Origin of the sequence: Lentzea rhizosphaerae (assembly GCF_042649515.1) — a bacterium.
GTDB lineage: Bacteria > Actinomycetota > Actinomycetes > Mycobacteriales > Pseudonocardiaceae > Lentzea > Lentzea aerocolonigenes.
Genome location: NZ_JBHRZI010000017.1, coordinates 227,545 through 282,395, shown reverse-complemented (window position 1 = coordinate 282,395; position 54,851 = coordinate 227,545). Strand labels below are relative to the sequence as shown.

General features: G+C 69.0%; 61 protein-coding genes (2 of these 61 only partly in view). 29 read left to right on the top strand and 32 right to left on the bottom strand.

Annotation, left to right across the window (positions count from 1 at the left end; all coding sequences use genetic code 11):
• The 4 genes from ACFOWZ_RS22920 to wrbA form a co-directional block, all read right to left on the bottom strand.
• A protein-coding gene (locus ACFOWZ_RS22920) for a winged helix DNA-binding domain-containing protein (RefSeq protein ID WP_382375639.1) crosses the window boundary here: on the bottom strand, positions 1–233 show its start. It extends 862 nt beyond the left edge of the window; 233 of the gene's 1,095 nt are visible here — the first part of the coding sequence; its start codon is at positions 231–233; its stop codon lies off the left edge, out of view.
• Positions 234–295: 62 nt separating this feature from the next.
• Positions 296–1,114: an SDR family NAD(P)-dependent oxidoreductase gene (locus tag ACFOWZ_RS22915; protein ID WP_382375637.1), complete on the bottom strand. Its 819-nt coding sequence runs from the start codon at positions 1,112–1,114 to the stop codon at positions 296–298.
• A gap of 79 nt (positions 1,115–1,193) precedes the next feature.
• The gene (locus tag ACFOWZ_RS22910) at positions 1,194–2,216 is read right to left on the bottom strand and encodes a ketoacyl-ACP synthase III family protein (RefSeq protein ID WP_382375635.1); all 1,023 of its coding nucleotides are present in this window, start codon (positions 2,214–2,216) and stop codon (positions 1,194–1,196) included.
• Positions 2,217–2,804 (bottom strand): NAD(P)H:quinone oxidoreductase, encoded by a 588-nt coding sequence (wrbA, locus tag ACFOWZ_RS22905; protein ID WP_382375633.1) that lies wholly within the window; start codon positions 2,802–2,804, stop codon positions 2,217–2,219. It abuts the gene before it with no gap.
• Positions 2,805–2,915: 111 nt separating this feature from the next.
• Between wrbA and ACFOWZ_RS22900 the strand changes: the two genes are divergently transcribed.
• A complete protein-coding gene (locus tag ACFOWZ_RS22900) occupies positions 2,916–3,521 on the top strand; it encodes a response regulator transcription factor (RefSeq protein ID WP_382375631.1) in 606 nt (201 codons plus the stop codon).
• A 65-nt stretch (positions 3,522–3,586) separates the two neighbouring features.
• Here ACFOWZ_RS22900 and ACFOWZ_RS22895 read toward each other — a convergent pair whose 3' ends face one another.
• From ACFOWZ_RS22895 to ACFOWZ_RS22880, 4 genes are all read right to left on the bottom strand, one after another.
• Positions 3,587–5,812 carry a sensor histidine kinase gene (locus ACFOWZ_RS22895; RefSeq protein ID WP_382375629.1) on the bottom strand — a complete coding sequence of 742 codons (2,226 nt, stop codon included), beginning with the start codon at positions 5,810–5,812 and terminating at the stop codon, positions 3,587–3,589.
• A 129-nt stretch (positions 5,813–5,941) separates the two neighbouring features.
• A complete protein-coding gene (locus ACFOWZ_RS22890; protein WP_382375627.1) occupies positions 5,942–6,583 on the bottom strand; it encodes a hypothetical protein in 642 nt (213 codons plus the stop codon).
• A 26-nt stretch (positions 6,584–6,609) separates the two neighbouring features.
• Entirely contained in the window at positions 6,610–8,862 is a 2,253-nt protein-coding gene (locus ACFOWZ_RS22885; RefSeq protein WP_382375625.1) for a TOMM precursor leader peptide-binding protein, read from the bottom strand.
• On the bottom strand, positions 8,859–9,041 hold the full coding sequence (locus ACFOWZ_RS22880; protein ID WP_382375623.1) for a hypothetical protein: 183 nt from the start codon (positions 9,039–9,041) through the stop codon (positions 8,859–8,861). The genes ACFOWZ_RS22885 and ACFOWZ_RS22880 overlap by 4 nt, the downstream gene beginning before the upstream one ends.
• Positions 9,042–9,251: 210 nt before the next feature.
• Between ACFOWZ_RS22880 and ACFOWZ_RS22875 the strand changes: the two genes are divergently transcribed.
• The 8 genes from ACFOWZ_RS22875 to ACFOWZ_RS22840 all read left to right on the top strand — a co-directional run bounded on the left by ACFOWZ_RS22875 (position 9,252) and on the right by ACFOWZ_RS22840 (position 15,809).
• Positions 9,252–10,058 (top strand): AfsR/SARP family transcriptional regulator, encoded by an 807-nt coding sequence (locus ACFOWZ_RS22875; protein WP_382375621.1) that lies wholly within the window; start codon positions 9,252–9,254, stop codon positions 10,056–10,058.
• Positions 10,059–10,217: 159 nt separating this feature from the next.
• Positions 10,218–10,469, top strand: a complete 252-nt coding sequence (locus ACFOWZ_RS22870) for an acyl carrier protein (protein WP_030465059.1) — start codon at positions 10,218–10,220, stop codon at positions 10,467–10,469.
• Positions 10,470–10,502: 33 nt separating this feature from the next.
• Complete coding sequence (locus ACFOWZ_RS22865; protein ID WP_030465058.1) at positions 10,503–11,438, top strand: aromatase/cyclase; 936 nt, start codon at positions 10,503–10,505, stop codon at positions 11,436–11,438.
• 21 nt (positions 11,439–11,459) lie between these two features.
• Positions 11,460–11,645 (top strand): hypothetical protein, encoded by a 186-nt coding sequence (locus ACFOWZ_RS22860; protein WP_167969143.1) that lies wholly within the window; start codon positions 11,460–11,462, stop codon positions 11,643–11,645.
• Complete coding sequence (locus ACFOWZ_RS22855) at positions 11,645–12,352, top strand: hypothetical protein (protein WP_382375618.1); 708 nt, start codon at positions 11,645–11,647, stop codon at positions 12,350–12,352. The genes ACFOWZ_RS22860 and ACFOWZ_RS22855 overlap by 1 nt, the downstream gene beginning before the upstream one ends.
• Positions 12,349–13,617, top strand: coding sequence for a beta-ketoacyl-[acyl-carrier-protein] synthase family protein (locus tag ACFOWZ_RS22850; protein WP_030465055.1), 1,269 nt, complete (start codon positions 12,349–12,351; stop codon positions 13,615–13,617). The genes ACFOWZ_RS22855 and ACFOWZ_RS22850 overlap by 4 nt, the downstream gene beginning before the upstream one ends.
• Complete coding sequence (locus tag ACFOWZ_RS22845) at positions 13,614–14,828, top strand: ketosynthase chain-length factor (protein WP_030465054.1); 1,215 nt, start codon at positions 13,614–13,616, stop codon at positions 14,826–14,828. Before ACFOWZ_RS22850 ends, ACFOWZ_RS22845 begins: the two co-directional genes overlap by 4 nt.
• Positions 14,829–14,891: 63 nt before the next feature.
• Positions 14,892–15,809 (top strand): acyltransferase domain-containing protein, encoded by a 918-nt coding sequence (locus tag ACFOWZ_RS22840; RefSeq protein ID WP_382375615.1) that lies wholly within the window; start codon positions 14,892–14,894, stop codon positions 15,807–15,809.
• Positions 15,810–15,964: 155 nt separating this feature from the next.
• Here the strand turns inward: ACFOWZ_RS22840 and ACFOWZ_RS22835 are convergent, their stop codons facing one another.
• Positions 15,965–16,741: a cyclase family protein gene (locus ACFOWZ_RS22835; protein WP_382375613.1), complete on the bottom strand. Its 777-nt coding sequence runs from the start codon at positions 16,739–16,741 to the stop codon at positions 15,965–15,967.
• Positions 16,742–16,829: 88 nt separating this feature from the next.
• On the opposite strand from ACFOWZ_RS22835, the gene ACFOWZ_RS22830 reads away from it, so the two are divergent.
• From ACFOWZ_RS22830 to ACFOWZ_RS22820, 3 genes are read left to right on the top strand one after another with little or no spacing between them, the layout of a single operon-like run.
• Positions 16,830–17,120 carry an antibiotic biosynthesis monooxygenase family protein gene (locus ACFOWZ_RS22830; protein ID WP_382375611.1) on the top strand — a complete coding sequence of 97 codons (291 nt, stop codon included), beginning with the start codon at positions 16,830–16,832 and terminating at the stop codon, positions 17,118–17,120.
• Complete coding sequence (locus tag ACFOWZ_RS22825) at positions 17,117–18,103, top strand: CaiB/BaiF CoA transferase family protein (protein ID WP_382375850.1); 987 nt, start codon at positions 17,117–17,119, stop codon at positions 18,101–18,103. Before ACFOWZ_RS22830 ends, ACFOWZ_RS22825 begins: the two co-directional genes overlap by 4 nt.
• A 47-nt stretch (positions 18,104–18,150) precedes the next feature.
• Positions 18,151–19,080 (top strand): LLM class F420-dependent oxidoreductase, encoded by a 930-nt coding sequence (locus tag ACFOWZ_RS22820; protein ID WP_382375609.1) that lies wholly within the window; start codon positions 18,151–18,153, stop codon positions 19,078–19,080.
• Positions 19,081–19,188: 108 nt separating this feature from the next.
• Here ACFOWZ_RS22820 and ACFOWZ_RS22815 read toward each other — a convergent pair whose 3' ends face one another.
• From ACFOWZ_RS22815 to lpdA, 6 genes are all read right to left on the bottom strand, one after another.
• Positions 19,189–19,587: a hypothetical protein gene (locus ACFOWZ_RS22815; protein WP_382375607.1), complete on the bottom strand. Its 399-nt coding sequence runs from the start codon at positions 19,585–19,587 to the stop codon at positions 19,189–19,191.
• A 174-nt stretch (positions 19,588–19,761) separates the two neighbouring features.
• Complete coding sequence (gene lipB, locus ACFOWZ_RS22810; RefSeq protein ID WP_382375605.1) at positions 19,762–20,490, bottom strand: lipoyl(octanoyl) transferase LipB; 729 nt, start codon at positions 20,488–20,490, stop codon at positions 19,762–19,764.
• Positions 20,447–21,025 carry a phosphatase PAP2 family protein gene (locus ACFOWZ_RS22805; protein WP_382375603.1) on the bottom strand — a complete coding sequence of 193 codons (579 nt, stop codon included), beginning with the start codon at positions 21,023–21,025 and terminating at the stop codon, positions 20,447–20,449. The genes lipB and ACFOWZ_RS22805 overlap by 44 nt, the downstream gene beginning before the upstream one ends.
• Entirely contained in the window at positions 21,022–21,912 is an 891-nt protein-coding gene (locus ACFOWZ_RS22800) for a TIGR01777 family oxidoreductase (RefSeq protein ID WP_382375601.1), read from the bottom strand. Before ACFOWZ_RS22800 ends, ACFOWZ_RS22805 begins: the two co-directional genes overlap by 4 nt.
• A 119-nt stretch (positions 21,913–22,031) precedes the next feature.
• The gene (gene sucB, locus ACFOWZ_RS22795; protein WP_382375599.1) at positions 22,032–23,792 is read right to left on the bottom strand and encodes a 2-oxoglutarate dehydrogenase, E2 component, dihydrolipoamide succinyltransferase; all 1,761 of its coding nucleotides are present in this window, start codon (positions 23,790–23,792) and stop codon (positions 22,032–22,034) included.
• 50 nt (positions 23,793–23,842) lie between these two features.
• Positions 23,843–25,231, bottom strand: coding sequence for a dihydrolipoyl dehydrogenase (gene lpdA / locus ACFOWZ_RS22790; RefSeq protein ID WP_382375597.1), 1,389 nt, complete (start codon positions 25,229–25,231; stop codon positions 23,843–23,845).
• Between the two features lie 179 nt (positions 25,232–25,410).
• Between lpdA and ACFOWZ_RS22785 the strand changes: the two genes are divergently transcribed.
• Positions 25,411–25,737 carry an oxidoreductase gene (locus ACFOWZ_RS22785; RefSeq protein WP_382375595.1) on the top strand — a complete coding sequence of 109 codons (327 nt, stop codon included), beginning with the start codon at positions 25,411–25,413 and terminating at the stop codon, positions 25,735–25,737.
• Here ACFOWZ_RS22785 and ACFOWZ_RS22780 read toward each other — a convergent pair.
• Complete coding sequence (locus ACFOWZ_RS22780) at positions 25,734–26,198, bottom strand: OsmC family protein (protein WP_382375593.1); 465 nt, start codon at positions 26,196–26,198, stop codon at positions 25,734–25,736. The genes ACFOWZ_RS22785 and ACFOWZ_RS22780 overlap by 4 nt on opposite strands.
• Before the next feature lie 370 nt (positions 26,199–26,568).
• Positions 26,569–28,041, bottom strand: coding sequence for a leucyl aminopeptidase (locus tag ACFOWZ_RS22775; RefSeq protein WP_382375591.1), 1,473 nt, complete (start codon positions 28,039–28,041; stop codon positions 26,569–26,571).
• Positions 28,042–28,242: 201 nt separating this feature from the next.
• Between ACFOWZ_RS22775 and ACFOWZ_RS22770 the strand changes: the two genes are divergently transcribed.
• Positions 28,243–29,523: an APC family permease gene (locus ACFOWZ_RS22770; RefSeq protein WP_382375589.1), complete on the top strand. Its 1,281-nt coding sequence runs from the start codon at positions 28,243–28,245 to the stop codon at positions 29,521–29,523.
• Here ACFOWZ_RS22770 and ACFOWZ_RS22765 read toward each other — a convergent pair.
• The gene (locus ACFOWZ_RS22765; RefSeq protein ID WP_382375587.1) at positions 29,429–29,698 is read right to left on the bottom strand and encodes a hypothetical protein; all 270 of its coding nucleotides are present in this window, start codon (positions 29,696–29,698) and stop codon (positions 29,429–29,431) included. The two genes, ACFOWZ_RS22770 and ACFOWZ_RS22765, sit on opposite strands and share 95 nt — an antisense overlap.
• Positions 29,699–29,790: 92 nt before the next feature.
• Here ACFOWZ_RS22765 and ACFOWZ_RS22760 point away from each other — a divergent pair, with 92 nt between their 5' ends.
• Positions 29,791–30,882 (top strand): branched-chain amino acid aminotransferase, encoded by a 1,092-nt coding sequence (locus ACFOWZ_RS22760; protein WP_382375585.1) that lies wholly within the window; start codon positions 29,791–29,793, stop codon positions 30,880–30,882.
• Between the two features lie 48 nt (positions 30,883–30,930).
• Here ACFOWZ_RS22760 and ACFOWZ_RS22755 read toward each other — a convergent pair whose 3' ends face one another.
• From ACFOWZ_RS22755 to ACFOWZ_RS22745, 3 genes are read right to left on the bottom strand one after another with little or no spacing between them, the layout of a single operon-like run.
• Entirely contained in the window at positions 30,931–31,632 is a 702-nt protein-coding gene (locus ACFOWZ_RS22755; protein ID WP_382375583.1) for an adenosylcobinamide-GDP ribazoletransferase, read from the bottom strand.
• A complete protein-coding gene (cobT, locus tag ACFOWZ_RS22750; RefSeq protein WP_030465035.1) occupies positions 31,629–32,672 on the bottom strand; it encodes a nicotinate-nucleotide--dimethylbenzimidazole phosphoribosyltransferase in 1,044 nt (347 codons plus the stop codon). The genes ACFOWZ_RS22755 and cobT overlap by 4 nt, the downstream gene beginning before the upstream one ends.
• Before the next feature lie 25 nt (positions 32,673–32,697).
• Positions 32,698–33,219, bottom strand: coding sequence for a bifunctional adenosylcobinamide kinase/adenosylcobinamide-phosphate guanylyltransferase (locus ACFOWZ_RS22745; RefSeq protein ID WP_382375848.1), 522 nt, complete (start codon positions 33,217–33,219; stop codon positions 32,698–32,700).
• Positions 33,220–33,254: 35 nt separating this feature from the next.
• On the opposite strand from ACFOWZ_RS22745, the gene ACFOWZ_RS22740 reads away from it, so the two are divergent.
• A complete protein-coding gene (locus ACFOWZ_RS22740; RefSeq protein WP_382375581.1) occupies positions 33,255–33,455 on the top strand; it encodes a hypothetical protein in 201 nt (66 codons plus the stop codon).
• 14 nt (positions 33,456–33,469) lie between these two features.
• Here ACFOWZ_RS22740 and ACFOWZ_RS22735 read toward each other — a convergent pair whose 3' ends face one another.
• Genes ACFOWZ_RS22735 through ACFOWZ_RS22725 form a run of 3 tightly spaced genes read right to left on the bottom strand, consistent with a single transcriptional unit; the run spans position 33,470 to position 35,760 of the window.
• Entirely contained in the window at positions 33,470–34,456 is a 987-nt protein-coding gene (locus ACFOWZ_RS22735) for an aldo/keto reductase family protein (protein WP_382375579.1), read from the bottom strand.
• Between the two features lie 33 nt (positions 34,457–34,489).
• Positions 34,490–35,122, bottom strand: coding sequence for a class I SAM-dependent methyltransferase (locus ACFOWZ_RS22730; protein WP_382375577.1), 633 nt, complete (start codon positions 35,120–35,122; stop codon positions 34,490–34,492).
• Between the two features lie 2 nt (positions 35,123–35,124).
• Positions 35,125–35,760 (bottom strand): DUF3043 domain-containing protein, encoded by a 636-nt coding sequence (locus ACFOWZ_RS22725; protein WP_382375575.1) that lies wholly within the window; start codon positions 35,758–35,760, stop codon positions 35,125–35,127.
• A gap of 43 nt (positions 35,761–35,803) precedes the next feature.
• Here ACFOWZ_RS22725 and ACFOWZ_RS22720 point away from each other — a divergent pair, with 43 nt between their 5' ends.
• The 3 genes from ACFOWZ_RS22720 (at position 35,804) to ACFOWZ_RS22710 (ending at position 37,770) form a co-directional block, all read left to right on the top strand.
• Positions 35,804–36,850 carry a glycerate kinase family protein gene (locus ACFOWZ_RS22720; protein ID WP_382375573.1) on the top strand — a complete coding sequence of 349 codons (1,047 nt, stop codon included), beginning with the start codon at positions 35,804–35,806 and terminating at the stop codon, positions 36,848–36,850.
• 36 nt (positions 36,851–36,886) lie between these two features.
• Positions 36,887–37,240 carry a hypothetical protein gene (locus tag ACFOWZ_RS22715; protein ID WP_382375571.1) on the top strand — a complete coding sequence of 118 codons (354 nt, stop codon included), beginning with the start codon at positions 36,887–36,889 and terminating at the stop codon, positions 37,238–37,240.
• 161 nt (positions 37,241–37,401) lie between these two features.
• The gene (locus tag ACFOWZ_RS22710; RefSeq protein ID WP_030465027.1) at positions 37,402–37,770 is read left to right on the top strand and encodes a HesB/IscA family protein; all 369 of its coding nucleotides are present in this window, start codon (positions 37,402–37,404) and stop codon (positions 37,768–37,770) included.
• Positions 37,771–37,865: 95 nt separating this feature from the next.
• Here ACFOWZ_RS22710 and ACFOWZ_RS22705 read toward each other — a convergent pair whose 3' ends face one another.
• The gene (locus ACFOWZ_RS22705) at positions 37,866–38,039 is read right to left on the bottom strand and encodes a hypothetical protein (protein WP_156093539.1); all 174 of its coding nucleotides are present in this window, start codon (positions 38,037–38,039) and stop codon (positions 37,866–37,868) included.
• Between the two features lie 160 nt (positions 38,040–38,199).
• On the opposite strand from ACFOWZ_RS22705, the gene ACFOWZ_RS22700 reads away from it, so the two are divergent.
• On the top strand, positions 38,200–39,132 hold the full coding sequence (locus ACFOWZ_RS22700; protein WP_382375846.1) for a carbohydrate kinase family protein: 933 nt from the start codon (positions 38,200–38,202) through the stop codon (positions 39,130–39,132).
• 40 nt (positions 39,133–39,172) lie between these two features.
• A complete protein-coding gene (locus tag ACFOWZ_RS22695) occupies positions 39,173–39,937 on the top strand; it encodes a class I SAM-dependent methyltransferase (protein ID WP_382375569.1) in 765 nt (254 codons plus the stop codon).
• Between the two features lie 50 nt (positions 39,938–39,987).
• On the opposite strand, the gene asnB is transcribed toward ACFOWZ_RS22695, so the two are convergent.
• Positions 39,988–41,916, bottom strand: coding sequence for an asparagine synthase (glutamine-hydrolyzing) (gene asnB, locus ACFOWZ_RS22690; protein WP_382375567.1), 1,929 nt, complete (start codon positions 41,914–41,916; stop codon positions 39,988–39,990).
• A 182-nt stretch (positions 41,917–42,098) separates the two neighbouring features.
• Between asnB and ctaC the strand changes: the two genes are divergently transcribed.
• Together ctaC and ACFOWZ_RS22680 are read left to right on the top strand one after the other, a co-directional pair.
• Complete coding sequence (ctaC, locus tag ACFOWZ_RS22685; RefSeq protein WP_382375565.1) at positions 42,099–43,031, top strand: aa3-type cytochrome oxidase subunit II; 933 nt, start codon at positions 42,099–42,101, stop codon at positions 43,029–43,031.
• 14 nt (positions 43,032–43,045) lie between these two features.
• Complete coding sequence (locus tag ACFOWZ_RS22680) at positions 43,046–43,462, top strand: cytochrome c oxidase subunit 4 (RefSeq protein WP_382375563.1); 417 nt, start codon at positions 43,046–43,048, stop codon at positions 43,460–43,462.
• A gap of 190 nt (positions 43,463–43,652) precedes the next feature.
• On the opposite strand, the gene ACFOWZ_RS22675 is transcribed toward ACFOWZ_RS22680, so the two are convergent.
• Complete coding sequence (locus tag ACFOWZ_RS22675; protein WP_382375561.1) at positions 43,653–44,360, bottom strand: lysophospholipid acyltransferase family protein; 708 nt, start codon at positions 44,358–44,360, stop codon at positions 43,653–43,655.
• Positions 44,361–44,539: 179 nt separating this feature from the next.
• Here ACFOWZ_RS22675 and ACFOWZ_RS22670 point away from each other — a divergent pair, with 179 nt between their 5' ends.
• Positions 44,540–45,601 carry a pentapeptide repeat-containing protein gene (locus ACFOWZ_RS22670; protein WP_382375559.1) on the top strand — a complete coding sequence of 354 codons (1,062 nt, stop codon included), beginning with the start codon at positions 44,540–44,542 and terminating at the stop codon, positions 45,599–45,601.
• 16 nt (positions 45,602–45,617) lie between these two features.
• Here ACFOWZ_RS22670 and trpD read toward each other — a convergent pair whose 3' ends face one another.
• The 3 genes from trpD to ACFOWZ_RS22655 form a co-directional block, all read right to left on the bottom strand.
• Positions 45,618–46,661 (bottom strand): anthranilate phosphoribosyltransferase, encoded by a 1,044-nt coding sequence (trpD, locus tag ACFOWZ_RS22665; protein ID WP_382375557.1) that lies wholly within the window; start codon positions 46,659–46,661, stop codon positions 45,618–45,620.
• A 6-nt stretch (positions 46,662–46,667) separates the two neighbouring features.
• A complete protein-coding gene (locus ACFOWZ_RS22660) occupies positions 46,668–47,078 on the bottom strand; it encodes a hypothetical protein (RefSeq protein ID WP_382375555.1) in 411 nt (136 codons plus the stop codon).
• Between the two features lie 97 nt (positions 47,079–47,175).
• Complete coding sequence (locus ACFOWZ_RS22655; protein WP_382375553.1) at positions 47,176–47,589, bottom strand: hypothetical protein; 414 nt, start codon at positions 47,587–47,589, stop codon at positions 47,176–47,178.
• Between the two features lie 93 nt (positions 47,590–47,682).
• Between ACFOWZ_RS22655 and ctaE the strand changes: the two genes are divergently transcribed.
• From ctaE to qcrB, 4 genes are read left to right on the top strand one after another with little or no spacing between them, the layout of a single operon-like run.
• Positions 47,683–48,291 (top strand): aa3-type cytochrome oxidase subunit III, encoded by a 609-nt coding sequence (ctaE, locus tag ACFOWZ_RS22650; protein WP_382375551.1) that lies wholly within the window; start codon positions 47,683–47,685, stop codon positions 48,289–48,291.
• A 51-nt stretch (positions 48,292–48,342) separates the two neighbouring features.
• Positions 48,343–49,155: a cytochrome bc1 complex diheme cytochrome c subunit gene (gene qcrC, locus ACFOWZ_RS22645; protein WP_382375549.1), complete on the top strand. Its 813-nt coding sequence runs from the start codon at positions 48,343–48,345 to the stop codon at positions 49,153–49,155.
• A complete protein-coding gene (gene qcrA / locus ACFOWZ_RS22640) occupies positions 49,152–50,276 on the top strand; it encodes a cytochrome bc1 complex Rieske iron-sulfur subunit (protein ID WP_382375547.1) in 1,125 nt (374 codons plus the stop codon). The genes qcrC and qcrA overlap by 4 nt, the downstream gene beginning before the upstream one ends.
• Positions 50,273–51,937 (top strand): cytochrome bc1 complex cytochrome b subunit, encoded by a 1,665-nt coding sequence (gene qcrB / locus ACFOWZ_RS22635; protein ID WP_382375545.1) that lies wholly within the window; start codon positions 50,273–50,275, stop codon positions 51,935–51,937. Before qcrA ends, qcrB begins: the two co-directional genes overlap by 4 nt.
• A gap of 64 nt (positions 51,938–52,001) precedes the next feature.
• Here qcrB and ACFOWZ_RS22630 read toward each other — a convergent pair whose 3' ends face one another.
• Entirely contained in the window at positions 52,002–52,289 is a 288-nt protein-coding gene (locus ACFOWZ_RS22630; RefSeq protein WP_030465012.1) for an Lrp/AsnC family transcriptional regulator, read from the bottom strand.
• Positions 52,290–52,403: 114 nt separating this feature from the next.
• Between ACFOWZ_RS22630 and ACFOWZ_RS22625 the strand changes: the two genes are divergently transcribed.
• The gene (locus tag ACFOWZ_RS22625) at positions 52,404–53,060 is read left to right on the top strand and encodes a dioxygenase family protein (protein ID WP_382375543.1); all 657 of its coding nucleotides are present in this window, start codon (positions 52,404–52,406) and stop codon (positions 53,058–53,060) included.
• 276 nt (positions 53,061–53,336) lie between these two features.
• Here ACFOWZ_RS22625 and ACFOWZ_RS22620 read toward each other — a convergent pair whose 3' ends face one another.
• Positions 53,337–54,851 carry the 3' portion of a DEDD exonuclease domain-containing protein gene (locus tag ACFOWZ_RS22620; RefSeq protein WP_382375541.1) on the bottom strand. It continues 186 nt past the right edge of the window, so only the last 1,515 of its 1,701 coding nucleotides appear in the window; the start codon falls outside the window, past its right edge; it ends in the stop codon at positions 53,337–53,339.

Here is a 54,851-nt window from a genome sequence, read left to right as displayed (position 1 = left end):
GACCGCACGATCTGCCGGTCCAGGATGAGCTTCGACAGCTCGTCGCGGTCGAAGCTCTCCAACCGCGCCTGCAAGCCGATGTAGGGCGGGAACGGCAGCTGCGCCTGCAACCCGACGAGCTGCTCGGTGGCTTCGAGCACGCTCATGTCGTGGCGTCGCAGCAGGAGTTGGCGCGCGAGAGTTGCCCGGTTGATCGCGCGGCGGTCGAGCACGGTGGTGGCCTTTCGGGTCAAACGCGTGAATGCGGCCGTCACCGGAGGTTACCGGTGACGACCGCTCTGGTGAGGTGTGCGGATCAGGCCGCGTCGCCTTCGAGGCGGGAGCGGAACCACGACATGAACAGGTGGTCGGTGCCCGCGGTGAGGTCCTGGCCGCCGTCGATCGTGATGATCTGGCCGGTGACCCAGGAGCTGGCGGGGCTCGCGAGCAGCGTGATCCACGGCGTGATGTCCTCGACCGTGCCGGTGCGGCCCAGCGGCATGATGTCCGCCAGCGTCGCGAAGATCGCGTCGGTCTCCTGTTCGTTGAGGCCGTTGGCCGCATAGACCTCGGTGCGCACGCCGGCCGGGGCGACGGCGTTGACCCGGATGCCGAGCGGCGCGAGCTCACGGGCCCACGTCAGCGTGAGGCTGTGCATGCCGGCCTTGCTGGCCGCGTACAGGGCGGCACCGGGCTCGGGGTTGTGGCCCGCGACCGACGAGACGAAGACGATGTTGCCACCCGGCTTGGAAAGGTACTGGTACAGCGCGCCGGTGAGGCGGACCGGGCCGAGCAGGTTGATGTTGAGCAGCTCGTTGCTGGCCTTCTCGTCGAAGTACTCGGCGAGCGTGTTGCGGAAGATCCCGGCGTTGTGCACGAGCACGTCCAGCTTGGCGCCGTTGGTCTCCACGGCGTCGGCGACGGCCTGCGCGCCCTCGGCCGTGGTGACGTCCGCGGCGACCGGGACGATGTTCGGGTGCAGCTCGGCGACCTCGTCCAGCCGCTCCTTGCGGCGGCCGGTGATGATCACACTCGCGGCGCCCAGCTTCGCGAACTCGACGGCCGCGTGCTTGCCGATTCCGGTGCCACCACCGGTGACGACGACTCGCTGGCCTTCAAACGGCTGGTCGGACATGGTCTGAGTTCCTTTCGAAAAGCCACCGGGTGTCGCCTACATCCAGCCAAAACCCTCTGGGATCCCGCTTGAACCGCGCTCAGGCCGCCCAGGACGGCTTCGCGTCGATCTCCACGACCGCGCAGCCCCAGCTGTAACCCGCGCCGACGCCGAACAGCACAACCCGCTGCCCCGGACGGGCCTTGCCGGTGTCGACGAGGTGGCCGAGTCCGGCGAACTGGTCGCCCGCGCCGAGGTGCCCGACCGTGCGGCTCCACTCCCACGTCGTCCGTGCTGGGTCGATGTCGTAGGGCCGCAGGTAGTTCACGTCCAGACGGCGCCTGCCGAAGTGCGGCAGCACCACCCAGTCGGCGTCGCCGAGTTTCATGTCCGCGTCGGCCAGCGCTTCCTCGACCGCGGCCGCCTGACCGGCGTTGGCCCTGTTGATGCCGAAGGAGAGCCCGAACTTCTTGGCGAACGCGTGCTTCGCGGCCTCGAAGTCCACCGGCATGCGGTGCGAGAACGGCGCGAGCCCCATCGGTTCGTCACCGCGGTGCAACGGCTCCAGGTCCGAGTCCGCGTTGATGGCCAAGGAAAGTAGACGCGCGTACCCGCCACGCCGCGACAGCACGACAGCGCTCGCCCCGTCCGCGTAAGGGGTTCCGGGATCGGTGCGCCACCTGTCGATGCCGGGCAGGCAGAACCGGTCGGCTGTGGTCAGCAGTGCGTCCCTGCCAGGGCTCAGGTAGCGCACGGCGAGGTCCAGCGCGGCCATGCCACCGTTGGACATCTGCCTGATCTCCAGCGCCAGGCAGCCGTTGCGGACGGTCTCGCGCTGGATGTAGCTGCCGACCGGCCACAGGTCCTGGCCCTGGTGGTAGGTCGTGGCGTGCAGGATCAGCTCGACGTCCTCGCCGGTGCTGCCCGCCCTCGCCAGTGCCTGCTGGGCCGCGCGAACGCCCATCTCGGCGGCCGACTCGTCGGGGGAGTACGCGACGCTCGTGACGTCCGTGCGCGCCACCAGCTTCGGTTCGCACTCACCGGAGTCGATGGCGTCCTGCACGTTCAGCGTGGCGGGCAGGCGGATCCCGTTGCCCCGCACGTAGATGCCGTCGACGCGCACTCAGACCTCCTTCAGCGCACGGGCGACGCGCACGACCCGTTCGGCCTGCACACGGGCGGACTGCAACGCGACCTCGCCCACGGGCTTGTTGTCCGAGCCGAGCACGTGGGAGGTGCCGTACGGGTTCTCGTTGAGCCCCGGCGGCACGATGATCCCGCCGAAGTGGCACACCATGTTGTAGATCGAGACCAGGGTGGTCTCCATGCCGCCGTGCGTGCTGCCGCCCGACGTGAAAGCGCTGTACACCTTGTGCACCAGCCGGCCCTGGAACCAAACGGGCCCCAGCGTGTCGATGAACTGCTTGAGCTGCGCGGAGATGTTGCCGAACCGGGTGGGCGTCCCGAACAGCACGGCGTCGGCCCACAGGACGTCCTCGACCGAGGCGAGGGGAACGTCCTCGGTCGCGGCGAGGTGATCGGCCCACGCCTGCCGTGATTCCACGGCGGCACGCGGCGCGAGCTCGGCCGCCTTGACGAGCCTGACCTCGGCACCCGCCTTCTCCGCCGTCTCGGCGATCTCGGTGGCGATGCGGTGGATCGTCCCGGTGGACGAGTAGTAGACGACGGTGACGTTGACGCTGCGTTCCATGGCGGGATCCCTTTCGCAAGGCAGGTCCCCACCACCGTTGCCGGTGCACCTCGACGCGGCGTCGAGCGCGGCCTGAACGCCGGGCGATATTGTGTCGGCCGGAGGGGAGCGATGATCAGGGTTCTGCTGGCCGAGGACATGCACATGGTGCGCGGTGCCCTCATCGCGCTGCTCAACCTCGAACCGGACATCGAGGTCGTTGCCGAGGTGAGCTCGGGGGACAAGATCGTGCCCACCGCGCGGCAGCTCATGCCGGACGTCGCGGTGATCGACATCGACCTGCCGATCCTCGACGGCCTCACCGCGGCCGCGAAGATCCGGGAGACGCTGCCGTCGGTCCGCACGCTGATGCTCACGTCCCTCGGCAGGCCCGGCACGCTGCGCAAGGCGCTGGCGGCCCGCGTGGACGGCTTCCTGCTCAAGGACGCCCCACCCGGCCAGCTCGCCGACGCGATCCGTGACGTGGCCGCGGGCAAACGGGTGGTCGACGCCCAGCTCGCGCTCGCCGCGTGGGACAGGGGCGAGTGCCCGCTGACGGACCGCGAGCTGGAGGTGCTGCGGCTGGCCGCGGCCGGGTCGGACGCACCGGAGATCGCGGTCGCGCTGTCGCTGTCGACCGGGACCGTGCGCAACTACATGACGACGATCATCACCAAGCTGAACGGCCGCAACCGGGTCGACGCGATCCGCATCGCCGAGGAAGCCGGCTGGATCTAGCTGGCGCGAAAAGCACGTTCGGGCCGATAGATGGCCCGAACGTGCTTTTCGCGCCAAAGAAATTGCTAGAGCGGGATCTCCGCGTGCAGCCGGAACGTCCGCTCCGACGTCGGCCCGGCGTCGAGGCTGCCCCCGAGCGCGCACACGCGGGTGGTCAGGTTCCCGATGCCGCTGCCGCTGCGCGAGTCCCGGTCCGACGAGGGCACGCCGTCGTTGATGATGTCCATCGTCACCAGCTGCGGTGAGCTGCACAGCACGATCTCGCAGCGTTCCGCCTTGCTGTGCCGCAGCAGGTTCGTCACGCCCTCCCGCAGCACCGTGGCGAGCGTCACCCGCACGTCGGTGGGCAGCTCGGTGCACTCGTCGATCCGCATAGTCACGTCGATGTCGGCTGCGGACAGCAACGCCTGCGCGGACTGGGTCTCCTCGTTCAGCGACAGTTCGCGGTAGCTCGACGCCACCGACCGCACGTCCGCGAGCGCCTGCCGGGAGATGTCGAGGACCTCGGTGAGCTCCTGACGTGCGCGTTCGGGGTCGGTCGTGACCAGCCGGTGGGTGAGCTCGCTCTTCAGCGTGATCGCGGACAGGCTGTAGCCGAGCAGGTCGTGCAGGTCGCGCGCGAACCGCAGCCGTTCCTGCGTCACCGCCGCTGTCGCCAGCTCCTCCCGCGCCTCGTGCAGCTCGATGACCATCGACCTCAGTCGCGTCAACGCGTAGAGCACCAGGCCGTGGTTCATCGTGGCCATCACGCCGTACGCGATGTCGTTCGTGGGAAAGCCGAACGCCGCCTGGATGATGCCCTGCCCTGCGACGACGGCCACGAACCCCGCCCACCCGAACCACCGCGGCAGGATCAGCGCCGCGGAACCGGCGAGGAAGCCCGGCACGCCGCCGAGGTTGGGGTTGTGGAACACGAACTGCGGCACGTAGACGCAGACGGCCAGTCCTGCCAGTGCCGCGTAGCCGAGCGCGGGGTTCGTCCGCACCCGCGGGTGGCTCACGACACCCAGCACCAGCAGGGCGATCAGAGCGCTGCTCACGGCTGAGGAGGCGAACGCGGCTGATCCGATCGGGACGCTGTACGTGGCGAGCGCCGTCGCCATCACGCCGTACCCGATCACCACCGCGGTCAGCAGCACCTGCGCGAACCGCGTCGGGATCGACGGGCCGATCAGGCGGGGACGGCTGGCGGGCTGCTCGGGTGCCGGATCGGCCGGCACTTCGGCGCGCAGCTGGTAGGTGCCGTCCGGGGACGCCTTCGCGAGCAGCGATCCGCCGATGGCGCTGGTGCGCGTGGCGAGGTTCGTCAGGCCGCTGCCGTGGTCCGCGCTCACCTCGGCTGGGCTGCCGTCGTTGACGATGTCGATCGACACCGTCCTGCCCTTGCCGTTGACGGTGATCGAGCAGCGGGTGGCGTTGCTGTGCCGCAGCAGGTTCGTCACGCCCTCGCGCAGCACGGTCGCCAGGACGGTCCGGGAGCGCGGCGAGAGTTCGGCGTGGTCCGCCTCGATCGTCGCCTCCACGCCCGCCGCGGTGAGCACCGACCGCGCCGAGTTGATCTCGTCGGTCAGCGACAGCTCGCGATAGCTCGACGCGACCGCACGAACGTCCGTCAACGCGTCACGCGCGATGCCGAGGATCTCCGTCAGCTCGCGCACGGCGCGGTCGGTGTGGTCGCCGATCAGCTTGCGGGCGAGCTCCACCTTGAGCGTGATCGCGGACAGGCTGAACCCGAGCAGGTCGTGCACGTCGCGAGCGAACCGCAACCGCTCCTGCGACACCGCTAGGTCGGCGAGCTCCGACCGGGCGGTCTCCAGCTGGTAGACCTGCGACGGCAGCCGCGACAGGCCGTAGACGACCAGGCCCGCGACCAGAGTCGCCGCCGTGGAGTAGGCCAGCACGCCGAGCGAGATGCCGGGAGTGAACTTGGTCGCGGCGTTGGCCACCGCCACCCCGACGAACACGAACCACCGCACGCGGCCGGGCAGCACCAGCAGTGCGCTGCCCGCGAGGAAACCGGGCATGCCGCCCCACGCGTAGCCGAAGAACGGCACCGGCGCGAACACCAGCAACGCCATCGCGCCCAGCGCCAGATACGCCTTGCCGGACCTCAAGTTCGCGCTCGGCCGGGAGAACACCCGCAGCTGCAGGAACCCGATCGAGAGCAGACAGGCCAGCGCGCCCACGATCCGCGCGGGCGTCGCGCCGGCCTGCAGGACGAAGATCAAGGCGTTGCCGAGGTAGTTGGCGAACACCACGGTGATGACGATGTACGCCAAGCGACGGGACACGGATGAGCGTTCCTGTCGCAGTGTCACAGCAGCAGCTCCCACGCGAGGGTCGGGACGCGGCCATGATACGGGCGCTTCCTGGGAAGTCTCGTGTTTTGCGATCCTCGTTCGGAGCAACATGACGACGTCTCAACACCTCGCGACGACGAGCTGCGCACCGGCGAGATACGCGACGACGTCCGCGACCAGCGTGCTGCTGACCTGCAACGACTCCGCGATCTGCGCGATGGTGGCCTCGCCGTCGAGCAACATCTTGGCGATCTCCGTCGCGGGCGCGCTGTGCAGGATCGCCTGGTACTGCCGGCCAGGGCACGTCAGCGCCTGGTCGCCGTTCAACCGCTCGATCTCGGCGCCCGGCCGCATGGAGACGATCTCGTCGTCCTCGACGTGCGGCAACGTGAACACGGCGTCACCGGTCACCGCCACGACCGACAGGATCGGCCCGGCGCCGTCGTCGAGGCCGAGCGACGGCACGACGCAGCCGCCCAGCTGGTCGAGCGTGTTCTTGAGCCTGCGCCAGACGAGGCACGGCCCGCTGCCGGTCTTCCAGCGCACGAAGTTCTCGTGCAGCGCGGAGATGTTCTCGAGCGCGACCGGGCCGAGGCTCATGCGGTGCAACGCCTCCCGCACGATCGGGCTCGGGTCGGAGAGCTTGATCGCGCCCCACCTGCCGTGCACGGTCAGGTGCTCGGCGCCCTCGTCGATGAAGGCGTCCTCGAGCAACGACCACAGCGGGCGTCCCGTGGGGATGTGCGACTGGGTGGGCACCACGGCGCCTCCGCTCCGGGCAGGTGGGGTCACATGAACAACGGGATCGGGTTGAGCTCCTCGTACCGGCGGGGCCGGTCCAGGCGCCCCAGTTGTACCGGGACGTCGTAGAGGCGCCCTTGAGCGAACCTCGACCAGAAGTGCCGCAGTCCCGGCACGACCACGCGGACCACGGGAAGACCGATGTCGGGCCTGGTCTGGTCGAGCACCAGCAGCTCCAGCCCGCGGGCCTCCAGCGCGTTCTGGATCGCGCGGATGTCGTCGGAGAGGTCGCGCCGGTGCCGGTAGCCGTGGTGGAACACGTTGCGCGACGGCTCGGCGGGGTCGGGGACCAGCCACGGCTGCTCGTCGAGGCGGGTGTGCTCGAACCAGTTCCGCGTGTCGACGTCGAGAGCGTCCAACCGGACCTGCCCGCAGACCATCGGCATGCACTGGTTCAGCTCGGTGAGCGCCCTGCGTGCGGCGATCCGCGGGTCCAGGTGCGCACCGCAGCCCAGCATGATGTCGTCACGAGGTCCGTTGGTGCGACGGGAAAGGGCCACCATCACCGGCACGCCGAGGTCGGCGGTCACGTCGAGCAGCCACAGCTCGCGGCCGAGGCCCGCGTGCACCTCGCGGCACTCGTCGATCCACGCGTCGTGGAACGAGTCGAGGTCCACACCCGGCACCGGTGTGCGGTTGTACCACCAGATGGCGACCGAGTCGCGTTCGATCAGCTCCAGAAGTCCTTGCAGCAGCGCGTCTTCCAGGCTGCTGCCGGCGGCGCAGCCGTTCGAGTCCGACGTGACGCTCGGCGGGCAGGGGGCGCCGAAGTAGAGCATGCCGGTCGGCAGGAACTTGTGGCGTCGTTCGGTGAGCGACCACAGCGGGCTCCAGTCCATCACCTCGTTCTCGTCGAACGGGGTGGTGACGTGCTGGAACGCCGAGTGGGCCGCGTTCCACGCCTCGCGCCCGGCGAACTGGCGCGGGTGGTACTGCTGCACGGTGCCGGGGTGGATCGCGACGTCGCCGAGCGAGGCGTAGCTGGCGCTCACCCTGGCCTCTTCGCCGAACCACGTGCCGCTGCGTCGTTCCACGGCCTCGCAGAGCGCGCCGACCTGGGCGTCGAGCGGCGTCACGCCCTTGCCTCCGGTGTCGGCCCGCAGCGACGAGCGGAGCCCTTCGACGCCCTCGCCCGCGGCGGCGACGTTCGAGCCGGACATGAACGAGTTGAAGAACGCGGGCCCGCACTCGTTGCGGCGGATCTCCCTCACCACACCGGTGACAGGCCCGATGAGGTGCCGGTACGTGTCGAGCACCTCCTGAGGGGACGACGACCGGTGGCCGCCGCCCTCGCAGGACCGCTTCACCCGGCTCGTGAGCTCGACGGGCTCGAACGCCCTGCGCGCCACGACTCCCGGGTCTCCGCAGCCGGAGCACTGTGGGCGGTGCCGCACCTCGTGCTGCGTGACCTTCATGGTCAGGCTGTCGTAGTTCCAGATCGACCGTTGCGCCTCGTGCCGGATTCCGGCGAGCCACTTCGTCGCCTCGACCGACGCGATGTCGAGCGCCGTCGCCTGCAACGACGGCAGGCCGATCACCGGGCGCGGCGCGGGACCACGTTGTCCGCACCGCGCCCGCACGTGGGCCTCCGCCTTGCGGTTCGCGGAGAGCCGGGTGGCGAGGCACCGCCAGCAGGGGCCGTCGCCGGGGGTGAAGAACGGGCCCACGCACACCTGCGCGCCGACCGGCTTGACCAGCAACCACGGGGTGCCGGCCGCCCGGTGGTCCGCGTCGATGTCGCGGAGCTCGGGCGCCAGGTAGTCCGCGCACGCCACGACCGTGAGGTCACCACTCCCCGAGGTGACCGTCAGTCCGTTGCGGTGCAGGGCTTCCACGAGCGCGTCGCGATCGATGCCACCGATCGCGACCACGGAGACGAGCGACGCCGTTGTCGCCGCCACCGCGTCCGACGGGTCGACCCCCGCCGCGTCCCAGTACGCGAGCGAGGCCTCCGCCGCGGGCGAGCAGTCCTCCGCGCCTCGGCTGCCGATCAGCCCCGCCGCGGCGAGCCTGGTGAGCATGCTCCGCACCTTGTCGGCGGTCAGGCCGGTGGGGGCGTCGCGCAGCAGTGCGGCCAGGTCGCGGGTGCCGTCGAGCAACGGCGCCAGCGACTCGACGTGGCTGCCCGCGATCGCCGTGACCCCGGACTCCCCGAACAGGTAGACGGCCTCACCTCGCACGATCTGCGGCCGGAGGTGCCGTTTGAACCCGATGCGTTGCTCGCCCAGGTCGTGTCTCATGCCGCGAGGACCTCTTCTTGGACCTTGAAGCGGTCACCGGGCGAGGTCCAGCCGCAGCTGGGGACGATCCACGTCGTCCAGTCCATCGTGGCTTCACGGTCGAACTCGTAGATCTTCATGTCGTCGGAGTCGTCGGCGGCGACCGAAGCAAGGTGCTCCACGGTGACGGTGGGGTACATGCGCATCTCCGATGTTTGCGGTTCGATTGACGTGGGTAATCGTGCCGACCAGCGGTAATGGACCGGTAGTTACCGGCTAATGCGCCCCGGTATGAAGTTCTCATACCCGCACCGGGGAGAACTCACCTGACATCGATGGCTGACGCACTAACGCCCTCCCGACCGGCGGATCACACTGATCCAATGGTTCGAGCAGAAGGAGGGACGGCGATGCAGATCAAGGTCCTGGGGCCGGTCGAGGCCAAGGTGAACGGTCGCTCGGTGACGCCGACAGCGGCCAAGCCGAGGCAGATCCTGGCGCTGCTCGCCCTGCACTCCGGCTCGGTGGTGTCCGTGCCGACCCTGGTCGAGGAGCTGTGGGACGACCGCCCGCCGCGCAGCGCGCGCACCACGTTGCAGACCTACATCCTGCAGCTGCGCCGGTTGATCGGCGACGCGCTGGCCACGTCCGAGAACGGCGCCAAGGAGGTGCTCGTCACCCGGTACGGCGGCTACCTGCTCGACGTGCCGGAGGAGGCCGTCGACGTGCACGAGTTCGAGCGCCTCGCCCGTGCCGGCCAGAACGCCTACGACGCCGACGACTTCGCGGCCGCGTCCCGGCTGCTGCGGTCGGCGCTCGAGATGTGGCGCGGGCCCGCGGTCGTGGACGTCCGTCCCGGCATGCCGCTGGGCGTCGAGGTGGTGCGCCTGGAGGAGGCACGGCTCGGCGTGCTGGAGACGCGCATCGAGGCGGACATGCGGCTGGGCAAGCACAAGGCGTTGCTGAGCGAGCTCGCCGTGCTGACCGTGCAGCACCCGATGAACGAGCACCTGTGTGCGCAGTACATGATCTCGTTGTTCCGTGCGGGACGGCAGTGGCAGGCGCTGGACGCGTTCAGGGCGTTGCGGCGCACGCTCGTCGACGAGCTCGGCGTCGAGCCGTCGGCACGCCTGCAGCAGCTGCAGCACGCGATCGTCACGTCGGATCCGCGGCTCGACCGCGCGGAAGCCCGTCAACTGCAAGGACTTCTGGCCTGATCCAGACTCCAGCGGCCCCCGCCACACTGTGGTGCGGGGCCGTTTTTCGTTGTGCCCCAACGACTTCGTTCGAGGAAACCTCCACTGGACTACCAGTGCGCCCTGGCAACCTCGCTGTGTGGGCGAGCGGAAACGCCCAGGTGAGGAAAGGAAGAAGCCGTGAGCGCACTGACCATCGAGGGTCTCAAGGAGATTCTCAACGAGGCCGCCGGCGAGGACGACTCGTTCAAGGCCGGCCAGGACATTCTCGACACTCCGTTCCTCGAGCTGGGCTTCGACTCGCTGGCCCTGCTGGAGACGGTGGCGCTGATCAAGCGCCGGTACGGCGTCGGTGTCGGCGACGACGAGCTCGCGGACATCGAGACCCCGCGCGAACTGCTGGCCAAGGTCAACGGAGACCTCGCGGCCTGACCGCCGGCGAGCCGAGAACGGAGACACGGGGACATGACGCACACCACCACGCACACGGTCATGATCGGTGCCCCCGCCAAGGTGGTGTACGACCTGATCGCGGACGTGACGCGCTGGCCGTACACCTTCGGGCCCACGGTGCACGCCGAGGTGTTCGAGACCGACGGGTCGACCGAGCGGCTGCGGCTGCACGCCTTCGCCAACGGTGACGTGCGCACGTGGACGTCTCGCCGTGAGCTGGACTCGGCGAACCTGCACGTCAAGTTCGAGCAGGAGCGTTCGGCGGCGCCGGTGAAGTCGATGGGAGGGGAGTGGCGGATCGTGCCGATCGCCGACTCGGCGACGCGCGTCGACCTCCTGCACCACTTCACCACCGCGCAGCCGGAAGCGGTCGAGCTGGTCCTGAAGGCCGTGAACAACAACAGCGACGCCGAGCTCGCGGCGCTCAAGCGCGCCGCCGAGCTCGGCGACGACTACGACAAGTACGTGCTGTCGTTCTCCGACAGCATCACGATCCACGCGACCCGCAAGGACGTGTACGAGTTCCTGTACCGGTCGGACCTGTGGCCGCAGCGGCTGCCGCACGTCGCCCGGCTCGACCTCACCGAGGCCGTGACGGGGGTGCAGTCCATGGAGATGGACACGCGCAGCCCGGACGGCTCGATCCACACGACGCACTCGGTGCGGGTCTGCACTCCGCACGACACGATCGTCTACAAGCAGACCAGGACGCCGCCGATCATGGCGGCGCACGTCGGCCGGTGGACGTTGCGGGACATCGGTGACGGCATCGAGGCGGGCGTCGAGGCGACCTCGCACCACACCGTCGTCATCCGTCCCGAGGTCGTCACCGAGGTGCTCGGCCCGGACGGGACGATCGAGCGCGCCAGGGAACTGATCCGCCACGCGTTGGGCACGAACAGCCTCACGACGTTGCGGCACGCCAAGGAGTTCGCCGAGAACGGCTGATGGTCCGGGGGGTGATGGGCGATGGCGTTGGCCGGCGTGGACCTGCTGACCGCCGCGGCCCGTGCCGCGGGTCGCAACGGGCTGTACGTGGTCTCCATGTACCTGGAGAAGGCCGCGGTCGAGCACCAGCGCAAGGGATGTCCCTCCGAGGTGGCGCCCTGTGCTTACGAGATCGAGGCCTCCCGCGTACTGCTGTCGGGGTTTTGATGAAGCTGTACGACATCTCGCTGCGCCGCACCAGCCTGTCCATTTCGGACAGACTGGTCGCGGCGCGGCGCCTCGACGCGCTCGGCGTCGCGTTCGTCGACGGAGGCCGGCCAGGCCGGTGGTTCTACCACCGTGCCGCTCTGGAACTCCGGTTGCGCGCCGCCACCCTCGTCGCGTCCGGCGGTGCCGAGGACCTCACCTCACTGCTCGCCGCGGAGACCTCAGCGGTGACGTTGGTTGTTCAAGGGCACGGCATCCCGGTGGTCCGGGAGGCCGTGCGTCAACTCGTGCGCGCCGGACGGCGAGTGATCGTCGAGGCGCGGGACTTCTTCGACGGCTGGCTGGTCGACCCCGAACACGCTTTGGAGGTCGTGCTGACGGTCGCGGAGGCGGGGGCGGAAACCGTGTTGCTGCACGACACAGCGGGCGGGCTGTGGCCCGACCAGATCGGCGAGATCGTCGAGGTGGTTGCGGAAACCGGTGTGCCTCTTGGTTTTGGTTGTCACGACGGCTCCTCGGCGAAGCAGTTGTTCGCCGCGGATGCGGGGGCTGGACTCGTACAGGGGTTCTACGCCGTCGTTCGAGGTGGCCTCGATCGGGCCGTTTCACCATCGGTTCAACCGGCAGAAACAGGTGTCGCTCCCGTGCCCTGTCCGAGATTGGAGCAGACCGTGTCCGCACAGAAGGCGATTGGAGGTGTCCGATGAGTCGTCGCGCCGTCATCACCGGGGTGGGCGTGGTCGCACCTGGTGGCATCGGAACGAAGGCGTATTGGAAACTGCTGTCCGAAGGGCGTACGGCGACTCGCATCATCACGCACTTCGACGCGTCTCCGTACCGTTCGCGCATGGCTGGTGAAGCGGACTTCGACCCAGTGCGCGAAGGCCTGACGCCGCAGGAGATCCGGCGGCTCGACCGCGCGGCGCAGTTCGCCGTCGTGGCCGGTCGTGAGGCTCTGGCCGACTCGGGCATCGAGTTCGACCAGCTCGACCCCGGCCGCATCGGTGTCTCGCTGGGCACCGCGGTCGGCTGCACGACCTCGCTGGAGCGCGAGTTCATCGTCGGCTCCGACCGGGGCAAGTACTGGGAGGTCGACCAGTCCTACGCCGTCCCGCACCTCTACGACTACTTCACGCCGTCCTCGATGGCGACGGAGCTGGCGTGGACGGTCGGCGCGGAAGGCCCGGTCTCCGTGGTCTCCACGGGCTGCACCTCCGGTCTCGACTCGGTGGGCTACGCCGCCGAGCTGATCATGGAGGGCAGCGCGGACGTCGTCGTCACCGGCGGCACCGAGGCCCCGCTCTCCCCGATCACCGTGGTGTGCTTCGACGTCATCCGCGCGTCCAGCACCCGCAACGACGATCCGACGACGGCCTGCCGCCCGTTCGACAAGACCCGCGACGGTCTGGTCCTCGGCGAGGGGTGCGCGATCATCGTGCTCGAGGAGCTGGAGCACGCCCGCGCCCGCGGTGCGCACATCTACGGTGAGGTCGCCGGCTTCGCCTCGCGGTGCAACGCCTACCACATGACGGGCCTGCACCCCGAGGGCATCGAGATGTCGGACGCCATCAACATCGCGTTGAAGCAGGCGCGTTCGGACGCCACGGACGTCGGCTACATCAACGCGCACGGGTCGGGCACCAAGCAGAACGACCTGCACGAGACGGCGGCGTTCAAGCGTTCGTTGGGCGCGCACGCCTACAAGACGCCGGTGTCGGGCTTCAAGTCCATGATCGGGCACTCGCTCGGCGCGATCGGGTCGCTCGAGATCGTCGGCTCGCTGCTGGCGTTCGAGGAGGGCCTCATCCCGCCGACGGCGAACCTGCACGAGCCGGACCCCGAGTGCGACCTGGACTACGTGCCGCTGGTCGCGCGCGAGGCGAAGGTGAACACGGTGCTGACCGTGGGCAGTGGTTTCGGTGGATTCCAGAGCGCCATGGTGCTCAAGAAGGTGGAAGGGGCAGGCCGGTGACTCGGGCGGTGGTGACGGGAATCGGCATCGCGTCGCCGAACGGGCTGGGGCCGACCGCGTACTGGCGGGCGACCCTGCACGGTGAGGCGGCGATCAAGCCGATCACCCGGTTCGACAGTGCCAACTACTGGGCGAAGATCGCCGGTGAGGTGCCGGGCTTCGAGGCAGGCCGGCACCTGCAGGGCCGGCTGCTGCCGCAGACGGACCACATGACGCGGTTGACGCTGGTGGGCACGGACTGGGCGTTGCGCGGCGCGGGTGTGCAGCCGAACGACATCCCGGACACCGACATCGCGGTGATCACCGCGGCGACGGCGGGCGGGTACGAGTTCGGCCAGCGGGAGCTGCAGAAGCTGTGGCACCAGGGCCCCGAGTACGTCTCGGCGTACCAGTCGTTCGCGTGGTTCTACGCGGTCAACACCGGCCAGATCTCGATCCGCCACGGCACGCGCGGTCCGGGTGCGGTGGTGGTGTCCGAGCAGGCCGGTGGCATCGACTCCATCGGGCACGCCCGCCGTCAGCTGCGCAAGGGCGTCAAGCTCGCGCTGACCGGCGGCATGGACTCGTCGCTGTGCCCGTGGGCGTGGGTGGCGCACCAGGCGTCGGGTTCGTTGTCCCGCAACAACAACCCGCGTCGCGCCTACCTGCCGTTCGACCGCGACGCCTCCGGGTACGTCTGCGGTGAGGGCGGCGCGATCATGGTGCTGGAGACGCCGGAGTCGGCGGCCGAGCGTCCCGGCACCCGCGTCTACGGCGAGATCGTCGGGTACGCCTCGACGTTCGACTCGCGGATGCCCTCGCGGGAGCCGGGCCTGAAGCGGGCGGCCGAGCTGGCGTTGCGCGACGCCGGCATGGACGCCTCGGAGATCGACGTCGTGTTCGCCGACGCGGCGGGGATTCCCGAGCTCGACAAGGCGGAGGCCGAGGCGATCAAGGGCATCTTCGGGCCGTTCGGCGTGCCGGTGACGGCCCCGAAGACCATGACGGGCCGCCTGTTCGCCGGTGGCGGGTCCCTGGACGTGGCGTCGGCGATCCTCTCCATCTACTGGAGCGCGATCCCGCCGACCGTCAACGTCGAGAACCCCGTGCCGGAGTACGAGATCGACCTCGTGATGAACGAGGCGCGGCACGGCAAGGTCAAGGCCGCTCTGGTGCTCGGGCGCGGCAAGGGCGGCTTCAACTCCGCCATGGTGGTTCGCGAGTACAGGTGATGTCACCCGCACAGGGGTCGTGAGGTCTTCCTCGCGGCCCCTGTCGCTTTATGGAGGCTTCTTGTGGACGTAGCACTGATGTTTCCCGGGCAGGGGTCGCAGTACCCGCGGATGGCGGCGTCCCTGTACGGCACGGACGCCGTGTTCACCTCGGTGATCGACGAGGTGTTCGAGCTGTTCGGCGAAATCGGCTCGGTCGCCTGTGACGACTGGTTGTCCGGAGCCGACGTCGACCACGTGTCCCGCGCGCAGCCGTTGTTGTTCGCGGTCGACTACGCGTTGGGACGCATGGTTCTGTCGTGGGGCGTGAAGCCCGTCGCGTTGATCGGGCACTCCGCCGGTGAGGTCGTCGCGGCGACGCTGGCAGGCGTCTTCTCGTTGGAGGAAGCCGTTTCGCTGGTGCGGGACCGGGTGGTGTCGGCAGTGTCGATCCCGTCCGGAGGGATGCTGGCGGTGGCGGCGTCCGAGGCGGAGCTGATGCCGTACCTGGAAGGCGATGTGGCGATCGCGGCGGTGAACTCCGCCCGGCAGACCATGTTGGCGGGGCCGGACGAACCGCTGGCTGCGGTTCGCGCGCGGTTGGAGGCGGACGAGTTCGTCGTGGTGACCGTGCCCGCGACCACGCCGTTCCACAGCCCGGCGATGCAGCCCGCCGTGGACGAGGCGCTGGCGGCGTGGAACGTCTCGCCCTCTGCCCCTCGGATGCCCGTCTACTCCGGTTACACGGGCACGTTGATGACCCCGGAGGACGCGCTGTCGCCGCGGTTCTGGACTCGTCAGCTGACCGACGCCGTCTACTTCGGACCGGCGTTGAACGACCTGCTGGCGATGTACGACGTGCTGCTGGTGGAGGCGGGGCCGGGCCAGACGCTGACGTCGTTCGCGCGTCGCACGAAGGCCGTGCGGCACGGCGCTTCGCAGGTGCTGCCGTTGCTGGACGCATCCGATTCCGTTGAGGCGGCTCGGGCTCGGCTGGTCTAGGACGTATAAAAGGGCCGCCCTCTTTTTGGAGGGCGGCCCTTTGGCGGCTTCTAGTCGATGCCGCGGACGATGTGGTCTTCGTTCTCCGGTGGCGATATTTCGTTGTTGTCCATGGCTTTCACGGTAGGTTTGGTGATTCAGCTCTCACTTGAGAGCTAGTCGTCGAGGAGGGCGACGGCCCTGGTCCACCCGGCGCCGGCGCCCTTGATCTTCACGGGGAACGCGACGACGGTGAAACCGAAGTCCGGCAACGCGTCCAGGTTGCTGAGGCGTTCGATCTGGCAGTACTCGCGGTCGCGGCCGGCGAAGTGCGCGGGCCACAGCACGCTCTCGTCCTTGGTCGTGAGGTACCGCTTGACGATGTCGGGGAACGGCGCGTCGAGGCTGAACGCGTCAGTGCCGATCACCTTGACTCCGAGGTCCAGCAACAGGTTCGTCGCCGGGCCGTCGAGGCCGGTGTAGTCGGTGAAGTACGTCTGGGTGCCCGCGTGCTCGGCGGCGCCGGTGTCGAGAATGACGACGTCCATGGGCTTCGGCGTGTAGCCGATGCGGGCGAACTCCTTTTCGAGGACGTCCGGGCCGATGGCGCCGGTGCCGTGGCCGCGCACGTCGAGCTTCACGCCGGGGTTGTGGAACCACTCCAGCGGCATCTCGTCGATGTGGCGCGGGATCCCGTTGCCGTACGTGGTCTTGGAGCCGTAGTGGCTCGGGGCGTCCACGTGCGTGCCGGTGTGGGAGGTGAGGCTGATCCGGTCCAGCGTGAGGAACTCCGAGTCCCGCAGCACGGACACGTCGAACTCGATGCCCAGCCGTGCCTTGAGCTGCTCGGCCATGTGTTCGGCACCCTGGGCGGCCGTGAGCACCTCGTGCGTCACCGGGTCCGCTTCGTACGCGGATGCGTCAATGTGGGAAGACAGATCGATGATGCGCATGGTGCTGAGCCTGGCGGGCGTTCCTTGAGCACGTCTCAAGACGCGGTGTGCATGGTTTTGGGGAGCTGACACCGTTTCTGGAGGGGCCATGATCACGTTCGTCAACCGCTTCACGCTCACCGGTGACTCCGAGGAGTTCGAGAAGGCCTTCGACGAGACGGCGGCGTTCCTGCGGGCGCAGCCGGGCCTGATCAAGTACACGCTGTCGCGCCAGCTCGACGACCCGGCCTCGTACGTCAACATCGCGTTGTGGGAGAGCGCCGACGCTCTGCGTGCCGCGTTGGCGCACCCGGACTTCGGCAACCACGCCAAGGCGATGCGCGGTCTGGCCGAGTCGTCCGGCGCGATCTTCGCTCCGCGTCTGTCCTTTGAAGCCTGATGGCTCCTCTGGAGGGTCTTCTCGTCGTCGAGTTCGGTGGCATCGGGCCCGGTCCGCACGGAGCGATGCTGCTCGCGGACCTCGGCGCGGAGGTCGTGCGCGTCGAGCGTCTGTCCGGCGGGCTGTCCGTGGTGCCGGACGCCTCGCGTGACTTCCTGTTGCGCGGCAGGCGTTCGGTGTCGGCGGACCTGAAGTCCGCCGACGGCCGGGCCTCGGTGCTGTCGCTGATCTCGTCCGCCGACGTGGTGATCGAGGGCTTCCGCCCCGGTGTGCTGGAACGGCTCGGTCTCGGCCCGTCCGACTGCCTGGCTGTCAATCCCGGCCTGATCTACGCGCGAATGACCGGGTGGGGGCAGTCCGGGCCGTTGGCTCAGCGCGCGGGTCACGACATCAACTACCTGTCGGTGACCGGTGTGCTGCACGCGATCGGCAAGCCGCCGCTGAACCTCGTCGGCGACTTCGGCGGTGGGTCGCTGTACCTGGTGCTGGGGGTGCTGGCGGCGTTGTGGGAACGGCAGCGCACCGGCCGTGGCCAGGTCGTCGACGCGGCGATCGTCGACGGTGTGGCGTCGCTGGCGCAGATGATCTGGTCGATGAAGGCGCAATCGGTGTGGGAGGACGCGCCGGACGCGAACCTGCTCGACGGCGGGTGCCCGTTCTACGCGATCTACGAGTGCCTTGACGGTCGCTCGGTGGCTGTCGGGTCGCTGGAGCCGCAGTTCTACGCGTTGCTGGTGGCCGGCCTGGGGCTCTCCGACCTGCCGGACCAGATGGACCGCGCTTCGTGGCCGTTGCTGCGCAAGATGTTCGCGGAGGCGTTCCTGAGCCGGACGCGCGACGAGTGGGCGGAGGTGTTCGGTGACACCGACGCCTGCGTGACCCCGGTGCTGACGCTGGAAGAAGCCGTTTCGCACCCGCATCTCGTGGCGCGCGGCGTCTTCACGTCGGACGGTGCCGCCGCCCCCGCCCCGCGGTTCGGGTAGCTGTCTCAACTGGGCCGGACATCGTTCGCACGACTAAGTTCTTCGTCGTGGAACTGCGCATCTTCACCGAGCCCCAGCAGGGGGCGAGCTACGACGACCTGCTCCGCGTGGCCCGGACCGCGGAGGACGCCGGCTACGGCGCCTTCTTCCGCTCCGACCACTACCTCAAGATGGGATCGGTCGACGGACTTCCCGGCCCGACGGACCCGTGGATCACGTTCGCGGGCCTCGCCCGCGACACGACGACGATCCGCCTGGGCACGCTGATGACGGCCGCGACGTTCCGGTACCCCGGCCCGCTCGCCATCAGCGTCGCGCAGGTCGACCAGATGTCCGGCGGCCGGGTCGAGTTCGGCATCGGCGCGGGCTGGTACGAGGCCGAGCACACCGCGTACGGGATCCCGTTCCCGACGCTGGGCGCCCGGTTCGAGCGCTACGAGGAGCAGCTCGCGATCATCACCGGCCTGTGGGAGACCCCGGTCGGCGGCACGTTCTCGTTCGAGGGCAAGCACTACTCGCTGACCGACTCACCCGCTCTGCCCAAGCCCGCGCAGGACCGCGTTCCGGTGCTGATCGGCGGCATGGGCGCGCGTCGGACCCCGGCGCTGGCCGCGACCTACGCCACCGAGTTCAACCTGCCGTTCGTCGGCCTCGACGCCGCCGTCGAGCAGTACGCCCGCGTCGATGCCGCCTGCGCCGAGATGGGCCGCGACCCTCGCGAGATCACCCGCTCGGTCGCTTTGGTCGCGTGCGTCGGCCGCACCGACGCCGACGTCGCCCGCCGCGCCGCCGTGATCGGCCGCGAGGTCGACGAGCTCAAGCAGAACGGCCTGTGCGGCAGCCCCGCCGAAATCGTCGACCGCATCGGCGCCTGGCGTGACGCGACCGGCGTTCAGCGCGTCTACCTGCAGATCCTCGACCTGGCCGACCTCGACCACATCACCGAGATCGCCTCGGACGTAGCACCCCAGCTCTGATATATCGCCACCTCAGACACACCGCCTGCCCTTGCAACGAGTCTTTTGCGGACGAAGTCAAAAGACTCGTTGCTAAAGGGTGGCCCCCGATATATTGGATATCGGAGGTCAGGCGAGCGCTTTGCGAACAGCCGCCGGCATCGGCATCACGTGCTTCGCGAAGGGCCGCCGATGTCCGATGTAGCGCAGCTGGAGCGCCGGATCGTCGAGGTAGCGCTGCTCCAGCCCGTCCTGTCCGAGCACCAGCTTCAGCCCGCGCCCGAGCATCGACGGCGAGTCGAGCTGGAAGCGGTCGCGCAGCACGTCGGCAGCCGCGTGGTCACCGAACTCGAGTGCTGCCCGCCGGACGGACTCGACCGGCACCATCAGGTACGGCTCGTCGGCGCGAACGCCGTCCTGATGCGGGATGCCGAACGCGGTCAGCGCCTTCTGGTGCGCTCCGCCGTCGAGCCCGAGGTAGTACTGCTCCCAGTCGCTGACCTGGATCTCGCCACTCCACGTGCGCACCGGTGCTGTGACATCTCTGGGGACATCTCCGGGGACTTCCCCTGGCGCCGCCGCCGCGCCAGATGATGCACCGAATGACGTGATCGCCGCGATACCGGCAGCCGTGAACACCTGGCGTCGAGAAAGTCTCACGACGCACCCTCCTCCGAAATCCCGCAGTTCCCCGCCGCGGGGCTACGGAATGCTAGCGAAGGTGATACCGGGTGCGACGGGGCCAGTGCGGGACAAAGTGCGGTCCGTCAGGGGGAGCGTTCCGTCCAATGCCGCGAGCACAGCGTCACGGGCGAGCGGCAGCACCTCGGCCACGGTGACGTCCCGGCCGAGTTCGTGCGAGAGCGAAGCGACGCCCGCGTCCTTGATGCCGCACGGGATGATGTCGCCGAACGCGTCGAGGCTCGCGTTGCAGTTGATTTCGAAGCCGTGCATGGTCACGCCGCGCTGCACGCGGATGCCGATGGCGGCGACCTTGCGCTCCGGACCGCGGTCGTCGGCGGGAATCCACACGCCGCTGCGGCCCTCGACCCGGCCGGTGTGCACGCCGAGCTGGTCGCACACGTCGATCAGGCCCTGCTCGATGCGGCGCACGTACTGCACGACGTCGATCGGCTCTGCCAGGCCGACGATCGGGTAGCCGACCAGCTGGCCGGGGCCGTGCCAGGTGATCTTGCCGCCGCGGTCGACGTCGACGACCGGGGTGTCGCCACCGCGCGGCCGTTCCTCGTCGAGAGTGCGGCGCCCGCACGTGTAGACCGGCGGGTGCTCCAGCAACAGCAGCGTGTCGGGCCCGGTGCTCTTGGCGCGCTCCTCCGCGATCTCCTTCTGGAGGTCCCACGCCGCCATGTAGTCGATGAGCCCCAGCTCACGGACGACGACGGGGTCTGACGAGGTGCGGCACGAGTTCACGACCCGACGTTACCAACCCCAGAAGCAGTGCGGCCACGAGACCAACGCCCGTCACACCCAGCACCGCGCCGATGACGTCGGTGACCCAGTGCATCTCCAGCACGACCCTGGCGAACCCGGCCACGAGCACTGCCAGGGCGGCCCACAGCACGCCTCGTTTCGCCAGCACGACCATCGTGAACCCGACCGACGCGACGGCGACCGTGTGCCCGCTGGGGTAGCTCGGCAGATGGTATTCAATCGGCCGCACACGATCGAACAGCCAGCGCGTCAGCAACGTCGCGCAGCACAGCGCGTGCAACGCCAACGCCTTCCACAACCGCAGATCGCGCCGTCGCCACGCGAGCACGAACAGCACCGCCGCGAACGCCCACCCGATCGTCGGCCCGAGGATCAGGCCCACGACGTATGCAGTCGTCCGCAGCCAATCTGGCCGTGGCATCACGTCGTGCACCCACACGTCGAGCCCGGTGACCTCCGGCATGCCGAGCAGGATCCAGGAGATCATCAGGAGAGCGGCGACAACTCGAGTCATGCCACCGCCGCGCTCAGTGCGGCCGGCAGCGCGGGATGCATGAAGTGGAAGCCGTGGCTCTCCAGCACCTTCGGCGTGAGCCCCGGCCCGCTCAACAGCAGCTCCTCCGCCATCTCTGCACCGAGCAACGTCTTCAACGCGAATGCCGGCACCACCCACGGCGTCGGCCGGTTCAGCGCCGTGCCGACGGCCTTGGTGAACTCGGCGTTCGTCACCGGCGTCGGGCCGGCGACGTTCACGGGCCCGCGGATGTCGTCGTGCTCGACGACGAACCGGTACGCGGACACGACGTCGTCCAGCGACACCCACGGGAAGAACTGTTCACCCGTCCCGAGCTTGCCGCCCAGGAAGAACTGGAACACCGGCTTCAGGCGGCCGAACACACCACCGGACGGTGAGATGACGACAGCGGTGCGCATGAGCACGACCCGCACGCCGCCTTCCTGTGCCACCGAGGTCGCCGCCTCCCAGTCCTGGGTGAGCCGCGACATGAACGTGTGCCCGCCGGGTGCGCTCTCGTCCGCGAGCCGCGTCCCGGTGTCTCCGTAGAAGTGAGCGCCGGACGAGCTCACCAGCGCCGGCACGCCGTGCTCGACGACCGCCGCCGACAGCACCTCGGCCGGCACGACCCGGCTGTCGTGCAGCACCTGCTTGCGCGCGTCGTCCCACCGCTTGTCGCCGATGCCCGCGCCACACAGGTTGACGACGGCGTCGACGCCGTCGAACGTGCCGTCGTCGATGCGCCCGGCGTACGGGTCCCAGCCGCGTTCGTCCGGCGCGACGGCCTTGCGGCGCACCAGCCGCAGCACCTCGTGACCGGCGGCGCGCATCGACGCCACGAGGCTCGTTCCGATCAGGCCCGACGATCCCGCGATGACAACTCGCATGCCTAGATCGTTCCGCACTCAACCATCGCCTGCACAGCAGGAGCCAAGCGCAAGGGTGCCGAATGTGCCGAAGGCCACCCCGGCGAACCGGGATGGCCTTCGAAGCAATATCCGATATATCAGAGGCCGAGGTCGGCCTCGAACGCGCCTTCCTCGAGACGGTTCTTGACCGTCGTCAGGAAGCGGCCCGCGTCCGCACCGTCGACCAGGCGGTGGTCGTAGGTGAGCGCGAGGTACATCATCGAGCGGATCGCGATGGTGTCGTCACCGTTCTCGTCGGTGATGACGACCGCACGCTTCTTCACCACGCCGACGCCCAGGATGCCGACCTGCGGCTGCTGGATGATCGGGGTGTCGAAGAGCGCGCCGTTGCTGCCCAGGTTCGTCAGCGAGAACGTGCCACCCGTGAGCTCGTCCGGGGTGAGCTTGTTCGAGCGGGCGCGCGCGGCCAGGTCACTGATCTTGTGGGCGATGCCCGACAGGTTCAGGTCACCGGCGTTGTGGATCACGGCGTTGAGCAGGCCGCGCTCCGTGTCGATCGCCAGACCGAGGTGCTCGGCACCGTGGTAGGTGACCTCCTTGCGCTCCTCGTCGATCGACGCGTTGAGCACCGGGTGGGCCTTGAGCGCCTCGATGGCGGCCTTGGCGAAGAACGGCAGGAACGTGAGCTTCGCGCCCTCACGAGCCTCGAACGCCTTCTTCGCCTGGTTGCGCAGGCGGGCGATCTTGGTGACGTCGACCTCGAACACCTGGGTGAGCTGGGCCGACATCTGCAGCGACTCACGCGTGCGCTGCGCGACGATCTGGCGCAGACGCGGGAGCTTCTGCACGGTGCCGCGCTTGCCCGAGTTGTCGACCGCGGCCGGGGCGGCGGTGCGAGCGGCGGGGGCAGACGGGGCAGCGGCGGGCGCCGGGGCCGGAGCCGGGGCCTTCTTGGCCTCGACGGCGGCGAGCACGTCCTGCTTGCGGATGCGGCCGCCGACGCCGGTGCCCTTCAGCGAGCCCAGGTCGATGCCGTTCTCCGACGCGAGCTTGCGCACGAGCGGAGTGACGTACGGCGTGCCGTTCGCGTCGTCCGAAGAGGACGGTGCGGCGGGCGCCGGAGCCTGCGGGGCCGGAGCCGGAGCGGCCTGCGGGGCCGGTGCCTGCTGCTGCGGGGCCGGGGCCTGCTGGGGAGCGGGCGCCGGTGCGGACTGCTGCGGCTGCGGCTTGGACTCCGGCGCGGGAGCGGACTGCGCCGGGCTGCCCGAACCGATGACGGCGAGCTTGCCGCCGACCTCGACGGTCTCGTCCTCACCCGCGGTGATCTCGAGCAGCGTGCCCGCGACCGGCGACGGGATCTCGGTGTCGACCTTGTCGGTCGAGACCTCGAGCAGCGGCTCGTCGACCTCGACACTGTCGCCGACCTGCTTCAGCCAGCGGGTGACGGTGCCCTCGGTGACGGACTCGCCGAGCGCGGGCATGGTCACGTCGGTGCCCTCGGCCGAACCACCGGACTGGGCCGGGGCCGCAGCCGGGGCGGCTTCCTGAACGGCCTCGGCGGGTGCGGCGGAAGGCTGCGTCTGCTGTGACGTTTCCTGGGGTTCGGGCGCGGACTCCTGGGCGGGAGCCGGTGCGGGGGCGCTTTCGGCACCGCCACCGTCACCGTCGCCGATGACGGCGAGCTCGCCACCGACCTCGACGGTGTCGTCCTCCTGCGCGACGATCTTCTGCAGGACGCCCGCCGCCGGGGACGGGATCTCGGTGTCGACCTTGTCGGTGGACACCTCGAGCAACGGCTCGTCCACCTCCACCCGGTCGCCTTCCTGCTTCAACCACCGGGTGACCGTGCCCTCGGTGACGCTCTCACCGAGTGCGGGCATCTGGACGGAGAAGGCCATTGTTCGCTGACTCCTCGTGCTCTCGTGTGGCTGACTTGGATGGGGAACGGTCAGCCGTGCACGTGCAGCGGCTTGCCGGCCAGGGCGAGGAAGGCCTCGCCGAGGGCTTCAGTCTGGGTCGGGTGGGCGTGGATCAGCGGAGCCACGTCCTCCGGGTAAGCCTCCCAGCTGTAGATCAGCTGGGCCTCACCGATGAGCTCGCCGACGCGCTCGCCGACCATGGTGACGCCGACGACCGGGCCGTCGGGAGCCTTGACGAGCTTCACGCCACCGGAGGTCTTGAGGATCTGGCTCTTGCCGTTGCCCGCGAGGTCGTAGATGAACACCTCGGCGGAGCCGTACTTCTCCTTGGCCGCGGCCTCGGAGAGACCGACGGAGGCGACCTCGGGCTTGCAGTAGGTGACGCGCGGGATGCCCGCCTCGTCGATCACCTTCGGGTTCTGGCCCGCGATCTCCTCGGCCACGAAGATGCCCTGCTGGAAACCGCGGTGCGCGAGCTGCAGGCCCGGCACGATGTCGCCGACGGCGTAGACGTTCGGCAGGTTCGTGCGCAGGCGCTCGTCGGTGATGACGAACCCGCGGTCGATCTGGACGCCGGCCTCCTCGTAGCCGTGACCCGCGGTGTTCGGGCCGCGGCCGACCGCGACCAGCAGCAGGTCGGCGTCGAGGACGTCGCCGTTCTCCAGCGTGATGGACACGCCCGAGTCGGTCTGCGTGGCGCCGGTGAACTTCACACCGGTCTTGAACTTGATGCCGCGCTTGCGGAACGCGCGCTCGAGCTGCTTGGACGCGTACTCGTCCTCGGCGGGCACCAGACGGGGCAGCGCCTCGACGATGGTCACGTCCGCGCCGAACGAACGCCACACGCTCGCGAACTCCACACCGATGACGCCGCCGCCCAGGACGACGACCTTCTCCGGGATGAAGTCCAGGTTGAGCGCCTGGTCGCTGGTGATCACCCGGCCGCCGATCTCCAGGCCGGGGAGGCTCCGCGCGTACGAGCCCGTCGCGAGGACGACGTTCTTGCCGACGTAGCGCTGGCCGTTCACCTCGACGGTGTTCGGGCCGACGAACGTGCCCGCGCCCTCGACGAACGTGACCTTGTTGGCCTTTGCCAGACCCTGCAGTCCCTTGTAGAGACGCGAGATCACGCCGTCCTTGTACGAGTTGACGCCGGCGATGTCGATGCCCTCGAGCGAGCTCTTCACACCGAACTGGTCGCCTTCGCGGGCGTTGTCCGCGACCTCGGCCGCGTGCAGCAGCGCCTTGGTCGGGATGCAACCGCGGTGCAGGCAGGTGCCACCCAGCTTGTCCTTCTCGACCAGGACGACGGACAGGCCGAGCTCGGCCGCGCGGAACGCGCAGGCGTAGCCACCCGATCCACCGCCGAGGATGACGAGATCGGCGTTGGTGGCCGACTCCAGTTCCGGCGAAGTCACTTCGGATCTCCTCGGGATTACTTACTACGCGCGGGTGCGCGCGAGGTACGCGGCCATCTTGTCACTAGTTCCCCGAGCATGGTGATCCGGCATGGGCCACCACGCCCGAAACTGATCATTCACCCACTCATAACACCCCTACCTGGCACCATGGTGGAGGGAAGCGCTGGAGGTGCTCGATGGGGTTGTTCGATCGTTTTCGCAGGAAGCCGCGCCCAGGTGTGCTGCGAACCGCTTCCAACCAGGACACGAGCCACCTCGAACACTGGGCGGCGAGCCGCCAGGGCGTCGAGGCCTATGTGGAGCCGAAGACCACGGTGACCGAAACCACTGTGGTCCTGGTCGCTCACGACGGCGAGTGGACCCGCCGCCGCGTCGCCTCCCCGGACGCCGCGCGCTCGTTCGCCCGCAAACTCGGCATGCCGATCTACGACGCCGGCATCGTGGGTTACCCGAAGCGCATGCGCGACTACACCGCGCGCAAAAAGGCCGCCGGAGATCTCTAAGCCTTCACCGTCGGCTCGTGCCGGACGGGGAAATTGACGCTCGCCGCGATGAAGCACATCGAGTGCGCTTTCTCGTGCAACGCCTGAGCCGTCTCCCTGGTCTCGGGATCGGCGACGGACACGACGGGGTTCAGCGTCACCTCGGTGAACCGCCCGGACCCGTCGGGGTGCTCCGCCATCGTGCCGGTGGCGTGGTCGCGGTAGTCGGTGACGACGACGCCGTTGACCGACGCCAGGTGCAGATACCAGAGCATGTGGCACTGCGACAGCGAGGCGACGAGCAACTCCTCGGGGTTGTACCGGCTGCGGTCACCCCGGAACGACGGATCCGACGACCCGAGAATCGTCTCTTTGCCCTCGGCCAGAACTTCATGCGCGCGTTCATACGCCTTGTACCCGGAAGTCCCGCTACCGGTGTTTCCGGTCCACACGACATCGACCTCGTACTGATGCGTCCCCATGTGGAAATCCTCCTCTCGCCGAGCCTGTCGACCTAGCCCTGAGAGACGCACGTCTCCGTTCAGCCGCCGCCCGTTCGCGCCACCCCGAACCGATATATCAGTTCCACGCCCGTCCTGACCTGCCCCTTAGCAATGACTCTTTGGACTTCGTCCGCAAAGGTCTCGTTGCAAAGGCTCGCTGGGTGTGGCCCGCCGCGGCGCGGCGGAGGGATGGAGGAGGCGTCGTGTGCCGTCGTCAGGCCCGTGTGGCGAGGCAGCAGTTGGCGACGGGAAAACTGATATATCGGTTTTGGGAACGCGTTTGCGCACACCCGAAATAGAACGGGCGGAGCCCCCGAAAGGACTCCGCCCGTGTGAAAAGCGAGGAAACTCAGCCGTTGGCGGCGATGTCCGCCAGCACGGCCGCGATGGTCCGCACCGGAACGCCCGTGCCGCCCTTCGTCGTGTACCCGTACGCGCCACCCGTGTGGTACGCCGGGCCCGCGATGTCGATGTGCGCCCACTGCACGCCCTCGGCCACGAACTCGCGCAGGAACAGACCGGCCGCGAGCATGCCGCCCCAGCGGTGCCCGGTCACGTTCGCCAGGTCCGCCAGGCGCGAGTCGAGGTCCGCGCGCAGCTCCTCCGGCAGCGGCATGGCCCAGGCCGACTCGCCGACGGCGTTGCCGATCGCGGCCACCCGGTCGCGGAACTCGTCCGAGCCCATGACGCCCGAGGTGCGCTTGCCCAGCGCGACGACCTGCGCGCCCGTCAGTGTCGCGGTCTCGATCAGGTAGTCCGGGCCGTCCTCGCACGCGCGCACGATGGCGTCGGACAGGATCAGGCGGCCCTCGGCGTCGGTGTTGAGCACCTCGACGGTCTTGCCGCCGTACATGGTCAGCACGTCGCCGGGGCGGTAGGCGTCACCGGACGGCATGTTCTCCGCCATCGGGATCGACGCGGTGATCTCCAGCGGGTACTTGAGCTTCGCGGCGAGCACCATGGTCGCGACGATCGCGGCGGCACCGGCCATGTCGGAGGTCATCTCGTCCATGCCCAGCGCCGGCTTGATCGAGATGCCGCCGGTGTCGAACGTGATGCCCTTGCCGACGAGCGCGACCTTCTTGACGGCCTTGGCGCCCTTGTAGGAGATGCGCACCAGGCGCGGCTGGCGCGTGGAACCCCCGCCGACGCCCAGGATGCCGCCGAAGCCCTGCTTCTTCAGCGCCTTCTCGTCGAGCACCTCGACGTCGAGACCGGCAGCCGTGGCGAGCTTCGCGGCGCGGTCGGCGAACGAGCCCGGGTAGAGGTCGTTCGGCGGCGTGTTCACGAAGTCGCGCGTGATCGCGACGGCCTCGGAGATCGCGACGGCGGCCTTCAGCGCGGCCTTGTTCTCCTTGGACGAAGCGGCGACGAGGTCGACCTTCGCGACCGCGCCCTCACCCTTCTCCGACTTGTACTCGGTGAACGAGTAGGCGCCGAGCAGCGTGCCCTCGGCCGCGGCGACCAGGTGCAGGGAAGCGAGCGTGTTCACCGCGCGCTTCTTGCCGGCCAGCGCGCGGGCGGCGACACCGGACGCGCGGCGCACCTGCTCCTCGCCCGCGGTCTTGCCGAGACCGACGGCCAGCACCAGCGGCGCGGCCAGCTTGCCGAAGGTCGGCACCTTCACGAGCTCGTCTGCCTTGCCGGACGCGCGGAGGGTGCCGAGCACGTCGAGCAGCGCGCCGTCGAACGCGGCGTTGACAGCTTCGGCACCGGGCGCGAGCTCCAGACCGTCCGCACCCTGCAGGGTGCCCACGACGACTGCGTCCGCGGCGGTGGTGCTCAGGTCACCCTCGGTGAGGGCCAGCTTCGGGGCTGTCACGTGCTGCTCCAGGGTTGTGCGTGCAGAGGGGGCTCGGAATCGTGACCCATGCTAAAGGTCCGTTCGTCCACCAACGCCGTGCCCCGCCACGTTCGACGCAATCCGTGACGTTGACAGTTGCTCACGGTGGCGATTCGCCCGTTTCACGTATCAGTCGACCGGGTGGTTACGGCCGGATGCCGCATCTGAGAATGTGTACCGGTGACCCACAAGCCACGCGAGATCGTTGTCACGGTCGCGCTCGGTCTTCCCGCGGTGCTCGGAGCGGGGGTCTTCGCCGGATTCGCCCCTGCCGCAGGTCTTGCGGGCTGGTGGCTGCTCCCGGCGCTGGCCATCTCCGCGTTCGCCGCGCTGTGCTCGGCTTTCTCGACCGCCGACCAGTCCCGCGCCTACCCGGACGTCGGGGGCGGTTACGGATACGTGCGCGCGCAGCTCGGCGTATGGCCCGCCCGGATGACGGCGAGCGCCCACCTCCTCGGCCGGTGCGCGATGGCGGCTGCGGTGGCGTTGATGTTCGGCGCGTATGTGGTGCCGGACCAGCCGGTGATCGGCGCGCTGGCCCTCATCGTCGCCACGGCGCTGCTCGGCGCGGTCGGTTTCCGCTTCACCGCCGGCGTCAGCGTCCTGGTGTCGCTGGTGGTCCTCGGCGTGCTGGCGCTCGTCGTCGCGTCGAGCTTCTCGATCCCGCCGGTGCCGTCGGCGGGGGAGACGGGCACGGTCAACGAGCTCGTCGGTGTCGCTGCCCTGATGTTCATGGCGTTCACCGGTTTCGAACGCATCACCGCCCCGCACCGCGGCGAGCAGCCGCACTCGCCGTCGACGTTGAAGGTCGCGATCCCAGTCCTGATCGGACTGTCCTTCGTGGTCTATCTGGCCGTGGGCGCCGGTGTGCTGCGTCAGCTCGGCAGCGCGCGCCTCGCCTTGTCGCCCGCACCGCTGCGAGACGCGCTCGCGGCGGCGGACGCGTCCGCGTTGGTGCCGCTCGTGCAGATCGCCGCGGCGGTGGCCGGTGTGGCCGCGCTGCACTTCGTTCTCGCCTCCGCGCACCGCACGTTGACCGGGCTGGTCGAGGACGGCGACCTGCCGACGCGCCTCAAGTCCGGTGTGCTGTCGCTCGTCGTGGCCGTCGGCGGTGTCCTCGCCGTGGTGCTGATGCCGTTGGCGACCGCACTGGGTGTGGCGGCGTGCGCGACGTTGTTCTACTACGCCTTCACGAACGCGTCGGCCCGCGTGCTGTTGCAGAACGACCGCACGTGGCCGATGCGCACCGCCTGCCTCGGCCTCGGTCTGTCGGTGCTGCTCGCGATGAGCACGCCGGTGCCCGCGCTGCTGATCTCCCTGGCGGGTCTGGGCGCGGGCACGGGGCTCATCGGCCTGACGGCGTCGCTCAGAGCGTCACTGAAAGGAAAACGAGAAGCGTCACGCCAACGCACACCGCAAGCCCGAAGACGCGACCGTTGTCGGACGGCTTCTCCTTGGTGATGGCCCAGTAGCAGACGAGGAAGATCGCGGCCGCGAACACCGCGCCCACCACTCCGCCGACTCCTCCGAGCACCCAGCCGTCGAGAAGAGTCATGCCGGTGCCCAGAACGAGCAGTGCGGCCTGTAAGACGGTGCGGACGTCGGCACCCGTTGAAGATCGTTCCGGCTCGGTCATGGAAGGGCACTCTAGTCATTCCGACTTAGTAGGACGTCCGAGTTTTGAGAAGACGATTTTCCGTATCCCGACCAGCGGGTTACCGTGCTCACATGACGAGCGAGTTGCCTTTCACCCGGACTCCCCACCCGCACCCGGCGACCCCGGAGCGCGTAGCGGAGGTACTTGCCAAGCCGGGCTTCGGGCAGCACTTCACCGATCACATGGTGACGATCCGCTGGAACCGCGAGAAGGGCTGGCACGACGCTGAAGTCGGCCCGTACTCCACCCTCGCACTGGACCCCGCGGCAATGGTGCTGCACTACGGCCAGGCGATCTTCGAAGGGCTCAAGGCCTACCGGCAGCCCGACGGTTCGATCGCGTCCTTCCGCCCTGAGGCCAACGCCGAGCGCTTCCGCGCCTCGGCCCGCCGCATGGCGATGCCCGAACTTCCCGACGAGCTCTTCCTGGAGTCCGTGCGGCAGATCCTCGCGGTCGACAGCCGCTGGGTGCCGTCGGCCGAGGAGGAGTCCCTCTACCTGCGGCCGTTCATGATCTCCACGGAGAAGGGCCTCGGCGTGCGACCCGCGTCCGAGTACCTCTACGTGCTGATCGCCTCCCCCGCCGGCTCGTACTTCGCGGGCGGCGTCCGCCCGGTGAGCGTGTGGCTCTCGACCGAGTACGTCCGCGCCGCTCCCGGTGGCACCGGCGCCGCCAAGTTCGCCGGCAACTACGCCGCGTCCCTCGTGGCGCAGGCACAGGCCGCCGAGAAGGGCTGCGACCAGGTCGTCTGGCTCGACGCGGTGGAACGCCGCTGGGTCGAGGAGATGGGCGGGATGAACCTGTTCTTCGTCTTCGGCGACAAGGTCGTGACGCCCGAGCTGACCGGCACGCTGCTGCCCGGCATCACCCGGAGCTCGCTGCTGCAGCTCGCCTCCGACCTCGGTCTGTCCGTGGAGGAGCGCCGCATCTCGACCGAGGAGTGGGAGAAGGCCAACGCCTCCGGTGAGCTCACCGAGGTCTTCGCCTGTGGCACGGCGGCGGTCATCACGCCGGTCGGCCACGTCAAGCACGCCGGTGGCGAGTTCGACATCGCCGACGGCGGCACCGGCTCGGTGACGATGAAGCTGCGCGAGCGCCTGACCGGCCTCCAGCACGGCCACGTCGCCGACTCCCACGGCTGGATGACTGTGCTCCACTCCTAGGGCTCCAGTCCTAGGGCTCCACTCCTAGGACTGGGTCAGACCTTTGGGTCAAGCAATCACCAGAACGGCCAGAAGCGCGATTTCGGCGGCAGCACCGAGCACATCACCGGTGATGCCGCCGAAACGCTTTCCGGTGTGCTTCACCAGCAACCACACGAGCCCACCCGCGACTGCGACGCCGACGACGGCCCGCCACCCGAGGGGAATCCCCGCCGCGGCCAGCACCACCCACGTGCCGACGACCAGCATTGGATGCTGTGTACCGGCGACCAGCGCTCCCAGTCCCTCGGGGCGTGCGGCGGGGACATTCTGCATACAGCAGACACCGAACGCGGCCCGGCTCGTCGCGAACGCGAGGACGACGACGCCCCAGTGAGCGTTGGGGAGGGCGGCGGCCTGCGCGCCCAGCACCACGATCAGCGTGACGACACCGAACGGCCCGGCGCCGCCGTCCTTCATGACCTGCAGCGCTCGCTCCGGCGGCCCGTAACACCCCAGACCGTCTGCAGTATCCGCCAGACCGTCGAGGTGCATACCGCGTGTGGCCAGCGCGACGACGCCGACGGCCAGGAACCCGGCTACCAGCGGCGATATATCGCATACAGCCAACAACTCGAGAACGCCGACGACGAGTGCGCCGAGCAGAACGCCGACAATCGGCGTGTATGCAATGGCCCGTCCTGCCGCCTTGCGATCGACCTCGTCGACGCGCAACGGCAAGACGGTCAGCCACGAGAGAGCAAGCTTCATTCCTTGCTGGTGACCCCGGCGCTCTCGAAGGTCGCCATCTCGGCGAGCACCTTCACCGCCGCGATCAGCAACGGCAGCGCCGCCACCGCACCCGAGCCCTCGCCGAGCCGCATCTCGAACTCCAGCAGCGGCTTCAGGTTGAGGTGCCCGAGCGCGATCGCGTGCGCGGGCTCCACCGACTGGTGCCCGGCCACCCACCACTCGCGCGCACCCGGCGCCAGCTCCTCCGCGACGACAGCGGCCGCACCGACGACGACGCCGTCGAGCACCACGGGAGTCCGCCGGACAGCGGCCTGCGCCAGGAACCCGGCCATCGCGGCCAGGTCGGCACCACCCGCGGTCGCCAGCAGCGCGACCGGGTCGCTGATCACCAGGCGGGCCCGGCGCAGCGCGTCCCGGATCGCCGCCGTCTTGCGCATCCACGCCTGGTCGTCGATGCCCGTGCCGCGGCCGACGACCGCGACCGGCTCCGAACCGGTCAGCGATCCGATCAGCACGGCGGCCGGCGTCGTGTTGCCGATGCCCATGTCGCCCGCGACGAGCACGTCGGCGCCCGCGTCGACCTCCTCGTCGGCGATGGCACGGCCCGCCGCGATCGCGCGCTCGCACTCCTCACGGGTCAGCGCGTCCTCGCGGTCGATCGACCCGGACGACCGCCGCACCTTGTGCGCGCTGACCGCCTCCGGGGTGTCCGCGTCGACCGCCATGTCGACCACGCGCACCGTGGCACCCGCGACCTGCGCGAGCACGTTCACCGCGGCGCCACCGGTCAGGAAGTTCGCGACCATCTGGCCGGTCACCTCGCTCGGGTACGCCGACACGCCCTGCGCGGTGACGCCGTGATCGCCCGCGAACACGACGACTCGCGGCCGCACGAACGGCTTCGGCGGCACGACGCCCTGGCAGGCCGCGATCCAGTTGCCCAGCTCCTCGAGCCGTCCGAGCGAGCCGACCGGCTTGGTCAGCACCGCGTGCCGGGCCTCGGCCTCGCGCAGAACGGTCTCGTCCGGCGGTTCAACCGGCGGAAACTCGGTGCTCACCGCAGCTCCTTATCCCTGTCCTCGATCAACGCAGTTTCAGCGGGATGCCCGCGACGAGCAGCGTCACCTCGTCGCACACCTCGGCGACGCGCGCGTTGAGCGCACCGAGGTGATCGCGGAAGAGTCTGCCTGAGCGCGTCGAGGGGATGATGCCGAGGCCGACCTCCGCGGTCACCAGCACCAGCCGCGTCCGGCACGTGGCGACCGAGCGCACGAGCTCGTCGACGTGGCGGTCGATCGCGTCAGCGCCGTTGCCCTCCCAGGCGTCGGCGGCGTCCAGCACGCCGACCAGCCAGGTCGACAGGTCGTCGACCAGGATCGGCGGGTCGTCGTAGGAAGTCGCGGTGAGCAACGCGGGCAGGTCGGGAGGCGCCGACGCCTCGACCGTGTGCCAAGTGGACGGACGACGCGCGACGTGGAGCGCGATGCGCGCGTCCCAGTCCGGATCGTCGGGGTACCTGCTCGCTGTTGCGACGTAAGTCACGGTGGCCTCGGTGAGCAGGCCTTCTGCGTGCGCTGACTTGCCTGAACGCGCTCCGCCGAGCACGAGCGTCCTGGATGACAAGAGTTAGCCTTCGTCTCATGGAGTTCCGCTGGCGCTACCAGGATGCACAGGGACGCGACGTCGCGGGCCCGGATGTGACGTTCACCGAGCAGACCGAGGCCGAGGAGTGGTTCAGCGCCGAGTGGCGTGACCTGCTCGACGCCGGGGTCGAGCAGGTCACGCTGCTTCGTGCGGAATCCGAGGTGTACGGCCCGATGAGCCTGCACCCCGCTATCTGACCAGCCCTGTCTGACTACCCCTGCGCGGTGAGGCGCGGGTCGTCGGTGATGACGCCTTCGAGGACGTTGTCGATCTGCTTGAGCACGTCGTCGTCGAGCTCGACGTCGATGGCCTTCACGTTCTCGTAGACCTGCTCCGGACGCGAGGCGCCGATGATCGCCGACGCGACGTTCGGGTTCTTGAGCACCCACGCGACGGCGAGCTGCGCCATCGTGATGCCGGCTTCCTCGGCGATCGGCTTGAGCTGCTGGACGGCGTTCAGCACGTCGTCACGCATCCAGCGGGAGATCATCTGCGAACCGCGCGCGTCGGCGAGACGCGAGCCCTCCGGCACGTCTGCGCCCGGCAGGTACTTGCCGGTCAGGATGCCCTGCGCGACGGGGGAGAAGACGATCTGGCTCAGGCCCTCGCGCTCGCACGTCGGGATGACCTGCGGCTCGATGACGCGCCACAGCATCGAGTACTGCGGCTGGTGCGACACGAACGGGATCTGCAGCTCGCGGGCCAGTGCGGCACCGCGGGCGATCTGCTCGGCGGTCCACTCCGAGACGCCGACGTAGAGGACCTTGCCCTGGCGGACGAGGTCGGCGAACGCCAGCATCGTCTCTTCCAGCGGAACGCTGTAGTCGAACCGGTGGGCCTGGTACAGGTCGACGTAGTCGGTCTGCAGGCGCTTCAGCGACGCGTTGGCCGACTCCAGGATGTGCTTGCGACCCAGTCCGCGGTCGTTGGGGCCGCCGGGACCGGTCGGCCAGTAGACCTTGGTCAGGATCTCGAGCGACTCACGCCGCTCACCCTTGAGCGCCCGGCCGAGCACCGACTCCGCGGCGGTGTTGGCGTAGACGTCGGCGGTGTCGAAGGTGGTGATCCCCGACTCGAGTGCCGCCTTCACACAGGCGTGCGCCTGCTCTTCCTCGACCTGGGAACCGTGGGTGAGCCAGTTGCCGTACGAGATCTCGCTGATGGACAGGCCGCTGCGGCCGAGTCGACGGAACTTCATACATCGGAGCTTAAACCGAAATCGTTCGTACTGCTAATGAACTTCGGGTGCGCGCCAGACCAGCGAATACCGCCAGAACAGGTGCCGCCGGATGCGCGCGCCGGGAACGATCTCCGCAGCCGCCGCCCGGATCTCCGGAAGCGTCGGAGCGGTCATCACCATCGGCATCTCGGTGTCGTGCGGCTTGCCACCCGTGCCGTTGATGGCCTTCGCGATGCCGACCAGCGCGTTCGCCGGCAGCGTGACGAGCTCCATCGCGTGATCGGCACGCGTCGCTGTCAGGTACAGCCCGACGACGATCAGCAGGCCACCCGGCTTCGTCAGCCCGGCGAGCCTGGTGAGGCCCTCGCGCAACGGCAGGTGGTGCAGGCTCGCCTCGGCGGTGACGACGTCGTAGCGGCCCAGGTCGTGGGTGAGCACGTCACCGTGGATCCAGCGGACCTTCTCGCTGGTCGCCCTGGCGCGTTCGATCATGCGGGCACTGGCGTCGATCGCGGTGACCTCGTCGGCCCTGATCGACCGCGCCAGATCACCGAGCCCGCAGCCCACGTCCAACGCTGACCCGACCTCGGACGGCAACTGCCGGAGCAGCCAGCGGCGGTACCACTCGTTGTGGTTCCACCGCAGCTTCTCCGGCAGCTGAAGCTTGCGTTGCTTCTTTCGCACCACTACTTGATGGCGTCGCCCGGCTTCACGCGCGGCTTCGGCACGCGGAGCTTGCGGATCTGGCTCGCGCGGATGAACGAGTACCAGCCGATCGAGAGGCCCTTGATCGGCTCGTTCGGGAACTTCGCCCGGACCTTCCGCGTGACGATCCGGCCGAGGATGAGGCCCTCGATGACCATCGCGATCAGCATGAACGTCGTCGCCAGCGTCGCGTACCGCTGCACGGCGAGCGACGGCGTCAGCAGCGCCACGAACACCAGGATCGCGAGCGGCATGAACAGGCCCATGAGGTTGCGGCGCGAGTCGACCAGGTCCCGGATGTAGGCCTTCACGGGACCGCGGTCGCGCGGCAGCAGGTACTTGTCGTCGCCCGCCATCATGCGCTGACGACGCTCGACGGCCGCGGCACGGCGCTCTTCCTTGCTCACCTTGTTGCCGCGCATGCGCTTGAACGCCTCGCGCTGCGTGCGGGGAGGAGGCGGGACCGGACCGGAGCGCCTGCCCTGCGCCTCACGCCTCTTCGGCGTCGCTTTGCCCTTGCCCACGGTGCGGCCCTTGTCGAGCGGCTCGGCGAGCTCGGCCCCGGACTCGGGAGCCTCAGCGACGGTGTCGGCGGAATTGCGGCGCAGGAACCTCACGGACACCAGGGTAGGGCAGCGGGTTTTCTGTACCTTTCGCGAGGTGCGCGTACTCATCGCTCCGGACTGCTTCGGCGGCACCCTGACCGCCCGCGAGGCCGCCGACGCCATCGCCACCGGCTGGCGCGAGGCCAAGCCCGACGACGTCGTCGTCGAACGTCCACTGGCCGACGGCGGCCCCGGTTTCGTGGACGTCCTGCACGCCGCCCTGTCGGCGGGTGGTGCAGCCGATATCCGATATATCACCGTCACGGGCCCGCTCGGCAAGCCCGTCGAAGCCCGCTGGCTCAGCGTGCACGCCGACGACCGGCGTGTGGCCTACATCGAGTCCGCAGAGGCGTGCGGACTTCACCTCATCCCGGCGGAACTGCGCCCGGAGTCCTGCGAAACGGCGACAACGCGAGGCGTTGGCGAGCTCATCGCGGCAGCGACGGCTGACAACGATGTCATCACGGTCGGACTCGGTGGCTCCGGCACGACCGACGGCGGCGCCGGCATGCTCGCCGCGCTGGCCGAAGCGGGCGTGGATCTGACTGATACATCGCTCATCGCCGCGTCCGACGTCGAGAACCCGCTTCTCGGCCCACATGGCGCCGCGCGCACGTTCGGCCCGCAGAAGGGCGCGTCCCCGGAAGCCGTCGAACGCCTCGAAGCGAAGCTCGCAGCGATGGACGTCCTGAAACCCGTATCCGATGTACCAGGCGCGGGAGCGGCAGGTGGCCTGGGCGCCGCACTGCTCTCACTGGGCGCGACGGTGAAGTCGGGCGCCGGCCTCGTCCGCGAACTGACCGGCCTCGACGCCGCCCTCGACGACGCCGACGTCGTCGTCACCGGCGAAGGCAGCTTCGACTGGCAGTCACTGCGCGGCAAGCTCATCACCGCCGTCGCGGCCGGCGCCGCCGAACGCGGCATCCCCTGCGTCGCCATCGCCGGCCAGGTGAGCGTCGGCCGCCGCGAGATGGCCGCCGCAGGCGTGCAAGAGGCCTACTCGGTGTCCGACCACGTGGGCTCTGTGCAAAAGTCGATTGCGGACGCCCGCAAAAGTCTCATTGCAACGGCTCAGCACGTGGCCCGGCAGTGGTCGCGTTAGAGGGTCTGGTCGCTACGTCAGCACTGGGGGGATCTGATGGGGATGGATCGGAGTGCGCGCGTTGACGCGTGGCTGGAGGAAGTGTTCGGCGATGCGAGCGCGATGATGCTCAAGCCGAACCAACTGGTCGCGCTCAACCTCGCTGTGCAACGCGGTGCGGTGCCGCCGGACGAGGTGATGCAGATCTGGTTCCACCAGCTCTTCGCCGCGCGGATCATGGCGGCACAGTCGGAGGCGGGCTTCATCGACGCGGCTCGGGCGAAGGGCTGGCCGGACGAGCAGGTCGGCGACATGCTCATGGTTGAGCCGGAACGTCTCGACGAGCACCGCGACGAGCAGCGGCAGATCCACCTGAAGATCCACCCAGCGGTCAGGCGGCGGCAAGACTGAGACGCGCGCTGATATATCGGTTGGCTTGAGGGTGGTCTACGTGACAGTGCCCACTTGGGGCGACAAGGCCTCGCGTTGTGGGACCATGAGAGTGGAACAAAGCGGGGAACGCCCGTGTTGTTGAAGGGCGAACCGCCCGCAAAGGACCTCTTAGGAGAGCCATGACGACCGCTCAGGATGCCGCTTCGACCTCCGAGGCGCCGAGCCACGGCGTGACGCTGACCGATGCGGCCGCCGTCAAGGCCAAGGCGCTGCTCGACCAGGAGGGCCGCGACGACATGCACCTGCGCATCGCCGTCCAGCCCGGCGGCTGCGCTGGTCTGCGCTACCAGCTGTTCTTCGACGAGCGCTCGCTCGACGGAGACGCGCTGGTCGACTTCAACGGCATGAAGGTCGCCGTTGACCGCATGAGCGCGCCCTACGTCGAAGGCGCTGTCATCGACTTCGTGGACACGATCGAGAAGCAGGGCTTCACGATCGACAACCCGAACGCCGGCGGGTCCTGCGCCTGCGGCGACTCGTTCCACTAAGGCGAACAACGCGCGAGGCCGCGTTCCCGCAACGACGGGAACGCGGCCTCGCGCTGTGTGCTGGGGATTCAACCCAGGGGATCAGACCCGGAAGGTCAAACGCCGTATTCGGCCAGGCCTTCGACCTGGTGGGTGCACCGCTCGTCGACCTGCCAGGGCGCGGCTGCGCGCGGTGCCGGCAGGGGGTGTTCGGGGTGCGTCAGAGCGAAGGGGAGCTGCGCGCAGTCCTCGATCAGCTCACTCATCGTGGTCGCCTCAGGGATGGTCACGCCCAGACCGTAATTCTGCGGTCTGACCTGCGGTAGCCCTACCAAACAGTAGCCTTCACTGTGTTACTCGTCCGGGTGATTTGTCACGTAGCGCAACAAAAGGGAAAGAGGAGCCGACGTGCCCCTAGCCGTGTGCGGCAGCATCGCGACCGACCATCTGATGCACTTTCCGGGCCGTTTCGCCGACCAGCTGGTCGCGGAGCGTCTCGACCGTGTGTCGTTGAGCTTCCTGGTCGACGACCTCGTAGTACGGCGTGGTGGCATCGGCGCGAACATCGCGTTCGGCCTCGGCGTGCTCGGCGTGCGGCCCGTGCTCGTGGGCGCCGTCGGCAAGGACTTCGACGACTACCGCTCGTGGCTGGAGCGGCACGGCGTCGACACCTCGGGTGTGTACGTGTCCGAGGTCGCGCACACCGCGCGGTTCGTCTGCACGACGGACGACGACATGTGCCAGATCGCCTCCTTCTACGCCGGTGCGATGGCCGAGGCGCGCAACATCGAGCTCGCGCCGATCGCGAACCGCGTCGACGACCTCGAGCTCGTCGTGATCAGCCCGGACGACCCCGCCGCGATGCTCCGGCACGCCGAGGAGTGCCGTCAGCGCGGCTACAAGTTCGCCGTCGACCCGTCGCAGCAGCTCGCCCGCATGGACGGCGAGCAGGCGCGCGCGTTCGTCGAGGGCGCCGAGTACCTCTTCAGCAACGACTACGAGTGGGAACTGCTGCTGCAGAAGACCGGCTGGACCGAGGCCGACGTCCTCGAGCGGGTCGGCAGGCGCATCACCACCCTCGGTGCCAAGGGCCTCGAGATCGTCGACCGCGACGGCTTCTCGCTGCACGTCCCCGCGGTTCCCGAGGTCGCGAAGACCGACCCGACCGGCGTCGGCGACGGTTTCCGCGCCGGCTTCCTCGCCGGCATGATCTCTGGCCTGAGCCTGGAGCGGTCCGCTCAGCTCGGCTCGCTGATCGCCGTCGAGGTGCTCGAAACCGTCGGCACGCAGGAGTGGGTGCTGGAGCGCGAATCGGCCCTCGCCCGCATTCGAGGCGCGTTCGGCGAAGAAGCCGCCGAGGAGATCGCCCCAGTCCTGCCGTGACCCGGCCCACGATCGGGCGCACTCCTGCCATGATCGGACAATGGGGACGTACCTGTTCGGCGACACCGGTGAGTTGCTCGATCCGCAGTTCGACGCGCTGAGCTCCCTGCTCGACGCGGGCACCTTCGCCCGCGTCGAGCAGCTCGGCATCTCGGACGGCTGGCGCTGCCTCGAAGTCGGAGGTGGTGGCGGATCGGTCGCGACGTGGCTCGCCGACGTCGTCGCGCCGTCCGGGCACGTGACGGTCACCGACATCGACGTGTCACGGCTCGAAGAACGCGACAACATCACCGTGCTGGAGCACGACGTAGTATCCAATATATTGCCAGGCAACGCGTTCGACCTGGTCCACGCCCGCGTGGTGCTGTTCCACCTCCCCGCCCGCGACGCCGTCCTGCGCAAGCTGCGCGACGCTCTGCGTCCCGGCGGCTGGCTCGTCCTCGACGAGTTCGACTGCCTCCCGCTCGAAGTGCTCAAAGCTGATCCGGACGACGCGAAGCTGATCATGAGGGTGAAGAACGCCCTGCTGACGTTGCTCGAACAGGCCGGTGCGGAACTGGCGTGGGGCGCGCGCATCGAGAAGGCGCTGGTCGACACCGGGCTGCACGACGTGAGCGGTTCCCGCGAGGTGCAGGAGTGGGAGGGCGGCTCACCGGGCTGCCGGCTGCTCGCCACGAGCGCACGTCAGGTGCGCAAGAAGCTGCCGTTCTCCGACGACGAGTTCGACCACTTCCTGGGTCTGATGGCGTCACCGGAGACCGTCGTCAGCTCGTATGCGATCTGCAGCGCGCAGGGTCGTCGATAAGCAGGGTCGTCGACAAGAAGAAGGGCCCCTCCGGAAGAGGGGCCCCACCACTACAGCTTGACCGGGTAGTGCGGCTCCGGCACCACAGGCTGGATCCGGCCCTCGACGAAGATGCCGTGCCAGATCATGAACACCAGCAGCGCCCAGATGCGGCGGCTGTGGTCCAGCACCCCGGAGCGGTGCTCCTCGATCAGCCGCAGCACCGCGTTCTTGTCGATGTACTGGTCCGTCTGCGAGGCGCGCACGACGTCGACCGCCCAGTCGTGCATCTCGTCCTTGAGCCAGTGCCGGATCGGCACCGGGAAGCCGAGCTTGCGGCGGTTCAGCACGTGCGCCGGCACGATGTCGCGGATCGCCTTGCGCAACGCGAACTTCGTGGTGTCCGGCGTGATCTTCAGCTCGCTCGGGATCTGCGAGGCGATCTTGAAGACCTCGGGATCCAGGAACGGGACGCGCAGCTCCAGCGAGTTCGCCATGGTCATCTTGTCGGCCTTGACCAGGATGTCGCCGCGCAGCCACGTGAACAGGTCGACGTGCTGCATGCGCGTCACCGGGTCCCAGCTCTGCGACTCGCGGTACGGCTGGGCCGTGACGTCCATGTGCGACACGTTCGAGTCGTACGTGCGCAGCACCTGACGCAGGTGGTCGTCCAGGAAGATCCGCGCGTTGCCGTAGTAGCGCTCCTCCAGCGTGAGCGCCCCACGACGCAGCAGGTCCTTGCCGCGCACGCCGTGCGGAATCTTCGTCGAGACCTTGCCCATCGCCTTGCGCAGCGCGCCCGGCACCTTCTCGAACGCCGACAGCGACAACGGCTCGCGGTAGATCGTGTACCCGCCGAACAGCTCGTCCGCGCCCTCACCGGACAGGACGACCTTCACGTGCTGACGCGCCTCACGGGCGATGAACCACAACGGCACCAGCGCCGGGTCGGCCACCGGGTCGTCGAGGTACCAGGTGATCAGCGGCAGGGAGTCCATCATCTCCTGCGCGCTGACCGTGCGGACGACGTGCTTCACGCCGATCAGCGCCGCCGACTCCGCGGCCACGTCGACCTCGGAGAAGCCCTGCCGTTCGAAGCCCGTCGTGAACGTGATCAGGTCCGGGTTGTGCTCCTTGGCGAGCGCCGCGACCACCGTCGAGTCGATGCCGCCGGACAGGAACGAGCCGACCGTCACGTCCGCACGCATGTGCTTGGCGACCGAGTCGCGCAGCGCCGCCGTGATCTCGTCGTAGAGCGCGTCCGCCTCCGCCTCGCTGCGGACCGTGCGCACCTTGAAGTGCGCAGGGAAGTAGCGCTCGAACGCGGGCTCGCCGCCCGGCTCCATCGTGAACGAGTGGCCGGACTCCACGCGGAAGATCTGGTCGTGCAGGGAGGCGGGCTCCGGCACGTACTGGAGCGTGAGGTAGTGCTGCAGACCCCTGACGTTCATCTTCGGGTCGATGCCGAGCGTCGGGGCGATCTCCAGAAGGATCTTCTTCTCACTGGAGAACGCCACGCCCTTGGGGCCGTTCGCGTAGTACAGCGGCTTGATGCCGAACGGGTCCCTGCCGCCGAACACGATGCCGCGCTCGGAGTCCCAGATCATGAAGGCGAACATGCCGCGCAGGCGCGTGATCGCCGCGGGGCCGAAGTAGTGGTACGCGGCGACGATCGTCTCGGTGTCGCCGTCGGTGTGGAAGACCGCGCCGTGCTTCTCGGTGAGCTCGGCGCGCAGCTCCAGGTAGTTGTAGATCTCGCCGTTGAAGTTGATCGTGTACCGGCTCGGCGACTGGGGAGGACCCCAGGTCAGCGGCTGGTGGGAGTGCTCGATGTCGATGATGGCGAGGCGGTTGAAGCCGAACACGACCTCGTCGACCCGCCGGGTCCCGCTCTCGTCGGGGCCGCGGTGCCGCATGCAGCGCAGCGCGGCCTCCACAGCCGGGCGTGCGCTCTCGGCCTCGTTCTCGCTAGGGCAAACAAGTCCTGCCAGGCCGCACAAAGGTCTCGCACCTCACAAGAAATACGACGGGGGAAGACTTCAGTATGCCGAAGCGGCTCTGTGTGACCGAAACTGCACCGCAGCGGCGGTGCCCCCAAGGGGTGAGCGCCGTTGCGCTGGGCTACGCTCCCGCTTGATCCGTTGGCACGGCCAGATGTTGTGAACGAGGAGGCGGGCGAGCAGTGGGCCTGAAGGAGGGCACCAGGGCATCCCGGCTGGCGAAGACCGCCGGGCTGGTCGGCCTGGTCGGTATCGGGGCCACCGGTTGCTCCACGGACGAGGTGCTGCGCTTCGGCTGGCCGGTGGCCGTCACGCCGCAGGCCGAGAAGATGCGCGAGCTCTGGACCTGGTCCGTGATCGCCGCGCTCGTCGTCGGCGTCATCGTGTGGGGCCTGATCCTGTGGTCGGTGGTGTTCCACCGCAAGAAGTCGGAGGAGCTGCCGCGTCAGACGGCGTACAACCTCCCGCTGGAGATCGTGCTCATCGTCGTGCCGACGGTGATCGTGGCGGTGTTGTTCTACTTCACCGCCGTCACGCAGAACTACGTCACGGACAAGTCGGGCAAGCCCGACGTGAACGTCGACGTCATCGCGTTCCAGTGGAACTGGGAGTTCCAGTACCCGGACCACAAGACCGAGGAGGGCAAGGCCGTCAGCACGGTCGGCACCTCGGGCGAGGTCCCGATCATGGTGCTGCCGGCGCACAAGCGCATCCAGTTCACGCTGCGCTCGACCGACGTCATCCACTCCTTCTTCGTGCCGGAGTTCCACTTCAAGCGCGACGTCTTCCCGGAGCCGGAGAAGAACAACCAGGACAACGTCTTCCAGATCGACCAGATCGACCGTCCCGGTGCGTTCGTCGGCCGTTGCGCCGAGCTCTGCGGCTCGTACCACGCGGTGATGAACTTCGAGGTCAGGGCCCTGAACGAGGCCGACTTCGACAAGTACATCGAGCTCCGCAAGGAGACCAACCCCAAGACGGGCAAGCCGTACACCACGGCCGAGGCGCTCTCCCAGGTCAACTGTGGCGAGCTGTGCGCGCCGCTTGCCACCACGACCACCCCGTTCAACACCGACCGGACGGCCCGTGAGGCCTCCGGCGCGGGTCAGAAGTAGGGACACGCCCCGCGATGAAGATCGAAGCTCGCGTATTCGACCTGGTGATGGCCTTCTCTTTCCTGATGGCCGCTGTGTACGGCTACTGGACGCACGCGGCGACCGGCCACGTCGAGCCCACCGGCACGGTGGCGCTCGCGCTGACCGGTGGTCTGGCCCTCATCTCCGGCACCTACTTCCGGTTCGTCGCCCGCCGCATCGAGGTGCGGCCGGAGGACAACCCGGAAGCGGAGGTCTCCGACGGTGCCGGTGAGCTGGGCTTCTTCAGCCCCGGTTCGTACTGGCCGGTCGGCCTCGCCGCCGCGGCGGCGACCGCAGGTGTCGCGGTGGCGTTCTGGCACGTGTGGCTGCTCGTGATCGCCATCGTCCTGGTGCTGATCATGGTCGGCGGCCTGGTGTTCGAGTACCACACCGGACCCAACCACGACTGATATCCCGTATATCGGATATCGCTTCGAGGCCCTCTCCCGCGCGGAGAGGGCCTCGGTCGTTTCTGCGTTGTTTCCCGGCGACTGATATCCGGCATGTGATACATCGCATACTGGATATCGCCACAGCGCAGAAAAGGCCCCTCCCAGCGGAAGGGGCCTTTTCTCAGGTCCTACGGGCGTCGCATACGCCTCACGCGGCGGCGGTTACCTTCTCGGCAACCTTCGCGGTGACTTTTTCTGGCGTCTTCTGGTACGCGTCGACGTACTCCTGGCCGCTCAGGTCCAGGATGCGGTAGATGATCTCGTCGGTGACGCTGCGCAGCACCGGCAGCGACTCCTGCATGCCGTCGTAGCGGCTGAAGTCGAGCGGCTCGCCGAAGCGGACCGTCACCGGGACGATCTTCGGGAACTTGCTGCCGACCGGCTGGACCTTGTCCGTGCCGATGATGCCGACGGGCACGACCGGCGCCCCGGACTCGAGCGCCATGCGGGCGACGCCCGTGCGGCCGCGGTGCAGCTTGCCGTCGAGCGAGCGGGTGCCTTCCGGGTAGATCGCGAAGGCGTCGCCGCGACCGAGGATCTCGGCGGCCGTGTCGAGCGCGGCACGGGCGTCACGCCCCTTGCCGCGGTGCACCGGCACGTGGCCGAGCGAGGAGAAGAACCAGCGCGACAGCGAGCCCTTGACGCCGGTGCCGGTGAAGTACTCCGCCTTCGCGAGGAACGACACGCGACGCGGCACGACCATCGGGATCACGACGCTGTCGATGAAGCTGAGGTGGTTGGCCGCCAGGATGACGGGGCCGTCGGTGGGGATGTTCTCCAGACCGTCCACCACCGGGCGGTAGACAAGACGGGCTGCGCGCGCGACGACATGCTTCATCACCGGGTAGAGGACCATGCCTCCAGCATTCCAGGTGGCGATTGCTGTTGCGTTACCACGTGGTGCGCATCTCCGGCCCATCACTCGCACGGACTACCCCGGTGCAGCGGTCGTGCGAGCACCGTCACGCGGCGACGACGACGCGTGACGAAAGGGCGCGGCAGCGGGGCGCCCGAGCCGATCATTAGGCTCCGCACGTGGTGGACGGCCCTCAGATCAGGATCTCGGTCTCGGTTCCGGCGAGTCTCCGGACGAAACTCCGTGCCGTGGCCCTCGCCGCCGTGTCCCGCACGCCCGGCGCGCCGGCCGCCGATCACGCCCGCGCCGTCGACCAGCTCGGGTCGGACAGTGCGACCGTGCGACTGGGCGGGCTGAGGTCGCTCGAGAGGCTCGCCCGGGACCACCCGGCGGACCGGCAGCGGGTGGCCGACCAGCTGTGCGACTACCTGCGCCTGCCGTCCGACGACCACCCCCGGCCAGGCCACGAGCGAGAGGTCCGGCTCGTCGCCCAGCGAGTGCTCGCGGCACTGCTGCGAGCCGGGACCCAGGACGTGTCGATCGACCTCACCGGCGCGGTCCTGACCGGCCTGGACCTGAAGGAGTGCCAGATCGGCGCCGCGAAGTTCGACCGCGCGGTGTTCGTCGGCACGACGTCGTTCTACCAGGCGGTGCTCGGGGACGTGACGTTCGACGGCGCCCGGTTCGAGGCCAACGCGTCCTTCGGCCACACGCGGTTCACCACGTTCGCGCAGTTCATCGAGACGCGGTTCGACGGCGATGCCTGGTTCCTCGGCGCGGAGTTCGCCTCACACGTGTGGTTCGACCGAGCCAGGTTCGCGGGTCATGTGCGTTTCGGCTGCACGAAGTTCAGGGGTAAGTCCGTCTTCGTGGAGACGGACTTCGCGGGGCACGCCCAGTTCGGCAGCGCCGAGTTCGACTACTGCAGCTTCGGCGAGGCGAGGTTCGGCGGCGTCGCCAACTTCGGACTGGCGCAGTTCACCGGTGACGTCCGCTTCACGGGCACGCGGTTCGACGACGGGGCGTGGTTCGACGGAGCGAGGTTCCACACGGACAGCACCGTCTTCGAGGACGCGACCTTCGCGTCCTTCGCCCGGATGCACGACGTGTGGGCGAACTCGCACCAGCGATCCGGGCAGTACGAACCCTCGTGGCCGCCCGGCTGGCTGGTCGACGTCGAGGGCGGGGCGAACGGCTGGGCGCGGGTCGTGCCCGCGCCCTCGGTCCTGCCCAGCCCCTGAGAGTTAGCCCTGAGAGCTAGCCCTTGAGAGCCGCTGAGAGCTCCACCCAGCGGCTCAGCAACGTCGCCGCCTTGCCCGAGTCGACCGCGTCGGCCGCACGGCCCAGCGCGGCCGTCAGGTCGGCGTGCAGGTCGTCGGAGAACCCGCCGTGCGCCGCGATGGCCCCCGCGGCGTTCACGAGCACCGCGTCGCGCACCGAACCGGTCTTGCCGGCCACGAGATCACGGACCACCTGGGCGTTGACGGACGCGTCGCCGCCCTTCAGGTCCTCCTCGCGCGCGGGCTTCACGCCGAGCACGGCCGGGTCGATGGTCTCCGTGCGCACCGCGCCGTCCTGGGCGAGCCACGCGGACGTCGTCGTGGTCGTGGTGATCTCGTCGAGGCCGTCGTCGCCCCTGACCACCAGCGCGGTGTTGCCGCGCCGCGCGAACACACCGGCGATCAGCGGTGCCGCGGCTGCCCGAGCGCACCCGATGAGGCCCACGGTGGGCTGGGCGGGGTTCGTCAGCGGGCCGAGCAGGTTGAACGAGGTCGGGATGCCGATCTCGCGCCGCACCGGGCCCGCGTGCCGGAAGCCGGGGTGGAACACCGGCGCGAAGCAGAAGCCGATGCCCAGCTCGCGCACGGTCTGCTGCACGCCCTCCGGCGGCAGGTCGATGGCGACGCCGAGCGCCTCCAGCACGTCCGCCGTGCCGCATTGCGAGGACGCCGCCCGGTTGCCGTGCTTCACCACGGGCACGCCCGCGGCGGCCGTGACGATCGCGGCCATCGTCGAAATGTTCACCGAACCGGAATGGTCGCCGCCGGTGCCCACGATGTCGGTCGCCCGCACGTCCACCGTGAAGCGGCGCGCGTGGTTGAGCATCATCGTGGCGAGGCCGTCGACCTCCTCCGGCGTCTCGCCCTTGGCCCGCAGCGCGACGATGAACGCCGCCACCTGCGCCGGGGTCGCCTCGCCGGACATCACCCTGTCCATGCCCCAGGCGGTGTCGTCAGCGGTCAGGTCGACGCCGTCGAGCAGTCTGTTGAGCAGTGACGGCCAGGTGCGCTCTGTCGGCATCGGCGATCAGCCCTTGACGACGGGCAACGCCGAGCCCCGCAGCACCTCTGCCACGGTCTCGGCGGCGGCCAGCGGGTCGAGCGGGTGCACCAGCACCGCGTCGGCCTGGGACCAGGTCGCGAGCCACCTGTCGTCCTTGCGGCGCACCGCCACGACGACGGGCGGGCAGTTCGTGATCTCGTCCTTGAGCTGGCGGGACAGGCCCATGCCACCGGTGGGCTGCGCTTCGCCGTCGAGAATCAGCAGGTCGACCGTGCCGTTGTCCACCTCGTAGAGGACGTCGGCGATGGCTTCGGCCTCTACGAAGTCGACGCGCGGCAGGTCCGGCGCGGGACGGCGGCCGACCGCAGTGATGATCGTCTCACGCACCTCGGGCCGGTGGCTGAACACCAGGATCTTCGTGGTCTGCGTGCTCATCTCTGGATCCTCCGCTGCGACTGCCGACTGTGGCCCTCAAGAACCGGGGCCCTCAAAACTGGGGTCCTCAAGAAAAGTGACCAAGGTCGCCGCGATGCTATCGGGCCGCCGCGGGCCGTGGTTGCAGGGCGTCCCACCCCAGTGCCTCCCCGCCGAGCCGTTGCGCCAGGGAGGCCATCCGGGACCGCTCCTGGGCGCAGTGCAGGGCGTCCAGCTTCTGCACTCGACTGATATGCGATATATCACCTGCGACGCCAGGAGCGGACACAGTCCAGCCGTCCGGCGTTAGCAGCTCTCGCGCACGTTCTAGCTGGTCAGCGGGGATGCGGACGTGGTGCCGGAGCACTGCGGGCTCGTCCGCGCGCCACTGCGGGGACCGCGCCAGAGCGGCCGAATCGGCCTCCGCGATGTCGAACGCCTCGACGACCACGACGAGTCCGGGGTCGTCGATCGACAACACCGGCTCGTCCTGTCGATGCAGCATGTCCCGCAATCGGCCCAGCAAACCCATCCGTTGATCTCCTCGCGATCACCTGCTGTGTGACCCAGCCGACCCATGATCCGCCCAGGACCCGATGGGCGGACGGAAATAGCGCAGGCAATAATGCTGCGCGTGACCACGGCAGCGCCTTCAATCGGCCAGCGCGTGCACTCGCTGAACCGCCCGAACATGGTCAGCGTCGGCACGATCGTCTGGCTGTCCAGCGAGCTCATGTTCTTCGCTGGCCTCTTCGCCATGTTCTTCACGGTGAAGGCCCAGAACGAGGGACCTTGGCCTCCGCCCCCCACGCACCTCAACATCCCCTACGCGTCGGTCTTCACGATCATCCTGGTCGCGTCGTCCTTCACCTGTCAGTGGGGCGTTTTCGCGGCGGAGCGCGGGGACGTCTTCGGTCTTCGTCGCTGGTACATCGTGACGCTGATCATGGGTGCGATCTTCGTCGGCGGCCAGGCAGGTGAGTACGTCCAGCTGATCCACGAGGGCACCACGATCCCGTCCTCGGCCTACGGCACGGTCTTCTACCTGACGACCGGCTTCCACGGCTTGCACGTCATCGGCGGTCTGATCGCGTTCGTCTACCTGTTGATCAGGACGAAGCTCAGCAAGTTCACGCCCGCGCAGGCCACCTCAGCGATCGTCGTGTCGTACTACTGGCACTTCGTCGACGTCGTGTGGATCGGGCTGTTCGCCATCATCTACATCGTGCCCTGACCTGCTCCCAGCCACGAGCTCCCGAACTGACAGCAAGGGTTGCCGCACACCATGACCACCACTACGAAACGCCCTCGCGGCGCCCGCACGAAGCTGCGCCGCCGGGTCGCCGGCCTGCTCGCGCTGGGCTTCGCCCTGCTGAGCGCGGGCATGCTGTTCGCCGCGTTCGCGCCCCAGGCGCAGACCGCCAGCGCGCAGCAGCAGGACGCGCTGGTCCGCCAGGGCGAGCAGATCTACCTCAACACCTGCCTGAGCTGCCACGGCAACTCCCTCGAGGGCGTCAAGGACCGCGGGCCGAGCCTGATCGGCGTCGGTGACGCCGCGGTCTACTTCCAGACTTCCTCCGGCCGCATGCCCATGGCGCGGCAGGAGGCTCAGGCCATCCGCAAGCCCGCGAAGCTCTCCCCCGAGGAGATCAACGCGCTGATGGCCTACATCACCGCGAACGGCGGCGAGGGCCCGAAGAAGCCCTCCGAGTCCGGTGAGGCCCTGCGCGGCGACAACCCGGCGCGCGGTGGCGAGCTCTTCCGCCTCAACTGCGCCAGCTGCCACAACTTCACGGGTCGTGGTGGCGCGCTGTCGTCCGGCAAGTTCGCGCCGACGCTCGACGGCGTGACCGAGGAGCAGATCTACACGGCGATGCTGACCGGCCCGCAGAACATGCCGAAGTTCGGCGAGCGCCAGCTCACGCCGGAAGAGAAGAAAGACATCATCGCGTACGTCAAGTCGGTCACCGACGGAAACAACAACTCCGGCGGTAACCCCCTGGGCGGGTTCGGACCCGTCTCCGAGGGATTGATCGCGTTCATCGTGGGTATCGCCGCGCTCATCGGCGTGACCCTCTGGATCGGAGCCAAGGCATGAGCGGCGACAAGCCGGTCGAGCTGCCCACCGAGGCAGAGCTCGCGGAGATGAGCCGGGACGACCTCGTCAAGCTCGGCACGAAGATGGACGGCGTCGAGCTCGTCCACTACGAGGAGAAGTGGCCGGTCCCCGGCACCCGCGCCGAGCGTCGCGCTCAGCGTCAGGTCGCCCTGTGGTTCATGATCTCCGCGGTGTCGGGTCTGGCGTTCCTCGGCGTGTTCCTGTTCTGGCCGTGGCAGTACGAGGCCCCGCACACAGACGGCCACCTGCTGCACATGCTCTACAACCCGCTGATCGGCCTGTTCCTGGGCCTGTCCGTGGTGGGCCTGGGCGTCGGTGCGCTGCTCTACACCAAGAAGTTCATCCCGGACGAGCTCGCGGTGCAGCAGCGTCACGACGGCCCGTCGGCCGAGGTCGACCGCGCCACGCTGGTCGCGGAGCTCGCCGACGCCGGTGAGCGCAGCGGCATCGCCCGCCGCAGCCTGATCAAGCGCACCGCGGGCCTCGGCGCCGGCGTGCTGGGTCTCGGCGTGGCGGCCGTCCCGCTGGGCGCGCTCATCAAGAACCCGCACTCGGACAGCGAGACCAAGAACTCGCTGTGGCACACCGGCTGGAAGGCCGAAAAGGGCGAGAAGGTCTACCTCCGCCGCCACACCGGCAACTTCCACGAGGTCTCGCTGGTGCGTCCCGAGGACGTCGAGCCCGGCGGCTTCGAGACGGTGTTCCCGTTCCGCGAGTCCGAGCGCAACGACGAGCACGCCCTGGTCGCGGCCCTCAAGCGGGCCGACGCGCCGGTCATGCTCATCCGCATGCGCCCGAACCAGGCGATCACCAAGCGCGCCGGCCAGGAAGACTTCAACTACGGCGACCTGTACGCCTACTCGAAGATCTGCACGCACCTGGGTTGCCCGACGTCGCTGTTCGAGCAGCAGACCGGTCTGCTGCTCTGCCCGTGCCACCAGTCGCAGTTCGACGTGTTCGAGTACGCCAAGCCGCGGTTCGGCCCGGCGACCCGTCCTCTTCCCCAGCTTCCAATCACTGTGGACGAAGAGGGATACTTGGTTGCCCGCAGCGACTTCATCGAGGCTGTGGGTCCGGCGTTCTGGGAGCGGAAGTCATGAGTGCCATCACCACGCCGACGAAGCCGGCCAACGCGGCCGCGCGCGTCGCCGGAGCGGCGGCCAACGCTGCCGACGAGCGCTACCACGCGGCAGCTGGCCTGCGCAAACAGCTGAACAAGGTCTTCCCGACGCACTGGTCGTTCCTGCTCGGCGAGATCGCTCTGTACAGCTTCATCGTGCTGCTGCTGTCGGGCACGTACCTCGCGCTGTTCTTCGACCCGTCGATGACCGAGGTCACCTACAACGGTGCCTTCGAGAACCTGCGCGGCATCGAGATGTCGCGCGCGTTCGCCTCGACGCTCGACATCTCGTTCGAGACGCGCGGTGGCCTGTTCGTCCGCCAGGTGCACCACTGGGCGGCGCTGCTGTTCATGGCCGCGATCGTCGTGCACATGTTCCGGATCTTCTTCACCGGCGCGTTCCGCAAGCCGCGTGAGATCAACTGGGTCATCGGCATCGTGCTGTTCATGCTCGGCGCGATCGAGGGCTTCCTCGGCTACTCGCTGCCGGACGACCTGCTCTCGGGCACCGGCCTCCGCGTCATGGCGGCGCTGCTGATCTCGTTCCCGGTCATCGGCACGTGGCTGAACTGGCTGATGTTCGGCGGGGAGTTCCCCGGCACGGACATCATCCCGATGCTCTACACCGCGCACATCCTGATCATCCCGGCGATCATCCTCGGCCTGATCGCGGCGCACCTCGCGCTGGTCTGGTACCAGAAGCACACGCAGTTCCCGGGCGTGGGCCGCAAGGAGACCAACGTCGTCGGTGTCCGCATCATGCCGGTGTTCGCCGCGAAGGGCGGTGGCTTCTTCGCCATCGTCGTCGGTGTCATCGCGATCATGGGTGGCGTCTTCCAGATCAACCCGATCTGGAACTTCGGCCCGTACAACCCCGCGCAGGTCTCCGCCGGCTCGCAGCCCGACTGGTACATGGGCTGGACCGACGGCCTGGTCCGCATCTGGCCCGCGTGGGAGTTCTACCTGGGCAACTACACGATCCCGGCGCCGTTCCTGCCGTTCATCCTCGGTCTGCCGCTGCTGACCGGCATCGCGGCGGTCTACCCGTGGATCGAGCGCAAGATGACCAAGGACTACGCGCACCACAACCTGCTGCAGCGCCCGCGCGACGTGCCCGTCCGCACCGCGCTCGGCTGGATGGCGATCACGTACTTCATGGTCCTGCTGCTCATGGGCGGCAACGACATCTTCGCGTACAAGTTCGACATCTCGTTGAACCTGACGACGTGGATGGGCCGCATCGGCATGCTGATCCTGCCGCCGATCGCGTACTTCGTGGCCTACCGCATCTGCATCGGCCTGCAGCGCGGTGACCGCGAGGTGCTGGAGCACGGTGTCGAGACCGGCATCATCAAGCGCCTGCCGCACGGCGAGTTCATCGAGATCCACCAGCCGCTCGGCCCGGTGGACGACCACGGCCACCCGCTGCCCCTGGCCTACCAGGGCGCGTCGGTGCCGAAGAAGATGAACAAGCTCGGCTCGGCCGGTCACCCGGTCCCGGGCAGCACGTGGTCCCCGGACCCGGTCGAGGAGACCGTGGCCCTGGAGAACGCGCGCAAGAAGGCGCACGCGTCCGAGGAGATCAGCGCCGAGGACAAGGCCGGCGAGCTCGCGGGCAAGCCGTCCGACCCGAAGGCCTGACCTTCAGCTGAGACAAGCGAAAGGCCCCCGTGAACACTCACGGGGGCCTTTCGCTGTTCGGTGCTTACTGGGCGTCGTCCAGGCCGATCGAGAAGGCCGCTTCGTCGTCGCGCTTCGAGTAGCTGCGGAACGCGATGTGCGTGTCGGTGTTCAGCACGCCGGCGACCTTGCTGATCTTGCCGGGCACCAGCGCGGCGAGGTCCTCGTGCTTGCTGACCCGCACGAGCGCGATCAGGTCGACGTCACCGGCGCAGGAGTACACCTCCGTGACTCCGTCGATGTCGGCGATCTCCTGCGCCGCCTCGGGAATGCGTTCGGCAGCGGCCTGGATCAGCACGATGGCGGTGACCACGGCGTCCTCCTCGGATCTGTGCACGGGTGGCTCGAGCATCCGTAGGTTCCCACAGCTCGCCCACAGCCTCCGCACGGGTCACGCACAAGCTCGCAGGCTCTCGCGATTCTCGGCATGTCCGGTGTTGCGCTCGCGGTCGGTTCGACCGGTGTCGCCGCCGCCGAGCCCGCCGACTGCTTGGACTGCGTCGTCAGGCCGGAGATGACGGAGGGCCCGTACCACGTCGACGACCGGCTGAACCGCTCCGACATCCGCCAGGACACGTCGAACGGCGTGATGTCCGAGGGAACTGTGTTCGCGTTGGCACCGCGGGTGTTGCAGGTCGCCGACGGCCGGTGCACGCCGCTGAAGGACGCAGTGGTCGACATCTGGCACTGCGACGCGGCTGGCCTCTACTCCGACGTGCCGAGGGAGGGCACGGACGGGCGGAACTTCCTGCGCGGCTACCAGGTGAGCGACCGGACGGGGTGGGCGCGGTTCACGACGGTCCTGCCCGGCTGGTACCGCGGGCGCACCGTCCACATCCATAAGGCGGGCTATCTCGCCGTGGCGCCGTACGCGGCCAAGGGCGCACCGGACACGACCAACGCGCAGGACGGCATCTACAGCGCCGATGGTGTCGGTGACCAGATGCTGCTGCGGCCTGCGCGACGCGGGCGAGGGTATGCGGCGACGTTCACTGTCGGGCTGGATCTTTCCGACACCGAGGTGGGTGGTGACGACGGAATGACCGGACCGGGAGGCCCTGGAGGTCCGCCGCCGGTGGCGTGATGGACCGGGCGCGGGCCTCACGGGGCCCGCGCCCGTTGCGGTTTCAGCGGTACCGGCAGGGGCTCGTTCGCGCCACGGTACGCGCGCCACCGGTGGCCTGGTGTGGTTCCCGGCACGAGCGAAGGCCAGTTCCCCGCCGACGGCTACGGCACCCACGAGACTGGTGGCCAGGCACGGGCCAAGCACCAGGTTTTTGCCGGTGGCCACAGGCATCTCGCTCGTATCACGGCACTCGCGCCGCCGGTGGCCAGGCGGAGTCCCGAGACCTGACGAGTCTCAGTTCCAGCGGTCGTGAAGCGGGCGCGCGCCTGCCGCCTGTTCCGCCCACGGCAGCCACGCCGCCGCGGCACCGGCGGGCGAGGACCAGGGTTCGTCCGCGTACACCAGGCGCGTGCCCGGCTGGTCGAGCCAGCGCAGCACCACCCCTGTCTCCTCGGGCGGTGCACCTCGCAGCGGACCGGCCGTCGGCACGACCGTCTCCGCCGAGGCGACGAGCGCGTCGACCACCGGCATCGGGCGGGTGCCGTGGCGGGCGACACCGGCCGAGGCCAGGCGGCCGTAGCGCACCACCGAGAACTCCCAGCCGCCCTCTCGGTCCGGGCGGGCGGCCACGAGCTGGGGCAGTGCGGCGAGGGCGGCCAGGCGCTGGGCGCGGTCCAGTGACCGGACCAGGCCTGCCAGGCGGTCGCGTCGCCGCGCCGCCTCCTCGAAGCGCTCGGCCGACGCCAGGCCGCCGAGCTGGGTGATGAGGGTGCGTAACGGGTCGGCGCTGCGGCCGACGACCAGATCGCGCACCGCGACGACCGCGGGGGAGTACTCCTCGACCGTCTGCCTGCCCGCGCACGGTGCCCGGCAGCGGCCCAGCTCGGCCAGCGCGCAGGGCGAGGCCCGCTGGTTCGTCGCCGGGATCTTGATCGTGCACGAGCGCAGCGGCACGGCGTCGAGCAGCGCGTCGGCCACCGACTCGGCAGCCTGACGGGTGCGGAACGGGCCGAGCGCGCCGTCACGCGGGTTTCTGACCAGCGACAGCCGCGGGAACGGCTCGTCGGTCAGCACCAGCCACCACGCGTGGTGCGGGTTCTTCGACCTCCTGTTGTACGCGGGCCGGTGCGCGCGGAGCAGCCGCAGCTCGCGCACCTCGGCCTCCAGCGGGTGGGCGCACTCGACGGCGTCGACGCGCACCGCGAGCGACACCATCTCCCGCAGCCTGCGTCTGCCCTCGCTGGCGGTGAAGTACTGCCGCACACGACGTCTCAGGTCCGAGGCCGTGCCGACGTAGAGGACCTCCTCCTTCGGGCCGCGGAACAGGTACACGCCCGGCGTGGACGGCAGGTGGGCGGCGAGCGAGCGCTTGCGGCGCTGTTCCGGTGTCACCTCCGGCAGGTACGCCAGGAGCTCTTCCAGCGAGTGCACGCCGACGTTGCCGACGCGCTCCAGCAACGCGTGCAGCACCTCGACCGTCGCACGCGCGTCGGCCAGCGCGCGGTGCGTCGGGCGGGTCGACGTGTGGAACAGATCCGACAGCGCCGACAGCCGGCACGACGGCGCCTCGTCGCGGCTCAGCACGCGCCGCGCCAGCTTCACCGTGCACACCACCGGCGGCTTCGGCCACCGGTACCCGTGCCGCTCGCAGGCCGCCTTCATGAAGCTGACGTCGAAGCCAGAGTTGTGCGCCACCAGCACCGCCCCGGCCGCGAACTCCAGGAACGCGGGCAGCACCGTCTGCAGCCTCGGCGCGCCCGTCACCATCAGCTGCGTGATCCCGGTCAGCTGAGCCACCTGCGGCGGGAT

Bases quoted from the DNA above. Each gene is read 5' to 3' on its own strand.
- ACFOWZ_RS22765 (WP_382375587.1), bottom strand. From the start codon at position 29,698: ATGACCGAGCCGGAACGATCTTCAACGGGTGCCGACGTCCGCACCGTC.
- qcrA (WP_382375547.1), top strand. From the start codon at position 49,152: ATGAGCGGCGACAAGCCGGTCGAGCTGCCCACCGAGGCAGAGCTCGCG.
- ACFOWZ_RS22715 (WP_382375571.1), top strand. From the start codon at position 36,887: ATGGGGATGGATCGGAGTGCGCGCGTTGACGCGTGGCTGGAGGAAGTG.
- trpD (WP_382375557.1), bottom strand. From the start codon at position 46,661: ATGCCGACAGAGCGCACCTGGCCGTCACTGCTCAACAGACTGCTCGAC.
- ACFOWZ_RS22915 (WP_382375637.1), bottom strand. From the start codon at position 1,114: ATGTCCGACCAGCCGTTTGAAGGCCAGCGAGTCGTCGTCACCGGTGGT.
- ACFOWZ_RS22850 (WP_030465055.1), top strand. From the start codon at position 12,349: ATGAGTCGTCGCGCCGTCATCACCGGGGTGGGCGTGGTCGCACCTGGT.
- sucB (WP_382375599.1), bottom strand. From the start codon at position 23,792: ATGGCCTTCTCCGTCCAGATGCCCGCACTCGGTGAGAGCGTCACCGAG.
- qcrB (WP_382375545.1), top strand. From the start codon at position 50,273: ATGAGTGCCATCACCACGCCGACGAAGCCGGCCAACGCGGCCGCGCGC.
- ACFOWZ_RS22780 (WP_382375593.1), bottom strand. From the start codon at position 26,198: ATGGGGACGCATCAGTACGAGGTCGATGTCGTGTGGACCGGAAACACC.
- ACFOWZ_RS22835 (WP_382375613.1), bottom strand. From the start codon at position 16,741: ATGCGCATCATCGATCTGTCTTCCCACATTGACGCATCCGCGTACGAA.
- ACFOWZ_RS22855 (WP_382375618.1), top strand. From the start codon at position 11,645: ATGAAGCTGTACGACATCTCGCTGCGCCGCACCAGCCTGTCCATTTCG.
- ACFOWZ_RS22900 (WP_382375631.1), top strand. From the start codon at position 2,916: ATGATCAGGGTTCTGCTGGCCGAGGACATGCACATGGTGCGCGGTGCC.
- wrbA (WP_382375633.1), bottom strand. From the start codon at position 2,804: ATGGAACGCAGCGTCAACGTCACCGTCGTCTACTACTCGTCCACCGGG.
- ACFOWZ_RS22885 (WP_382375625.1), bottom strand. From the start codon at position 8,862: ATGAGACACGACCTGGGCGAGCAACGCATCGGGTTCAAACGGCACCTC.
- ACFOWZ_RS22865 (WP_030465058.1), top strand. From the start codon at position 10,503: ATGACGCACACCACCACGCACACGGTCATGATCGGTGCCCCCGCCAAG.
- ACFOWZ_RS22660 (WP_382375555.1), bottom strand. From the start codon at position 47,078: ATGAGCACGCAGACCACGAAGATCCTGGTGTTCAGCCACCGGCCCGAG.
- ACFOWZ_RS22800 (WP_382375601.1), bottom strand. From the start codon at position 21,912: ATGCGAGTTGTCATCGCGGGATCGTCGGGCCTGATCGGAACGAGCCTC.
- ACFOWZ_RS22655 (WP_382375553.1), bottom strand. From the start codon at position 47,589: ATGGGTTTGCTGGGCCGATTGCGGGACATGCTGCATCGACAGGACGAG.
- ACFOWZ_RS22680 (WP_382375563.1), top strand. From the start codon at position 43,046: ATGAAGATCGAAGCTCGCGTATTCGACCTGGTGATGGCCTTCTCTTTC.
- ctaE (WP_382375551.1), top strand. From the start codon at position 47,683: ATGCTGCGCGTGACCACGGCAGCGCCTTCAATCGGCCAGCGCGTGCAC.
- ACFOWZ_RS22710 (WP_030465027.1), top strand. From the start codon at position 37,402: ATGACGACCGCTCAGGATGCCGCTTCGACCTCCGAGGCGCCGAGCCAC.
- ACFOWZ_RS22875 (WP_382375621.1), top strand. From the start codon at position 9,252: ATGCAGATCAAGGTCCTGGGGCCGGTCGAGGCCAAGGTGAACGGTCGC.
- ACFOWZ_RS22675 (WP_382375561.1), bottom strand. From the start codon at position 44,360: ATGGTCCTCTACCCGGTGATGAAGCATGTCGTCGCGCGCGCAGCCCGT.
- ACFOWZ_RS22860 (WP_167969143.1), top strand. From the start codon at position 11,460: ATGGCGTTGGCCGGCGTGGACCTGCTGACCGCCGCGGCCCGTGCCGCG.
- ACFOWZ_RS22695 (WP_382375569.1), top strand. From the start codon at position 39,173: ATGGGGACGTACCTGTTCGGCGACACCGGTGAGTTGCTCGATCCGCAG.
- qcrC (WP_382375549.1), top strand. From the start codon at position 48,343: ATGACCACCACTACGAAACGCCCTCGCGGCGCCCGCACGAAGCTGCGC.
- ACFOWZ_RS22830 (WP_382375611.1), top strand. From the start codon at position 16,830: ATGATCACGTTCGTCAACCGCTTCACGCTCACCGGTGACTCCGAGGAG.
- ACFOWZ_RS22700 (WP_382375846.1), top strand. From the start codon at position 38,200: ATGCACTTTCCGGGCCGTTTCGCCGACCAGCTGGTCGCGGAGCGTCTC.
- ACFOWZ_RS22740 (WP_382375581.1), top strand. From the start codon at position 33,255: ATGGAGTTCCGCTGGCGCTACCAGGATGCACAGGGACGCGACGTCGCG.
- ACFOWZ_RS22805 (WP_382375603.1), bottom strand. From the start codon at position 21,025: ATGACTCGAGTTGTCGCCGCTCTCCTGATGATCTCCTGGATCCTGCTC.
- ACFOWZ_RS22625 (WP_382375543.1), top strand. From the start codon at position 52,404: ATGTCCGGTGTTGCGCTCGCGGTCGGTTCGACCGGTGTCGCCGCCGCC.
- ACFOWZ_RS22755 (WP_382375583.1), bottom strand. From the start codon at position 31,632: ATGAAGCTTGCTCTCTCGTGGCTGACCGTCTTGCCGTTGCGCGTCGAC.
- ACFOWZ_RS22880 (WP_382375623.1), bottom strand. From the start codon at position 9,041: ATGTACCCCACCGTCACCGTGGAGCACCTTGCTTCGGTCGCCGCCGAC.
- ACFOWZ_RS22735 (WP_382375579.1), bottom strand. From the start codon at position 34,456: ATGAAGTTCCGTCGACTCGGCCGCAGCGGCCTGTCCATCAGCGAGATC.
- ACFOWZ_RS22760 (WP_382375585.1), top strand. From the start codon at position 29,791: ATGACGAGCGAGTTGCCTTTCACCCGGACTCCCCACCCGCACCCGGCG.
- ACFOWZ_RS22785 (WP_382375595.1), top strand. From the start codon at position 25,411: ATGGGGTTGTTCGATCGTTTTCGCAGGAAGCCGCGCCCAGGTGTGCTG.